41 protein-coding genes and 2 tRNA genes are annotated in these 45,814 nt (G+C 70.5%); 22 read left to right on the forward strand and 21 right to left on the reverse strand.

Features of this window, described 5'->3' with window-relative positions:
- Positions 1-143: 143 nt before the first annotated feature.
- The gene (locus AC07AZ_RS14970; protein ID WP_478847580.1) at positions 144-875 is read right to left on the reverse strand and encodes a maleate cis-trans isomerase family protein; all 732 of its coding nucleotides are present in this window, start codon (positions 873-875) and stop codon (positions 144-146) included.
- 325 nt (positions 876-1,200) lie between these two features.
- Here AC07AZ_RS14970 and AC07AZ_RS14975 point away from each other — a divergent pair, with 325 nt between their 5' ends.
- From AC07AZ_RS14975 to AC07AZ_RS14995, 5 genes are all read left to right on the forward strand, one after another.
- Complete coding sequence (locus AC07AZ_RS14975) at positions 1,201-2,160, forward strand: D-2-hydroxyacid dehydrogenase (RefSeq protein ID WP_478847582.1); 960 nt, start codon at positions 1,201-1,203, stop codon at positions 2,158-2,160.
- A gap of 531 nt (positions 2,161-2,691) precedes the next feature.
- The gene (locus AC07AZ_RS14980; protein ID WP_478847584.1) at positions 2,692-3,456 is read left to right on the forward strand and encodes an IclR family transcriptional regulator; all 765 of its coding nucleotides are present in this window, start codon (positions 2,692-2,694) and stop codon (positions 3,454-3,456) included.
- Between the two features lie 123 nt (positions 3,457-3,579).
- Positions 3,580-3,656 (forward strand) — tRNA-Lys (locus tag AC07AZ_RS14985).
- Positions 3,657-3,748: 92 nt separating this feature from the next.
- Entirely contained in the window at positions 3,749-4,381 is a 633-nt protein-coding gene (locus AC07AZ_RS14990) for a hypothetical protein (protein ID WP_478847586.1), read from the forward strand.
- Between the two features lie 82 nt (positions 4,382-4,463).
- Complete coding sequence (locus AC07AZ_RS14995; protein ID WP_478847830.1) at positions 4,464-4,814, forward strand: hypothetical protein; 351 nt, start codon at positions 4,464-4,466, stop codon at positions 4,812-4,814.
- A gap of 74 nt (positions 4,815-4,888) precedes the next feature.
- Here AC07AZ_RS14995 and AC07AZ_RS15000 read toward each other — a convergent pair whose 3' ends face one another.
- Positions 4,889-5,059, reverse strand: a complete 171-nt coding sequence (locus AC07AZ_RS15000) for a hypothetical protein (RefSeq protein WP_478847840.1) — start codon at positions 5,057-5,059, stop codon at positions 4,889-4,891.
- On the opposite strand from AC07AZ_RS15000, the gene AC07AZ_RS15005 reads away from it, so the two are divergent.
- Positions 5,025-5,471, forward strand: coding sequence for a GNAT family N-acetyltransferase (locus AC07AZ_RS15005; RefSeq protein ID WP_478847588.1), 447 nt, complete (start codon positions 5,025-5,027; stop codon positions 5,469-5,471). The two genes, AC07AZ_RS15000 and AC07AZ_RS15005, sit on opposite strands and share 35 nt — an antisense overlap.
- Before the next feature lie 152 nt (positions 5,472-5,623).
- Here AC07AZ_RS15005 and AC07AZ_RS15010 read toward each other — a convergent pair whose 3' ends face one another.
- The 5 genes from AC07AZ_RS15010 to AC07AZ_RS15030 all read right to left on the reverse strand — a co-directional run bounded on the left by AC07AZ_RS15010 (position 5,624) and on the right by AC07AZ_RS15030 (position 11,488).
- The gene (locus AC07AZ_RS15010; RefSeq protein WP_478847590.1) at positions 5,624-7,270 is read right to left on the reverse strand and encodes a long-chain-fatty-acid--CoA ligase; all 1,647 of its coding nucleotides are present in this window, start codon (positions 7,268-7,270) and stop codon (positions 5,624-5,626) included.
- 78 nt (positions 7,271-7,348) lie between these two features.
- Positions 7,349-7,813, reverse strand: coding sequence for a hypothetical protein (locus AC07AZ_RS15015; RefSeq protein WP_478847592.1), 465 nt, complete (start codon positions 7,811-7,813; stop codon positions 7,349-7,351).
- Positions 7,814-7,965: 152 nt separating this feature from the next.
- On the reverse strand, positions 7,966-8,571 hold the full coding sequence (locus tag AC07AZ_RS15020; RefSeq protein ID WP_478847594.1) for a lytic polysaccharide monooxygenase auxiliary activity family 9 protein: 606 nt from the start codon (positions 8,569-8,571) through the stop codon (positions 7,966-7,968).
- 121 nt (positions 8,572-8,692) lie between these two features.
- Entirely contained in the window at positions 8,693-9,838 is a 1,146-nt protein-coding gene (locus AC07AZ_RS15025; RefSeq protein ID WP_478847596.1) for an SPFH domain-containing protein, read from the reverse strand.
- A 306-nt stretch (positions 9,839-10,144) separates the two neighbouring features.
- On the reverse strand, positions 10,145-11,488 hold the full coding sequence (locus AC07AZ_RS15030) for a peptidoglycan-binding protein (protein WP_478847598.1): 1,344 nt from the start codon (positions 11,486-11,488) through the stop codon (positions 10,145-10,147).
- Positions 11,489-11,688: 200 nt separating this feature from the next.
- On the opposite strand from AC07AZ_RS15030, the gene AC07AZ_RS15035 reads away from it, so the two are divergent.
- The 3 genes from AC07AZ_RS15035 to glxA all read left to right on the forward strand — a co-directional run bounded on the left by AC07AZ_RS15035 (position 11,689) and on the right by glxA (position 16,192).
- Positions 11,689-11,762 (forward strand) — tRNA-Lys (locus AC07AZ_RS15035).
- A 489-nt stretch (positions 11,763-12,251) separates the two neighbouring features.
- Positions 12,252-14,258 carry a glycosyltransferase family 2 protein gene (locus AC07AZ_RS15040; protein ID WP_478847600.1) on the forward strand — a complete coding sequence of 669 codons (2,007 nt, stop codon included), beginning with the start codon at positions 12,252-12,254 and terminating at the stop codon, positions 14,256-14,258.
- Positions 14,255-16,192: a radical copper oxidase GlxA gene (glxA, locus tag AC07AZ_RS15045; protein WP_478847602.1), complete on the forward strand. Its 1,938-nt coding sequence runs from the start codon at positions 14,255-14,257 to the stop codon at positions 16,190-16,192. Before AC07AZ_RS15040 ends, glxA begins: the two co-directional genes overlap by 4 nt.
- Before the next feature lie 218 nt (positions 16,193-16,410).
- Here the strand turns inward: glxA and AC07AZ_RS15050 are convergent, their stop codons facing one another.
- The 5 genes from AC07AZ_RS15050 to AC07AZ_RS15070 form a co-directional block, all read right to left on the reverse strand.
- Positions 16,411-17,478 carry a glycoside hydrolase family 6 protein gene (locus tag AC07AZ_RS15050; protein ID WP_478847604.1) on the reverse strand — a complete coding sequence of 356 codons (1,068 nt, stop codon included), beginning with the start codon at positions 17,476-17,478 and terminating at the stop codon, positions 16,411-16,413.
- Positions 17,479-17,790: 312 nt separating this feature from the next.
- A complete protein-coding gene (locus tag AC07AZ_RS15055; RefSeq protein ID WP_478847606.1) occupies positions 17,791-18,456 on the reverse strand; it encodes a class F sortase in 666 nt (221 codons plus the stop codon).
- 6 nt (positions 18,457-18,462) lie between these two features.
- The gene (locus AC07AZ_RS15060) at positions 18,463-19,053 is read right to left on the reverse strand and encodes a hypothetical protein (RefSeq protein ID WP_478847608.1); all 591 of its coding nucleotides are present in this window, start codon (positions 19,051-19,053) and stop codon (positions 18,463-18,465) included.
- Positions 19,054-19,222: 169 nt separating this feature from the next.
- On the reverse strand, positions 19,223-20,002 hold the full coding sequence (locus AC07AZ_RS15065) for an HAD-IIA family hydrolase (RefSeq protein WP_478847610.1): 780 nt from the start codon (positions 20,000-20,002) through the stop codon (positions 19,223-19,225).
- A 265-nt stretch (positions 20,003-20,267) separates the two neighbouring features.
- Complete coding sequence (locus AC07AZ_RS15070; protein ID WP_478847612.1) at positions 20,268-21,152, reverse strand: hypothetical protein; 885 nt, start codon at positions 21,150-21,152, stop codon at positions 20,268-20,270.
- Positions 21,153-21,669: 517 nt separating this feature from the next.
- Here AC07AZ_RS15070 and AC07AZ_RS15075 point away from each other — a divergent pair.
- The gene (locus AC07AZ_RS15075) at positions 21,670-23,634 is read left to right on the forward strand and encodes a HelD family protein (RefSeq protein ID WP_478847614.1); all 1,965 of its coding nucleotides are present in this window, start codon (positions 21,670-21,672) and stop codon (positions 23,632-23,634) included.
- A gap of 281 nt (positions 23,635-23,915) precedes the next feature.
- Here the strand turns inward: AC07AZ_RS15075 and AC07AZ_RS15080 are convergent, their stop codons facing one another.
- Positions 23,916-25,343: an ROK family transcriptional regulator gene (locus tag AC07AZ_RS15080; protein ID WP_478847616.1), complete on the reverse strand. Its 1,428-nt coding sequence runs from the start codon at positions 25,341-25,343 to the stop codon at positions 23,916-23,918.
- 56 nt (positions 25,344-25,399) lie between these two features.
- Between AC07AZ_RS15080 and AC07AZ_RS15085 the strand changes: the two genes are divergently transcribed.
- Entirely contained in the window at positions 25,400-26,518 is a 1,119-nt protein-coding gene (locus tag AC07AZ_RS15085) for a Gfo/Idh/MocA family protein (RefSeq protein WP_478847618.1), read from the forward strand.
- Complete coding sequence (locus AC07AZ_RS15090; RefSeq protein WP_478847620.1) at positions 26,515-27,030, forward strand: heme-degrading domain-containing protein; 516 nt, start codon at positions 26,515-26,517, stop codon at positions 27,028-27,030. Before AC07AZ_RS15085 ends, AC07AZ_RS15090 begins: the two co-directional genes overlap by 4 nt.
- Positions 27,031-27,223: 193 nt before the next feature.
- On the opposite strand, the gene AC07AZ_RS15095 is transcribed toward AC07AZ_RS15090, so the two are convergent.
- The 4 genes from AC07AZ_RS15095 to AC07AZ_RS15110 form a co-directional block, all read right to left on the reverse strand.
- Positions 27,224-28,081: a fumarylacetoacetate hydrolase family protein gene (locus AC07AZ_RS15095; RefSeq protein WP_478847622.1), complete on the reverse strand. Its 858-nt coding sequence runs from the start codon at positions 28,079-28,081 to the stop codon at positions 27,224-27,226.
- Between the two features lie 126 nt (positions 28,082-28,207).
- The gene (locus AC07AZ_RS15100; RefSeq protein ID WP_478847624.1) at positions 28,208-28,924 is read right to left on the reverse strand and encodes a YidC/Oxa1 family membrane protein insertase; all 717 of its coding nucleotides are present in this window, start codon (positions 28,922-28,924) and stop codon (positions 28,208-28,210) included.
- Between the two features lie 105 nt (positions 28,925-29,029).
- Complete coding sequence (locus AC07AZ_RS15105; RefSeq protein ID WP_478847626.1) at positions 29,030-29,368, reverse strand: DUF6412 domain-containing protein; 339 nt, start codon at positions 29,366-29,368, stop codon at positions 29,030-29,032.
- Positions 29,369-29,526: 158 nt separating this feature from the next.
- Entirely contained in the window at positions 29,527-30,309 is a 783-nt protein-coding gene (locus tag AC07AZ_RS15110) for a class E sortase (RefSeq protein ID WP_478847628.1), read from the reverse strand.
- A 480-nt stretch (positions 30,310-30,789) separates the two neighbouring features.
- On the opposite strand from AC07AZ_RS15110, the gene AC07AZ_RS15115 reads away from it, so the two are divergent.
- From AC07AZ_RS15115 to AC07AZ_RS15125, 3 genes are all read left to right on the forward strand, one after another.
- A complete protein-coding gene (locus tag AC07AZ_RS15115) occupies positions 30,790-32,265 on the forward strand; it encodes a glycoside hydrolase (RefSeq protein WP_478847630.1) in 1,476 nt (491 codons plus the stop codon).
- Positions 32,266-32,394: 129 nt separating this feature from the next.
- Positions 32,395-33,411, forward strand: coding sequence for an SEC-C domain-containing protein (locus AC07AZ_RS15120; protein ID WP_478847632.1), 1,017 nt, complete (start codon positions 32,395-32,397; stop codon positions 33,409-33,411).
- Between the two features lie 251 nt (positions 33,412-33,662).
- Positions 33,663-36,806: a DEAD/DEAH box helicase gene (locus AC07AZ_RS15125; RefSeq protein WP_478847634.1), complete on the forward strand. Its 3,144-nt coding sequence runs from the start codon at positions 33,663-33,665 to the stop codon at positions 36,804-36,806.
- Between the two features lie 50 nt (positions 36,807-36,856).
- Here the strand turns inward: AC07AZ_RS15125 and AC07AZ_RS15130 are convergent, their stop codons facing one another.
- Positions 36,857-37,231 (reverse strand): hypothetical protein, encoded by a 375-nt coding sequence (locus tag AC07AZ_RS15130; RefSeq protein WP_478847636.1) that lies wholly within the window; start codon positions 37,229-37,231, stop codon positions 36,857-36,859.
- 640 nt (positions 37,232-37,871) lie between these two features.
- Here AC07AZ_RS15130 and AC07AZ_RS15135 point away from each other — a divergent pair.
- Together AC07AZ_RS15135 and AC07AZ_RS15140 are read left to right on the forward strand one after the other, a co-directional pair.
- Positions 37,872-38,675, forward strand: a complete 804-nt coding sequence (locus AC07AZ_RS15135) for a DUF262 domain-containing protein (RefSeq protein WP_478847638.1) — start codon at positions 37,872-37,874, stop codon at positions 38,673-38,675.
- Positions 38,676-38,684: 9 nt separating this feature from the next.
- Positions 38,685-39,629: an HNH endonuclease family protein gene (locus tag AC07AZ_RS15140; protein ID WP_478847640.1), complete on the forward strand. Its 945-nt coding sequence runs from the start codon at positions 38,685-38,687 to the stop codon at positions 39,627-39,629.
- A gap of 199 nt (positions 39,630-39,828) precedes the next feature.
- Here AC07AZ_RS15140 and AC07AZ_RS15145 read toward each other — a convergent pair whose 3' ends face one another.
- Positions 39,829-40,146: a 4a-hydroxytetrahydrobiopterin dehydratase gene (locus tag AC07AZ_RS15145; RefSeq protein WP_478847642.1), complete on the reverse strand. Its 318-nt coding sequence runs from the start codon at positions 40,144-40,146 to the stop codon at positions 39,829-39,831.
- 2 nt (positions 40,147-40,148) lie between these two features.
- The gene (locus AC07AZ_RS15150; protein ID WP_478847644.1) at positions 40,149-41,396 is read right to left on the reverse strand and encodes a Twin-arginine translocation pathway signal; all 1,248 of its coding nucleotides are present in this window, start codon (positions 41,394-41,396) and stop codon (positions 40,149-40,151) included.
- A gap of 111 nt (positions 41,397-41,507) precedes the next feature.
- Between AC07AZ_RS15150 and AC07AZ_RS15155 the strand changes: the two genes are divergently transcribed.
- The 4 genes from AC07AZ_RS15155 to AC07AZ_RS15170 all read left to right on the forward strand — a co-directional run bounded on the left by AC07AZ_RS15155 (position 41,508) and on the right by AC07AZ_RS15170 (position 43,751).
- On the forward strand, positions 41,508-42,011 hold the full coding sequence (locus AC07AZ_RS15155; RefSeq protein ID WP_478847646.1) for a hypothetical protein: 504 nt from the start codon (positions 41,508-41,510) through the stop codon (positions 42,009-42,011).
- A gap of 230 nt (positions 42,012-42,241) precedes the next feature.
- The gene (locus tag AC07AZ_RS15160; protein ID WP_478847648.1) at positions 42,242-42,703 is read left to right on the forward strand and encodes a glycine-rich domain-containing protein; all 462 of its coding nucleotides are present in this window, start codon (positions 42,242-42,244) and stop codon (positions 42,701-42,703) included.
- Between the two features lie 15 nt (positions 42,704-42,718).
- Positions 42,719-43,156, forward strand: coding sequence for a hypothetical protein (locus AC07AZ_RS15165; protein WP_478847650.1), 438 nt, complete (start codon positions 42,719-42,721; stop codon positions 43,154-43,156).
- Positions 43,157-43,448: 292 nt separating this feature from the next.
- A complete protein-coding gene (locus tag AC07AZ_RS15170) occupies positions 43,449-43,751 on the forward strand; it encodes a hypothetical protein (protein WP_478847652.1) in 303 nt (100 codons plus the stop codon).
- Between the two features lie 235 nt (positions 43,752-43,986).
- Here AC07AZ_RS15170 and AC07AZ_RS15175 read toward each other — a convergent pair whose 3' ends face one another.
- Positions 43,987-44,940 (reverse strand): GlxA family transcriptional regulator, encoded by a 954-nt coding sequence (locus AC07AZ_RS15175; protein WP_478847654.1) that lies wholly within the window; start codon positions 44,938-44,940, stop codon positions 43,987-43,989.
- A gap of 174 nt (positions 44,941-45,114) precedes the next feature.
- On the opposite strand from AC07AZ_RS15175, the gene AC07AZ_RS15180 reads away from it, so the two are divergent.
- The gene (locus AC07AZ_RS15180) at positions 45,115-45,645 is read left to right on the forward strand and encodes a hypothetical protein (protein WP_478847656.1); all 531 of its coding nucleotides are present in this window, start codon (positions 45,115-45,117) and stop codon (positions 45,643-45,645) included.
- The last annotated feature ends 169 nt before the right edge of the window (positions 45,646-45,814 follow it).

Here is a 45,814-nt window from a genome sequence, read left to right on the forward strand (position 1 = left end):
ACCCCACCGGAGCCAGCCCACCGGAGCCAGCCCACCGGAGCCAGCCCACCGGAGCCAGCCCACCGGAGCCAGCCCACCGGAGCCAGCCCACCGGAGCCAGCCCACCGGAGCCCGGAGCTTTCGCTCCGGGGCTCCGGTGGGTCCTACGCCTGCACGAGCGGCTCGCGGGTGAACAGCGCGCCCATCGCCGGCGCGTTCACCCGCCGGTCCGCCAGGCGCAGCCCCTCCCACACCGTGACCTGGTTCGCCGTGAGGACCGGCTTGCCCACCTCCTTCTCCAGGGCGGGGAGGTGGGCCGCCGTGTGCAGGGCCGCGTCCGGGAGGAGGACCGCCTCCGCGTCCTCGTGTCCGGCGGCCCGCGCCAGCGCGAACAGCTCGGCCTCGCCCCAGGTGCCGGCCCGCGCCGCCGAGGCGGTCCCGGAGCCGCTCACGGCGACCACCTCGACTCCGCCCGCCCGCAGGAAGTCCGCGAACAGGGCCGACACGTCGTCCGGGTAGGTCGCCCCGACCGCGACCCGCCGCACCCCGAGCTCCCGAGCCGCGTGCACGAAGCCGAGGGCGGTGGAGGAGGCGGGCAGGCCGGCCGCCTGGGCGAGGGCGCGAACCTGGTCCTGCGCGCCCTCCCAGCCGTGCACGAAGCTGCCGCTCGTAGTGGCCCAGACGACCGCCTCGGCGCCCGACATCCGCAGTCGCTCGACGCCCGCCGCCAGCCGCTGTGGTGCCCCCGTCTCGCGGAGCGCGTCCACCCCGCGCGCGTCCTCGCCCAGGTCGGTGTGGACCACGTCCACCCGGATGTCGCTGCCCAGGAGCTGTTCGATGCGCTGGTAGTCGTCCTCCGCGGCGTGGCCCGGGTAGAGGAGTCCGAGTGCTGTCATGTCCAGCCTTCCCACTGCTGTTCTTCGTCCGGCGCTTCCGGCGGTACGGGGCCGGGTCGCGCCGCCGGATCGACCGGCGTCCGGCACGGCCCCACGACTCGGGTACCCAGTCGGCGCCGCGCCCCTCCCCCCGCGTCCCGTCGAGGCACGCGTCCGCCGGCCCTCACGGGTCCGTCCGGTCCGCGCCCGGCGCCCGGGGTCGCGGTGGCGGCGGGTGGGCAACAGGCCGTACGGACGCGTGTGTTGACGGTCGGGGGTCCGGGTGCCAACGTGGTCGCTCCGCGCCGCCCGTCAGAGGGCCCGCCACCTGGAGATACGGTTCCGTATGGCCGATCCCGCTCCCCTCCCCACGGTTCTCGTCCTCGACGCCGAGCCGCTCCCCCGCCTCGGCCGGCTCACCGGCCGGGCGCGGATCGAGCACGCGGACGAGTCGACGCTCGCCGCCCTGCTGCCACGGGCGGACGTGCTGCTCGTGTGGGACTTCACCTCGCGCGCCGTCCGCGCGGCCTGGCCCGGCGAGGGCCGCAGGCCGCGCTGGGTGCACACGGCGAGTGCGGGCGTCGACCACCTGCTGTGCCCGGAACTGGCCGCCGACGACACCGTGGTGACCAACGCGCGCGGCGTCTTCGACCAGCCCGTCGCCGAGTACGTCGCCGGTCTGGTCCTCGCGATGGCCAAGGACCTGCCGAGGACGTGGGACCTCCAGCGGGAACGGACCTGGCGTCACCGCGAGTCGCAGCGGGTGGCCGGAACCCGCGCCGTCGTCGTCGGGTCCGGCCCCATCGGACGCGCGATCGCCCGCACCCTCAGGGCGCTCGACGTACGGACGGCCCTGGTGGGGCGCGCCCCGGCCACCGGCATCCACGGCCCCGAGGACCTGGACCGCCTGATGGCCCGCGCCGACTGGGTGGTCGCCGCCGCGCCGCTCACCGAGGCGACCCGCGGCATGTTCGACCGGCACCGGTTCGGCGTCATGCAGCCCTCGGCCCGCTTCGTCAACGTCGGCCGAGGACAGCTGGTCGTCGAGGAGGCACTCGTGGACGCGCTCACCCGACGCTGGATCGCGGGCGCGGCCCTGGACGTCTTCGCCACCGAACCCCTCCCGCCCGACAGCCCGTTGTGGCAGGTCCCCAACCTGCTGGTGTCCCCCCACATGAGTGGCGACACGGTCGGCTGGCGCGACGAACTCGGCGCCCAGTTCGTCGACTTCTACGACCGCTGGGAAGCAGGCCGCCCCCTCCCGAACACGGTCGACAAACAACGCGGCTACGTACGGGGGCGCTGAACGGGGGTCCCGCGAACCCCCGGCGACGGGGTCCGAGCCGGCCCAGCGGCAGGGGGCGCACAGGCGCCGACCGGGGGTGCGGCAGTCCGCCCGCGGCGCGGCGGGCCGAAGCAGCGCGGCACCGGCCGGGTCGACGACCCGTAGGCCACCGGGGCGCCGGGCGCTGCGGCACGACGCCGGCGCGCCGAGTCCTCGGCGAACCGAGCACGACGGGCGCACCCGGAGTCGGCCGCGCGGCCGGGCCAAGGGCCACCGAGCCGCCGGACTGGTTCCACCGGGCCACCGGCGGCCCGCGGTGCGGCCGGGTCCGGGATTTCGCATCGCGGTCCTGCGGCTACAGGAAGTGAAGGCGCCATGACGCGAGGTCCGCCGCCTGGGTCATGACCCTGGCATGTGCCAGTGTGCCTGGGTCGCTGATGGGGAGGTCGGAATCTCGTCAACACCCGCTCCGAACCGGCCTTTTGGCCGTTATCGTGGAACTGATCCGCTGTCCGGATCGCGGCCCAAGAAGCGAGCGCAGGGGGAAACACCGTGGCGCTGAAGCACGAGCCGACCGCGCCGTACCACTCGGCCCAGGACGCACTGCGTGTCCTGGAGACCGTGGCACGGCACACCACCGGAGTCACCGACGCCGGCCTCGCCCGGCACACCGGCCTCAGCCCGGAGCGACTGACCACGCTCCTGCGGATGCTGCGCCGGGAACGATACGTGGAGCAGGGCGCCGACGGGGCGTACGTCACCGGCGACGCCCTCACCCGCCTGGGTTCCGCGCACGACCGGGAGGCGGCCCTGCGCGAGAAGCTCCAGAGCACCCTCGACCGGCTGCGCGACTCGCTCGGCGCCGCCGTCTACATCAGCCGGTACGTCGACGGCGAGGTCACCATCTCGCAGTACGCCGACGGCCCCGCCGCCCCCTCGGTCAACGAGTGGGTCGACTTCCGGCACTCCGCCCACGCCACCGCGGTCGGCAAGAGCCTCCTCGGCCAGCTCGACCACAACGGTCGGCGCGACCACCTCTCCCGGCACAAGATGGCCCGCCTCACCTCGCGCACCATCACCAGCGACCGGCTGCTGCTCTCCCGGCTGGAGTCCCAGCCGCCGACCGTGCCCCACCTGGATCTCCAGGAGTACGCGATCGGTACGGTCTGCGCGGCCGTCCCGATCACGGCCGGCTCCGCGGTCGGCTGCCTGGCGCTGTCCCTCCCGGTCGAGCACGCCCACCGGCTGCGCCAGGCCGCGGACGCCCTCAACCGCAACGCGGCACCGCTCCTCCTGTCACTGGCGATCCAGACCTGATCCAGACCCTGTACGGGGTTCCGGGGCGCCCCCCGGGACCCCCGGGAAATGGTCGGAAGCACCCCCGCGCAGCAGGTAGTATTTTTCCGTCGCCGACCGCGTGAAGCGGACGGCGAGGGTCATGCGCCGCTAGCTCAGTTGGTTAGAGCAGCTGACTCTTAATCAGCGGGTCCGGGGTTCGAGTCCCTGGCGGCGCACCATCTGCGATCTGGGCGTTCTCCTCTCGGGGAGAGCGCCCAGATCGTTTTCGGGGTCGGATGCCGACGAGGGGCTGACGGCGCCGTGAAAGCTCATGTCCGCGATCCGCCCCGAGTTCCGGCAAGACGGCCTGGCCTTCGACCCCCGCCACCCGGTCCTCGGCGGCCCGGCCTGCGCTGTTGAGGGCTGCGACCGGCCGGCCCGCAGCAACCGCATGTGCTGGGGACATTCGGTGCGCTGGACCCGCGAGGGGAGGCCCGACCTGGAGACGTTCCTGGAGACCACGCCCGCAGGCTGGGTCGGACACCGGCCGCTGAACGCTTGCGCGGTCGACGGCTGCCGCTACGGACTCCACAGCCACGGCATGTGTCAACGCCACTGGCGGCAGTGGAAGCGGTCCGGGAGCCCGCCGATGCCGGCATGGCAGACGTCCACGGCGCCGTTGCCCGTTCCGTCACCATTGCCCGAGGTCTGCCAGATCAGCCCAGGTCGACCGCGCCCTGCTCGACCGCTACCTGGCCGATCTCCATGCCGCGATGGGCGGCGCAGCACGCACAACGCGCACATCAGCAACCTGAACACCTTCCTGCGCACGATCCGGGTGCACCGCTGGGACGAGACACTGCCGGGCAGCGCGGCCTTCGTCCCCGAGGACTACCCCACGGCGCCGCCTCTGCTGCCCCGAGCCGTGGCCGAGCACGTCATGGCCCAGGCTGACTTCACGTGATTCCCCAGAGGGGGTCGTCCTTCTGGTGCGTCGGGCCTCGTGCATCGGGAACCTTGGCAGCCGCCTGATCGTCCTCATCGACATGCCTTGTGTTCTCGTTCTTGGAATCGACCCGCGTGCAGTGCCCGGCATGGACGGAGACAGCATCCGAGCGGCCCTCGATCAGGAACTGACCCGGTTTGGCGAACACGCCATCGATGCGTCCATGACGCTGATCGGGCTGGACGAGTCGGCGGAGTCGACGATCGTCGCAGCACTGTCCGAGCACGACTGGGACGTCGTCGTCATCGGGGGTGGGATCCGCAAACCGGAGCCGCTTCTGCCGCTCTTCGAGCAGGTCGTGAATCTGGTTCGGCGTCATGCGCCGCAGGCCGCAATCGCGTTCAACACGAGCGGCGGCGACAGCGTCGAAGCAGCCAACCGGTGGCTGTGAGCCAGCCCCCGAGCCCAGTCCACCGCGTCGCTCTTCAGTAACGATCGGCCCGTGCTAACCGGCCCTCGAATGCGTTACGCGGCCAGGTCGAAGACAGTGTCCTTGACCTGACCGCCCAGGTCACAGCCACGCTTGATCGGCGAGCTTGAGACAACCGCCATCGCGGCGAAGAAGCCGAACAGCAGCTTGCCGGGGCCGGTGGGGTCGTAGATGCCGGGCAGCGGCCCGGCGAGCATCTCCAACACCAGGCCGTGCTCGGTGCTGTCGCCGAGGTCAGATCAAGGCCATGCTGCATATGATCTGGCAGTGAACGCTCCCGTCATACTCAAGTCTGCCGCGACGGCGACCGCTCCCGCTCTTGTCCTTCGCCCCTGGTGCGCGGAAGACGTTGCTGCGCTGGTTGAGGAGTACCAGGACCCCGAGCTGCGGCGTTGGACGAACTCTCGTTTGGAGAGTGAGGACGATGGACTGAGATGGGTGCGGGCCCAGGAGCAGGGTTGGGCGGCAGGCGACCGGTTCGCCTTCGCAGTCCATGAAACGGCCCTTGAAGCGGCGCCGCCACGGTTGGTGGGCAACGTGGTGATCAAGGAAGTCGCATCCGCGCCCTCTTCCCTACCTGGCAAGCGGCGCACACTCCCGGTAGGCGCGGACACATAGAACGCCTGCTCACCCGTCTCGTCTCGCCGAGACGTCCCCTGTGCCATGCGTGGCGGCCCGCAGTGGCGAGGGCGGGTCCCGTCGCCGGTGACGCGGCACCGGGCCCCTTCGCCGGTATCCGCCACCGGAGGCTGAGGGACGCGGGGTGCCGTCTATCTGCCGAGCAGGGCCTCGCGCCCCCGCTCCCGGTACCGCGTCACCAGCTCCTCCGTGTCCTGTCCGGTCAGCCTGCGGTAGGCGGACTCCCCGGGCGGCCGCCACCACACGGGGTCGGCGCACCGGAAGCCCTCCCGTCTGAGGCCCGCTCGGTGGATCTTGTTCGTGGCGGTCACCGGCATCCGCTCGACGACCCGTACGAACCGGGGTGCCATCTTCGTGCCCAGATCCGGCTGGGCGAGCAGGAACTCGGCGAACTCCAGCGGGGCGAAGGTCCCGGCGAGGGCCGCCATCACCTGGTCGCCGGCCACCGGGTCCGGCACCGCGTAGACGGCGACGGCGGCCGCGCCGTCGTAGCGGGCGAGGATGTTCTCGATCACCGCGGCCGCCAGGTTCTCGCTGTCGACGCGCAGCCGGTCGTCGGCGCGGCCGGCGAAGTGGAGGTAGCCGTCGGCGTCCCGGTAGAAGAGGTCACCGGTCCAGTAGCAGCCGTCCCGCCGGCGGGCCGCGTCGGCCTCGGGGTTGCGCCAGTAGCCCTCGAAGGGGTTGGGGCCGCGGTTCACCAGCTCGCCGATGGCCTGGTCGCCGTTGAGCAGCCGCCCGGTCTCGTCGAACAGGGCGGGCGGGCACTCCCTGCCGGTGTCCGGTTCGAGGACCACCAGGCCGGGTGCCGCCCGGCCGACCGCGCCGGCCGGGGTGCCGGGCGTCCACTGGATCGCGGCCCCGCCCTCCGAGGAGCCGTAGCCCTCCACCAGCCGCACCCCGAACCGGCGCCGGAAGGCGGCCGCGTCCACCGCGCCCGCCTCGGTGCCGAAGCCCAGGCGCAGCGGGTTGTCCCGGTCGTCGGGGCGTGGCTCGGTGGCCAGGATGTACTGCACGGCGCGGCCCACGTAGGTGAAGTACGTCGCCCGGTAGGCCCGGACGTCCGTCAGGAACCGTGAGGCCGAGAAGCGGCGCCGCAGCGCGATGCCGGCGCCCGCGGTGAGCGCGGGTGCCCAGTCGGCGATCACCGCGTTGCCGTGGAACATCGGCATGCAGATGTAGTGCACGTCGTCGCCGCGCACCCCGAACTGGTCGGCGAGCGAGCGGCCGGCGGCGGCCAGGCGGCCCTGGGTGCAGATCGCGGCCTTGGGGGCGCCGGTGGAACCGGAGGTGAAGTAGAGGAGCAGCCGGTCGCCCGGCGCGGCCCGGGAGACGTCGGGCTCGGCGCCGGCGTAGGGGGCGAGGAGGGAGTCGTACTCCTCGGTGCCGGTCACCAGCAGGCGTACGCCCGGCAGTTCGAGGTCCGTGAGAAGCGGCAGGTGGGCGGGTTCGGTGACCAGGACGCGGCACTCGGTGTGCAGGATGTCGCGGGCCAGTTCGGGTCCGCGGCGCGTGGGGTTGATCCCGGCGACCGCGGCCCCGGCCAGGGCGGCCGCGCTCAACCAGAGGGGATATTCCGGGGTGTTGTCGAGGAGGACGCCGACGTGCGGTTCGGCGTCCGGGGGCAGCAGGTCCGCCAGCAGGGCGGCGCGGGCGGCCGCCCCGGCGGTGACCTGGTGCCGGGTGAGGATCCGGTCCTCCGACCACAACCCCGGCCGGTGGTCGCCCCACCCCTGTCCGACCAGCTCCGCGACGGTGGTACGACGCCTCGTGGACTCCATGAGGGCGCACGGTAGTTGACGTATCGTCAGATGGCGAGGGGTGTGCCGGCCGTTCCGCCCTTGTCCGGGCGACGGCTCTCAGAAGCCGGAGGAGTCCGAGCTCCCGAAGACCTCCGCGTACTGGACCATGAAGCCCACGCAGAACACGACGACGACGCCGAGGAACGCGAGGAGGCCGAAGGTGGTCGCCGCCAGCTTGCCGCGCCTCGGCTCGTGCGCCGTGGCCACCACGTCACGGCCGTCGGTGTAGTAGACGGTCACGTAGTCGCCCTCCACCACGGTCGCCGGGCCGTCCTCCTCCTCGAACCGCACCACCCGGCCGTCGCGCGCGGTGAACTCGTAGACGTGGTGCAGCGCGGTGCGCACGGAGGTGTTGCCGCTGCCGCCGTGGGTCGTCGTGAAGGTCCGCAGACAGCGCGCCTCCGCGGTGAGCCCGCTGTTCCAGGCGCCGCGCACCTGGAACCAGCGGCGGACCACGCTGTACGCGGCGAAGAGGGCGCCGGCCATGATCAGGCCGGGCAAGAGATAGAAGACCACGTCCATTGAGCTTCCCCCGAGGTCAGGTACATCCGGTGAGGGGAACTTACCCGCCGGGCGCGCCCAACTGACTCAAGAAAGGCTCAGTTCTCGGCCGATGGCCCGGGCGCCCGCGGAGGGCGCCCGGGCCGCGGTCCTCGGGCCCTGCCGGACGACGGTCAGAACGTGACGTCGGAGCAGGCGTAGAACGCGTTGCCGGTGTCCGCGATCGTCCACACGGCGACGACGACATGCCGACCGCTGAGCCCGGTCGGCAGCGTGCCGCTGTGGGAGAGCGTGGAGGGCGGGCGCTGCCCGTTGTACGGCACCGTGAGGAACGGTGTCGTGTTCAGGTCGGAGCGGGCGAGGTTGTGGTTCTGGTTCCAGCCCTGCCTGGTGACGTAGTACTTGAAGTCGGTCGTCGCGTGCATCGCCGTGAACTGCCAGCGGAAGGTGTAGCTCTGACCGCCCGTCACCCTGGTGGCGGGCCAGGCGCCGCCGGAGGGTGTCCTGGGGCTGTCGAGCTGGGCGAAGCGGGTGTTGTTGCCGGAACAGATCCGGCCGTCCGCCGCGCCCCCGGCCGGGAAGCCCTTCGGCCCCTCGACGCTCTGCGGCTCCCACTGGATGTCACCGCAGTCGGTCACGGTGCCGTTCTGGCAGAGTTTCTGCCGGCTGATGGGGAGATCGGTGTAGCCGTGGCTGCTGGCACCACCGGAGGAGAGCACGAAGGCTCCGGCGGTGGCGAGGCCCACCACGGCGGCATACAAGCTGGTCTTTTCGCGCATGCTGCCGCTCCTGGAGAACGTGGGGGAGGTTCTGTGAGCCGTGCAGGTCTAGACCAAGTTCCAGATTATTGCGGCCTCTTGAACATGTCCATACCAATCGGGGAACGTGTTCGGCGGGCCGTCAGGACGCCGTTTCCCCCCGCCCCGAACAGAACGCCACCGTCAGGTCCTTCACCAGCGCCGTGCGCTCGTAGTCGTCGAGCTCGACCAGCCCGCGCATGGTCAGCCGGGTCACCGTGTCCTCGACCGAGTCGACCACCGAGCTGAGCACCGTCGCCCGCTGCTGCGCGTCCAGCGCGGCGATACGGCGGCGGGTCATCGCCGCGGCCACCTCGGGGGCGTACTCGACCCGGACCGGCTGCACCGAGAACACCTCGAGCCCGACCGGCGCCGCGTCCGCCGTGACCAGCCGGGTCAGTGCCTCCCCTGCCGCGTCGACGGAGCCCCGCGCGGTCCCCGGCAGCTCCAGCGGCACCCGGACGAGCGCCGCCTCCACGCACTCCCGCAGATACGTCTCGTGGTCGTCCACCCCCAGCGTCGCCCGGGCGGCGTCCCGCACCCGCCAGACCACCAGGACCACCACCCGCAGCGCGACCCCGTTGCCGTCCGCCGCCGGCATCGGCTCACTGCGCCAGTGCCGCAGCCGTACGTCGACCCGGCGGCGCAGCAGCAGCGGGTTCACCCACATCAGTCCCGTGCGCCGGACGGTCCCCCGGTAACGGCCGAACAGGCCCAGCACCCACGCCCGCCCGGTCCGGCCGCGGGCCAGCCCGCCGAACCCGAACAGGCCGAGCGCCACCGCACCCGCGTACGCCGCCCACTGCGCGGGGCCCAGGCCCGCCCCGGCGTACGACGGCAGCCGCAGCGCCCGCGTCACCAGGGACGGCAGCTCACCCGCCCACCACGAGGTGACCGCGCAGCCGGCCAGCGCGCAGGCACCGGCGAGCACCCCCACCGCTCCGGGCAGCACCCGCGCCGGCCGCTCCACCAGGGTGGGGTCGACCTGCGGCACCAGACGCGCCTTCGCGGCCGGCGGCCGCCGCAGCCGGGGCTGCTCCCCCGTGCCCTGCCGGCGTCCCACGACCGCCGGGCCCAGCGGCACGGCCGAGGGCAGGGGCTCGTCGCGGAACAGGAGGTGGACGGGGATCTCCGTGGTCGCCTCGTTCTGGATGAGGCGGGCGGTCCTGGGCGGGGGGTCCGCCAGGGCGGGAGGGGGTGCGGGAGCCTGTCCTTCGGACTCGGGGGTGTGGGGGGTGGTGGTGCTCATGCTTGCCTCCAGCCTTCGCGGTTCGCGTTGGTGTGACCTGCGGTCCGGCGGGGTGAGGTGGGGTGGGGGCGATGGGCTGCGCCGGGGTTTCGGGTACGGGTGCGGCGAGGTTCAGGTTGTTCGCGCCGTTCCCCGCGCCCCTGTCGGGCTGCGCCCGGGGGTCGGGTGCGGGCGCGTGGTGGTTGAGGTTGTTCGCGCAGTTCCCCGCGCCCCTGCGTGCGCCGTTCCCCGCGCCCCTGTCGGTGCGCCGTTCCCCGTGTCCTTCACGGCTCGCCGTCCCCCGCGTTCGTTTTCCAGGGGGTGGGGTCAGCGGAAGAGGCGGCGCCAGGTTTCCGGGCCCGGGTGGCCGTCCGCTGCGCCGCCTCGCCAGCCCTGGGCGCGCTGGAACGCCTCCACGTTGCGCCGGTCCGCCTCGCCCCAGCGTGGTCCCGGGCCGGTCGTGTAGTGCTTGCCGAAGCCCTTCTTCACGAGTTGCCGGCCGAGGCGGGTGACGTGGTCGTTGACCGCGCCGGGCCGGAACATCGCCCGCCCCGGATAGCCGGGCACCCCGTGCGAGGAGGGCACGGCGGGTCCGGCCGCTCCGGGCGCGAGGTCCCGGCCCGCACCGGTGGCCAGCAGGGTCCAGGTGCGGGGGCCCGGCAGCCCGTCCGCGTCCGCGCCCGTCCAGCCCTGCGCGCGCTGGAACGCCTGGGTGGCCCGCCGGTCGGTGTCCGACCAGCGCGGGCCGGGACCGGAGGTGTAGTAGGGCCCGGCGCCGCGTCCGACGAGCATCCGGCCCAGTTCGGTGACGTGCTTGTTGTGGGCTCCGGGCCCGAAGTAGGCCGCTCCCGGGTACGGGGCCGCCGCCTTGCCGGGGCCCGGTTTCGGGTCGGGCGTGGCGGCGCCCATGTCCGGCGTCCCGCCCGCCGTGCCGCCCGCGAGCCCCTTGTAGCGGTAGGCGAGGTAGTCGTCGGAGTGGCTCCAGTAGGCGTAGGGGGTGGGCTGGCGGCGGGTGGTGGGGCGGGTCTGCTCGTAGGCGGTGTAGTAGGTGTGCGTGGAGTCCGTCCAGCCGCCGAAGAGGACGACGTGGGAGCCCTGCTCCGGGTTGTCCGGGTTGTGGAAGAGCAGGATGTCGCCGGGCTGCAGGTCGTCCTTGGCGATCCGCACGCCGTACTGGCCGAGGCTGCCCGTCCACTCGTTCCCGGGCAGGTTCCAGGCCATCGAGACATAGCCCGAGCAGTCCTGCCGGTACCCGTCGAACCAGTACTCCGACATGCTGTACGGCACCTTCGCGGCGACCCAGGTCATGGCTCGCCCGATGATCTCGGCGCGGGTGGTCGCCGGCGTCCTGACCACGCCGGCCGGACCCGTCGGAGCGCCGGCCGGACCGTGCAGCGGGGCCTTGGGGCCCTGGGGGGTGTCGGGTTCGCCGTCCGCGGGAACGGCCGTCCGGCCGGGGGTGAGCGGGGCGGCCACGGCCGGTGGCGCCTGGCCGACGCCGAGGCCGGCGGCGGCCGCGGCGGCGGCCGCCAGGATCACCGCCCGGTGGGCCGCCGGGTGGCCGCCGGTGCGGCCGTTTCGGGAGTACGGCAGCACGCGCCGCCAGTGGACGCAGCCCGGGCAGTCGCAGTCGCTCGCGGGATCGACTTCCTCGAATACCGCAGTCTCCATGCGACGCCCCTCATGCTCCGGGTGGAAATGTACGCAATTGTGCACGTTCGCCAGTTTCCCAACTGTCGTCCGCACGCGCATGCTGACGGTCCGAATGATGTACGGCGAGCCACCCGGGGCGGGTCGCCCGGCCGGGCCGGCGCCCGGGCGGGTGGTTCGGAGCACGTCCGGACGTCGGGTAGAGTTGTGCAGGTCAGCAGGCGCCGCTAGCTCAGTTGGTTAGAGCAGCTGACTCTTAATCAGCGGGTCCGGGGTTCGAGTCCCTGGCGGCGCACAGACAGAGCAGGCCCCCCGTTCATCCGGGGGGCCTGTTGCTTTCCGGCGCGGCGCGACGCCGTGATCAGTTGTGGGCGCGGAAAAGGCAGAAGTAGGCACTTCCGTAACTTCTCCGCCCGCCTGGACACAAAGACTCCACAAGGCCCCCACCCGCGCCACAATGAGCGCGTATCACCGGTAAACACCGCGTTTCGCAGCTTGCGATCATGATGAACGCCATAGAACCCTGGCCTCCAAGCTGCCGTGGATTCGCGGCAGTTGGGGGGACAGCGAGCAGATTGCCGGTGATGCGGGGAAGAGGGGCCCCGTTGCCGAAGGATGCCGAGGGGGGCGTCGCGCGATCCGCTGGTCACAGTCCGTGTCCCCACGTGCGCACCATGTGCCGACTGTGGCCCATCAAGGACGCGCCTGCGAGGGCCGAGGGGGGTCCGACCAGGCGTGAGGAACCGACGAACACGCGTTCACCCGCGTGTTGGGGGGATGACTCATGACGTCGACGCCGACGGGCGCCCGGCAGAATTCCGACCCAGCTCACACCGCTCGACCAGGAAAGACCTCGCACCACACCGCGGACACCGGAGCCTCGCACCGAACCGCGGCCGCACTGCCGACCTACGACTACGAGCACTACAGCCGGCTGGCTGGACCCCTCACCCAGCCCGATCCGAACAAGCCGTACAGGGTCAGGTACCGCTCCCTGATCTCGCAGGAGCCGCACCGCGTCCGGGTCGCCCTGATGCTGGCCGCCGCACCGCTGCTCTCGCTGGTCCTGCTCGGATGGCTGCTCCAGCCCGAGCACTGGACCGAACGTGACTACCCGGCCTTCCGCTGGCTGCCGGCCCTCGACATCGTGATGCTGGTCTCGATCGGTCTGATCGAGTTCTTCCGCTGCATGAACGTGCTGTCGAACGCGCACGCCACCCTGGTCGCCCGCGACCCGGTCCCGGTGGTGCCGGAGACCGGCACGAGGGTCGCCTTCCTGACCTCGTTCGTGCCCGGCACGGAACCCCTGGAGATGGTCACGCGCACCCTGGAGGCGGCCGTCCGGGTCCGCCACCGGGGGCTGCTGCACGTCTGGCTCCTCGACGAGGGCGACGACCCCGCGGTGAAGGCGGTCTGCGCACGCCTCGGCGTGCACCACTTCTCCCGCAAGGGTGTCGCCCGGTGGAACCGTCCCAGCGGCCCGCACCGCGCCAGGACCAAGCACGGCAACTACAACGCCTGGCTGGAGGCGCACGGCGACGACTACGACTACTTCGCCTCCGTCGACACCGACCACGTGCCGCTGCCCAACTACCTGGAGCGGATGCTCGGCTTCTTCCGCGACCCGGACGTCGGCTTCGTCATCGGCCCACAGGTGTACGGCAACTACGACAACCCGATCACCAAGGCGGCCGAGTCGCAGCAGTTCCTCTTCCACGCGCTGATCCAGCGCGCCGGCAACCGCTACGGCAGCCCGATGTTCGTGGGCACCTCCAACGCCGTAAGGATCAGGGCGCTCAAGCAGATCGGCGGCCTGTACGACTCGATCACCGAGGACATGGCGACCGGCTTCGAGATGCACCGCGCGAAGAACCCGGCCACCGGCCGGAAGTGGCGGTCGGTCTACACGCCGGACGTGCTGGCGGTCGGTGAGGGACCGGGCGCCTGGACGGACTTCTTCACCCAGCAGCTGCGCTGGTCGCGGGGGACGTACGAGACGATCCTCAAGCAGTACTGGAAGGGCTTCTTCTCGCTGCCGCCCGGCAAGCTCTTCAACTACACGATGATGATCATCTTCTATCCGATGTCGGCCCTGAACTGGATCCTGGCGGCCCTGAGCTGCTCACTGTTCCTGGGCCTGGGCGCATCGGGCGTGAACATCGACCCGACCGTGTGGCTGATGCTCTACGGCAACGCCTCCGCGCTGCAGATCGGCCTCTACGTCTGGAACCGCCGGCACAACGTCTCCCCGCACGAACCGGAGGGGTCGGGCGGGGTGGCGGGCATGGTGATGTCGGCCCTGTCCGCACCGGTCTACGCCCGCTCCCTGATGGACACCGTGCTGCGCCGCAGGAGCCGGTTCGTGGTGACGCCCAAGGGCGACTCGGCCAGCCCGGACACCCTGTTCGGGACCTTCCGGATCCACCTGTTCTTCGTCGGGGTCTTCGGCGGCTCGATCGCCGCCGGAGTCACGCTCGGGCACGCCCACCCCGCGATGGTCACCTGGGCCTCCTTCGCCCTGCTGGTCACCGCCTCACCGATCCTCGCCTGGGGGTGGTCGCTGCGGGCGGCGAGGCGGCGGCCGGCCGACCCGGTCCCGGAGCGGCCGCGGGACGCGGTGCCGGCTCCGGCCGTGGTCTCCGCTCCCCCGGCGACATCGCCGTACGCCCAGCCCGGACCCGAGCAGCAGAACGGGCCGGCGCACCGGGCCGGCCGGACCGGGCCGGGCGGGACGGCGGGCGAACCGACCGTGCGGATCGCCGCGGGCGGAGCGGGGGGCCGTAAGGAATGAGGGATCGCGCCGGACACCGCAGGGTCCGCCGTTTCGCGATCGCCGGCGCGGTGGTGCTCGCGCTGGCCGGGACGAACGGGCCGTGGGCCTACCGCTTCGGAACGGAGCAGTACCACACCTACGTGATCAACAAGGCCGAGTACAAGGCGGCCAACGGCCACTGGGACGTCCTCGAGTTCCCCAAGGAGTACCGCCAGGACACCATTCACGCGGCGCTGCTGCGCACCGGGCGGGTGCTGCTCATCGCGGGCTCGGGCAACAGGCAGGCCAACTTCGACGCGAAGAAGTTCGACACCCGGATCTGGGACCCCGTCAAGGGGACCGTCAAGAAGGTCCCGACACCCAAGGACCTGTTCTGCACCGGTCACACCCAGCTCGCCGACGGCAGGCTGCTGATCGCGGGCGGCACCAAACGGTACGAGAAGCTCAAGGGTGACGTCACCAAGGCCGGCGGCCTGATGATCGTGCACAACGAGAACCCGGACCGGCCCATCACCCTGCCCGCGGGCACCCGCTTCACCGGCCGGGAGAACGGCAGGACCTTCCTGTCGAAGGACCCGGTCCTGGTGCCCCGCGCCAAGAAGGTCTTCGACACGAGAACCGGGAAGTTCCTCCGCAACGATCCGGGGCTCGGCCGTATCTACGTCGAGGCGCAGAGGAAGGGCTCCCGGTACGAGACGGGCACCCAGGACAACTACCGGATCAGCGGCCTGAGGGGGGCCGACGCCCGCAACACCTACGGCATCGCCCAGAAGCTGGCCCTCGACAAGAAGGACTTCCAGGGCATCCGGGACGCCTTCGAGTTCGACCCGGTCGCCGAGCGGTACATCAAGGTCGACCCGATGAACGAGGCCCGCTGGTACCCGACGCTCACCACCCTCGGCGACGGCCGGGTCCTCAGCGTCTCCGGGCTCGACGACATCGGCCAGCTCGTCCCGGGCAAGAACGAGACCTTCGACCCGGCGACACGGAAATGGACGTACACCCGCGAGATCCGCCAGTTCCCGACCTACCCCGCGCTGTTCCTCATGCAGAACGGCAGGATCTTCTACTCGGGTTCCAACGCCGGGTACGGGCCCGACGACATCGGCCGGGACCCCGGCATCTGGGACGTGGACACCAACCGCTTCACCAAGCTGCCCGGACTGAGCGACCCCGACCGGCTGGAGACGTCCGGGACCGTGCTGCTGCCGCCGGCGCAGGACGAGAGGTTCATGGTGATCGGCGGCGGCGGGGTCGGCGAGTCCAAGCTGTCCAGCAACCGGACGCGGATCATCGACCTGAAGGCCGAGAACCCCACGTTCGTCGACGGCCCCCGGCTGGAGAAGGGCACCCGGTACCCGCAGTCCTCGGTGCTGCCCGACGACACCGTGCTGGTGTCGGGCGGCTCGCGGGACTACCGGGGCCGCGGTGACTCCAACATCCTTCAGGCACGCATCTACCGGCCGGACACCGGCACCTTCGACCGGGTCGCCGACCCGGCGGTGGGCCGTAACTACCACTCGGGCTCGATCCTGCTGCCCGACGGCCGCGTGATGTTCTTCGGCTCCGACTCGCTCTACGGCGACAAGGCCGACACCAAGCCCGGCGAGTTCGAGCAGCGCATCGAGATCTACACCCCGCCGTACCTCTTCCACGGCCCGCGGCCCGACCTCTCGGGCGGCCCGCGCGCCATCGCCCGCGGCGGGTCCGGCACGTTCACCTCACGGCACGCCTCCGCCGTGAGGAAGGCGCGGCTGATCAGGCCGAGCGCGTCCACCCACGTCACCGACGTCGACCAGCGCTCCGTCGCGCTGGACTTCACCACCTCGGGCGACCGGATCACGGTCACGGTGCCGAGGAACAGGAACCTCGTCCCGTCGGGGTGGTACATGCTCTTCGTGGACGACGGGCGGGGCACCCCGAGCAAGGCGCGGTGGGTGAGGGTGCCGTAGCCACCACGCCGAACCGGTGACCGGTCACCCCCCGCAGGACGGTGGGGTGACCGGTCGCGCGCTTGCCGCGCCCCTTCGCGCGACGCGGAAGGGACACGGGACGGGAGGTGGGGAGGGGACGGAACGGAGGCGGGGAGGGCGCGGACGGGAGGCGGGGAGGGCGCGGACGGGAGGCGGGGAGGGCGCGGGACGAGGCGGGTCGGGCGCGGGACGGGGCGTCAGCCGGTGGATCCGGCCAGGTCCCGGGCGTAGGCGGGCCACCAGTCCCCCGCCTTCGGGCCGCCCTTGCACGTGCCGTCCGACTCGCCCGGCCGCTTGACCCACAGGTACGCGTCCGCCAGCGGGTCGGCGGTCCTCGTCGTCGGGGTCTCGCCCAGCGCGCGGCCCGGCGGGTTGCACCAGCGTTCGTCCGGATCGCCGCCCGTGTAGGGGCCGTTGCCGTTGCGGCTGGTGTCGACCACGAAGTGCTTCCCGCCGACCTTGGCGGACAACTCCCGGCCATACGCGAGGGATTGCTCGGTGGAGTAGAAGTTGGAGACGTTCACCGCGAAGCCGTCGGCCGCGTCGAGGCCCGCCCGGCGCAGCGGCCCGAAGATCTGGTCGGGGTGCCCCCAGCCCGCGTTGCCCGCGTCGAGGTAGACCTTGGCGTTCTTCAGTGACTTGAGCCTGGTGACGGCGTCCTTGAGCAGGGCGTAGCGCTCCTCGCCGAACGTGTCGGGCGTGCAGCCGTCGACCAGGTGCAGGACGGCGTCCGGTTCGAGGACCACCGTGACGGGCCGGTCCCCGACGCCCGCGGCCACGGCGTCGATCCAGGCGCGGTAGGCGTCCCCGTCGGCGGCGCCGCCCCGGGAGTACCGGCCGCAGTCGCGGTGCGGGATGTTGTAGAGGACGAGCAGCGCGGTACGGCCGACCCGGTCGGCGGCCTCGGTGAAGCCGCGGGCCTCCCGCTCGGGGTTCTCCGCGCCGATCCACTCGCCCGTCGGCTGCTCGGCGATCCTCCTGATCCGCTCGGCGTCGCGGTCCCGGCCGGCCTTCGCGTAGGCCGCCACCTGCCGGGCCGCGTTGCCGTCCGGGTTGACCCAGAACGGGTCGGCCTCCTTGGGCTGTTGGGTGATCCGTGCGCCCCCGCTCCCGCCGGTGGCGGCTCCGGCTCCCCGCCTTCCGTCCGCGCCCGCGCCGCGCTCCCCGCTTCCGGAGAAGCACCCCGTGACGAGCAGTGCCGCCCCCAGCACCACCGCGGACGCCCGCGCCGCCGAAGACATGGCGGCCCCCCTGCTGCCGTGCATCCAACTCCCCCTCGGCTGTACCGGTTTGGGTGCACCGGTCCGGGTCCCAATCCTGGCATACGTGACGCATGGCCACGAGATCGTCCGGATCTCCGAGGGGCGGGGCAGGCGTGCGGGAGGGGGCGGGCGTGCGGGAGGGGGGTGGGCGTAACGGAAGGGGCGCGCGATGAGGCGCACGCCCCTTGGGCGGGCCCCTGCGTGGCGCGCCTGTGGGCCGGGCCCGTGTGGCGCGGCCCCGTGGACCGGCTCGGGTCGGGCTCGGGGCGGGCTCGGGGCGGGCTCGGGGCGGGCTCGGGGCGGGCTCGGGGCGGGCTAGAGGGCCGTTCCCGTGAGGTAGGCCGAGACGATGACGTTCGCCGTGTAGCTGTGGCTCGCCCGGTCGAAGGTGCCGCCGCAGGTGATCAGCCGCAGTTCGGCGCGCCCGGCCTTCCCGGGCCCGTACACCTGGCGGGCGTCGAAGTGGTCGCGGGCGACGACCCGGACGTCGTCGACGGTGAACTCGGCGACCCTGCCGTCGTCGCGCACCACCCGGACCCGTTCGCCCGGCTTCATCGCGCTGATCTTGTAGAAGACCGCGGGCCGCGTCTCGGTGTCGACGTGCCCCACCATCAGCGCGGTGCCGGCGGCTCCCGGTTTCGCACCGGCCGCGTACCAGCCGACGACCCCGGGCTGGTCGAACGGCGGCGGCTCGACCGCCCCCTGCCCGTCCAGACCACGGGCGACCACCGGCGCCTGGACGGCGAGGTCGGGAATGTCGATGCGCTGCGGCACGGCGTCGCCGAGCGGCCGGACGGCGGGCGGCAGCCGCACGTCCGGCGGCCGTCCGACCGCCGCCATGTCGCCGGTGGCGGGAGCGGACGTCCCGTCTCGTCCCTCGGTCACGTCGCGGCCCCACAGCCACAGCCCGAGCAGCAGGACCGCCCAGGCCACGCCGGTGAGGAGCCGGCCGGTGCCGGCGGAACGCTCGTGATCGGACATGACACCTCAGCCCGTCCCGCGGCTCCGGCGCACCCTGCGGAGCGCGACAGCCCCCGCGGCGACGCCGGCCAGGACCAGCCCGGTCACCGCGTGCCCGGTGCCGACACCCGCCGAGCGGGCCTGCGCGGCGGCGACACGGGGTGCGGTACCGCCGCCGCCCGCGTGCACGGGGGCGACGGGCGAGGAGGGGGCGGAGGGCGCGGACGGCTCCAGGGTGCCCTGGTCCTGTCCTTGGTCCTGGTCCTGCCCTCGGTCCCGGTCCTGCCCCTGTCCGCGCCCGACGGTGATCCTGGCCTTGTGCTCGGCGCCACCGCAACGGATCTTCACGTCGTACGTGCCCGCGGTGACCGTGGAGCGGATACGGCTCTCGCCGACGAGCATGCCGTCGGTGTCGGTGAGCCGGATGTCCGCGACGAATGCCGCCGAGACGGCGATGCCGGTCTTCTGCGCGCAGCCGGTGACCCGCATCGCGATGTCACCGCCGGGGGCGGGGGACGCCGGGCTGACGGAGACACCGCCGTCCTGCGCGTACGCCGTCGGCGTGAAGGCGACGGCCCCGAGGAACCCTGCACAGAGAGCGACTTTCATTGAACCCATCGTGAACCTCCAGTCACCTGGAGACTCCCCCGCCCGCCCTGGCCCCGCATCCCCTGACGTCCCCCGCTGCTCCGATCGGGTGGCGGCGGGGACGGCCGGTTTCGGCCGCGCCCGGACGGCGCCGGGTGCGGGCGCCGGGCCCGAGCTCGCCCGAGGAGAGCGGGGGCGGTCAGATCCGGTCGACGAGGTCCGCGATCGAGTCCACGATCTTCGAGGGCCGGTACGGGAAGTCCTCGACCTGCTCGGGCCGGGTCAGGCCGGTGAGCACCAGGAACGTCTGCATCCCGGCCTCCATGCCCGCCAGCACGTCGGTGTCCATGCGGTCGCCGATCATCGCGCTGGTCTCGGAGTGCGCCCCGATCGCGTTGAGCCCGGTCCGCATCATCAGGGGGTTCGGCTTGCCCGCGAAGTACGGCTTCCGGCCGGTCGCCTTCGTGATCAGTGCGGCCACCGCGCCGGTCGCGGGCAGCGGGCCCTCGGTGGAGGGGCCCGTCTCGTCCGGATTGGTGGCGATGAAGCGCGCGCCGGCCTGGATGAGCCGTACGGCCTTGGTCATCGCCTCGAAGGAATACGTCCGGGTCTCGCCGAGGACGACGTAGTCCGGCTCGTGGTCGGTGAGGATGTAGCCGATGTCGTGCAGCGCGGTGGTCAGACCGGCCTCGCCGATGACGTACGCCGAGCCGTTCGGCCGCTGGTCGTCGAGGAACTGGGCGGTGGCGAGCGCGGAGGTCCAGATGGACTCGACGGGCACGTCGAGGCCCATGCGCCGCAGCCGGGCGTGCAGGTCGCGCGGGGTGTAGATCGAGTTGTTGGTGAGGACCAGGAACGGCTTCCCGGACTCACGCAGTTTCTTGAGGAAGGCGTCGGCTCCGGGGATCGGTACGCCCTCGTGGATGAGCACACCGTCCATGTCGGTGAGCCACGACTCGATGGGCCTGCGGTCTGACATGTGCTGGATCTCCTGCCGTACGCGTGTGCGCGGTGCGCGTCGCCCCAGCCTAAGCATGGCCGGATCTTGAGGGAATGCCCCCTCGCGGCGAACCCCGGGGGGCGCGCTTCCGCGGGCCCTGCGCGCGCCTGGGTGAGCGGCGGCGGGTCGGGGCGCCGCTGGACCCGCCCGAGCCACTCGACCTATCCGATCCACTCGGCTGGCCGCCCCGCCGGCCTGTCACCCCGCCGGCCTGTCACCCCGCCGGGCTGTCGGCCCGTCGGCCTCAGCGGCGTCTGCGTGCCAGCAGCAGGGCACCACCCCCGGCGAGCAGCAGGATCGTGGCGGCCACGGCGGCGGTCGCCGGGCCGAGGCCGGTGCGGGCGAGTTCCTCGGCGAAGGGGAGGCGGGTGGCCGGGGCGCTGGGGAGGGTGGTGACCGGGGCGGTGGCTGTGGGCGGGGGTGTGGGGGTGGCGGTGCGGGTGGCGGTGCTGGTCGTCTCGGGGCGCGGCTCCGCGTCCGGCCGGGGGGCCGGGGCGGGGACCGAGGCCGACGCGGAGTCGGTGGGGCTGGGCGCGGTGGTGACGGGGGCGGGGTCGGAGTCGATGCCGAAGTGGTAGTCGTTCGACTGGCCGACCCAGTCGCCGTCATCGTCGTCGCCGTGCCGTTGTACGACGGCCGCGTTCACCGTGACCTGGTTGGGGACCGCGTCCGAGGCGAGCGCGAGCCGGAGTTTCACGGTGACGGTGCGGCGCGGGCCGACGGTGAATCCGCGGAACCCGTCGAAGGCCCCGACCAGCTCGGCCTCGTCGGTCGCCTCGAAGCGGACGGGGTGCGGGTGGGTGCCCTCGTAGAACTCCAGCCGGGGCTGCCCGGGCTTGAGGGCGCGCTCGCTGTCGACGAGGACGACGACCGGGTGGATGCCGGTGCAGGGGTGGGTGGTGGTGTTGGTGAGGTCGAGGTACCAGGTGCCGTAGCCGCCGCCGGCCGCGTAGGAGTCCGGGCCGCCGTGGATACGGCTGACGAGCGGGAAGGCCCGTTCGCCGGAGGCGACACAGTCCGGGTCGGCCCGCGCGTGGGCCGGGGTGGCCGGGACGGCTGCGGCTACGGGGAGAAGCGTGGCGGCTGCTGCCAGGCAGAGGGAGGTGGGCGTAGACAGTCGCATGAACACATGACCATGCCGGGCAGGACGGCATGAAGCGGGGCGCCGCTCCGGCCGGGGCCGGAAGTCCGCTCGATCGGCGGAAGCGGACTGCTTCCGCCGGGAGCCGCGACCACGCTGCCGCGTCAGATGAGTGCCGGGGCGCTGCGTCAGATGAGTGCCGGGGCGCTGCGTCGTCGAGGACGGCCGCCAGTTCCCAGACATCGCCGGCGTCCAAGGGCGGGCTCACCATAAGGCAGGCGGGCATCAGGAGCGCAATCAGCGATATTCGGAACGGCGGAATTCTTGATACGCCGTACGTTCAGCCGTCCCGGATTCAGTCGTGGGGCCATGGCTTACCAAGTAAGTCAAGACTTACCTTTAGGGAACTTTGACCGTATGGTGTGGCTCGAATCGAAGGAGCCCCCTGTTGTCGAAAATGAATGATCCCGCCGTGCGTGCGGTTGAATCGGAACGGGATTATGTGTCCTCCTTATACGAGGTGCTCACCGAGCGGCTTTCCGAGGCGCGAGTACACCGGGCGAATGTGCTGAAGGCCCCGGCGGAAAGCGCCGGTGAGGCATACGAGAGAGAAATCGCCGCCGAGCGTCTGGCCAGGGAAATCGGCCGGCTGGAGGGCGCCGAAAAGGGGCTGGTCTTCGGGCGCGTCGACTGGACGGACGGCACGGCCCTGCGCATCGGGCGGATCGGACTGCATACGGAGGAGGATGACCTGCCTCTGCTCGTGGACTGGCGCGCGAACGCGGCGCGGCCCTTCTACGAGGCGACACCGGTCCACCCGATGGACCTGCGGCGGCGCCGGCACCTGCGCCTCGAGGAGCGCACGGTCATCTCGGTGAGCGACGAACTGCTGGACGGGACCGCCCCGACCGACGAGGACGTCGTGGGGGACGGCCCGTTGACCGAGGCTCTGTCGGCACGGCGTACGGGCAGGATGCACGCGGCCGTCGCGACGCTGCAGGCCGAGCAGGACGAGATCGTCCGCTCCGCCCACCGCGGGGTGACCGTGGTGCAGGGCGGGCCCGGCACCGGCAAGACGGTGGTCGCCCTGCACCGGGCGGCCTACGTCCTGTACGCGTTCCCGCGCGCCGCGGAGGAGGGTGTCCTGGTGGTGGGCCCGAACGCCCGGTTCCTCGACTACATCTCCCAGGTCCTTCCCTCGCTCGGAGAGAACGACGTCGTTCTGGCGACGTGCCGGGAACTGGCCGGAGTGTCCACGGACACGGTGGACCCGTTCGATACGGCGCGTCTCAAGGGCGGCTCCGGCCTCGCCGACGCCTTGGCCGGCCTGCTGCGCGTCCACCAGGCCCCCGCCGGTGACTTCACCGTGCGGGTCGGACAGGAACTGGTTCACCTGTCCGGCGAGGAAGTCGCCACGGCACGCGACGCCGCCGTGGCGGCCGCACCGGGACACAACCCCGCGCGCCAGGTGTTCAAAGAGCTCCTGGTCGACGCCGTCACCGACGCGATGCAACGAGACATGGGCGACCTCCTGGAGCAGATCGACGCCGATGCCGAAAGGATGACGGGCATCAACCTCGACCGGTTCACGGGAGCCGCCCAGCACCGTGCCGAAGGTGCGGCCGACCCGGGGCCGGTCCACGAGCTGGACCTGGACGCCATCCGAGCCGATCTCCTCGTCGACGCCGGCGTCGACCGAGCGGTCGAGGTGTTGTGGCCGCGACTGATACCCGGTGACCTCGTGTTGGCGCTCCTGACGGACGCCGGCGCTCTCGCCGAGCGCCTGCCCCGCCTGACCGCGCAGGAGCGGTCCCTTCTGCTGCGCGGTCCGGACGACCCGTGGACCGATGCCGATGTGCCGTTGCTGGACGAGGCGGCGAGCCTGGTCGACGGCCCGCCCGAGCAGACGTACGGGCACGTCGTCGTCGACGAGGCGCAGGAACTGACCGCCATGCAGTGGCGGATGATCGTCCGCCGCTGCCCGGCGAGGGCGATGACGCTGGTGGGTGACTTCGCCCAGGCAGGCCCGGTCGCGACAGCACGCGACTGGAAGGAAGCACTGAGCCCGTACGTCGGACCGCGGTTCAGACTGCACAACCTGACCGTCAGCTACCGCACCACGCAGGAGATCCTGGAGAGCGTCCGGGACCTGCTCACGCGGATCGCTCCGGACCAGAAGCCCACACGGTCACTGCGAAGCGGTGAGAGCCCTCGCACCGTGACCACACCTGCGGACGGGTTGGTCACCGCCGTCGTTCAGGAACTCCGCACCCAGAGCACCGCGCACCCGGGCGAGCTTCTGGGAGTGATCTGCGCGGACACCAGGGTGAGCGAGCTGACGGCCCAAGGCATCGCTCAGCACGCACGCATCGTGCCGGCGCCCGAAGCACGCGGCCTGGAATTCGACGGGGTCGTCGTCATGAACCCCGAGGAAATCATCTCGGCCCGCCCCGGTGGGGAAAGGGACTTGTACGTAGCCCTGACCCGGGCCACCAAACGCCTCTGCACCATCACCGTCCAGCCCGCCTGACGACTCGGCGCCCACGTCGTCGCCGCGGACGCACCCCGCGCGGTACATACTCCGGCCCGCGCGCACGGGCTGCTCGTCCAAGCCGACGAATTTCAGATCCCCTTCGCGCAGCAGGGTGAAGTCGACGTCGGACTTCGGGTCGTACGCGTCGGATTCGATGCCGAGTTCGTGCGTGCTGTACTCGCCGAACCGTTTGATGTGCTCGGTCAAGCAGGGCGACATATGGGCCAGGTCCCCAGGATCGATCTCCCCTCCCTCTTCCAGCAGCCGGCGCCCCCGCCTCACGCGTCGGCGCGGCCGAACAGCGGGGCGAGGAGGAGGTGGGCCGCGCCCTCGGCGACCCCGCGTGGGCCGCCGGCCGCGATGCGGACCGGTACCGCCTGCTCGCGGCCGCCCTCGCGGGGGGCGTGGGCGTCCAGGACGGCGCCGACTCCGCGCACGAAGGGCTGCGGGTCGGCAGCGATGGTGCGGCCGCCGAGCAGGACGAGGTCGATGTCGAGCAGCCCGACCAGGTTCGCGGCACCCGTCCCGAGCACGCGGGCCGCCTCGGCGATCTCGCCCCGGGCGACGGCGGCCAGGCACAGGGCCTCGACGCAGCCACGGTTCCCGCACCCGCAGGGCGGCCCGTCCAGCTGGATGACCTGGTGCCCGAACTCCCCCGCGCCGGTCCTCGCGCCCCGGTGCACGGCCCCGCCGATCACGAGCCCGGCGCCGAGCCCGGTGCCGAGGTGCAGATAGGCGAAGGAGCCACCGCCCTCCCCGCCGTGCCCGTCCCTCTGACGCCCCGCACCCTGGCGTCCGTCATCCAGACGTCCCGCGCCCTGATGCCCCGCACCCCGGCGAAGCTCCCCGTCGACAGTGCCGACCCGCTCCGCGCCTGGCACCCCGCCACGTCCACCCCCTCGACGCCCCACACGCTGACGCCCGTCCCCCTGACAAGGCTCCCCGCCGTGCTCTACGTCCCGCTCTCCACCCGGCGCCCCGATCCGCTCCGCTCGCAAATCCCCGCCGCGAGCCCCGTCCCGCCCACCACTCGGCTCCCCTCCCGGCTCGCCCTCCCGCCTCCCGCCCGCCCGTCCCTCGCCGGCGACCGCCAGTCGTAGCGCCGCCGCGTTGGTGTCCTTGTCGATCACGACCGGCAGGCCGAGCCGCCGGGCCAGCGCGTCGCGCAGCGGGAAGCCGTCCCATTCGGGGAAGCCGGTGACGCGGTGCAGGACGCCGTGGGTGTGGTCGAGGGGGCCGGGGAGGGCGACGCCGAGGCCGAGGACGGAGGCCGCGCGGCCGCCCGGCAGCGCCTCCACCTCGCTGACCGCCTGTTCGATCACCGCGTCCGCGCCGGCCCCGAAGTCGAGCGGCGACCGGTGTTCGGCGACCACCGCGCCGGTCAGGTCGCACAGGACGACCGTCGACTCGTCCCGGTCGAGGTGCAGCCCGATGGCGTGCCCCGCCCCGGGCACCAGCCGCAGCACCGTGCGCGGTTTGCCGCCCGTGGAGGCGCGGCGCCCGGCCTCCGCGGCGAGGCCGTCCTCCCGGAGCCGGGCGGTGATCTTGCTGACGGCCTGCGGGGTGAGCCCGGTGCGTTCGGCGAGTTCGAGCCGGCTGATGCCCTCGCCGCCGGCCGTGCGCAGCAGGGCGAGCACCAGCGCGGCGTTGTGGCTGCGCACGGCGTCCAGGTTCGCGCCCGCCGGTCCACCTCCAGTGCTGTTCACCCCCGCATTGTCCCTCGCGCTTGCACTTTGGCAACAGCGTTGCGAAAGTGGACGGCATGACAGGTGCGACAGATACGACAGGTACGGCCGACACGTCCGGCGTGACCGGCGCTCCCCTCCGCGTGGGTCTCGTCGGCTACGGCCTCGCCGGCTCCGTGTTCCACGCCCCGCTGATCGCCGCCACCGCGGGCCTCACCCTGGACACGGTGGCCACCTCGAACCCCGAGCGGCAGGCGCAGGCCCGCGCCGAGTTCCCGGACGTCCGCGTCGCCGCCGGCCCGGACGAACTGCTCGGCCGCGCCGACGAACTGGACCTGATCGTCGTCGCGTCCCCGAACAGGACGCACGTCCCGCTCGCGACCGCCGTGCTGAAGGCCGGCGTGTCCGTGGTCGTGGACAAGCCGGTCGCCGGCACGGCGGCCGAGGCCCGTGACCTCGCGACGCTGGCCGAGGAGCGCGGCCTGCTGCTCTCCGTCTTCCAGAACCGCCGCTGGGACAACGACTTCCTGACCCTGCGCAAGCTCATCGCGGAGGGCACCCTGGGTGACGTGTCGCGCTTCGAGTCCCGCTTCGAGCGGTGGCGGCCGGAGCCGAAGGGCGGGTGGCGGGAGTCCGGCGACCCCGCAGAGATCGGAGGTCTGCTGTACGACCTCGGCAGCCACGTCGTGGACCAGGCTCTCGTGCTGTTCGGTCCCGCGACCGCCGTGTACGCCGAGTCGGACATCCGCCGCCCCGGCGCGCGGGCGGACGACGACACGTTCATCGCGCTCACCCACGCGAGCGGGGTCCGTTCACACCTGTACGTCTCCGCGACCACGGCCCAACTCGGCCCGCGTTTCCGGGTGCTGGGCTCGCGGGCGGGGTACGTGAAGTACGGCCTCGACCCGCAGGAGGCGGCCCTGCGCGAGAGTGAGCGTCCGGGTGGCGCGGCGGACTGGGGTCTGGAACCCGAGTCGCTGTGGGGCCGCGTCGGCGCCGGCGAGTCCCCGCTGACCGGCGGCGGCCGTCCCGAGCCGACCCTTCCCGGCGACTACCCCGCGTACTACGCGGCGGTGGCCGCCGCACTCCGCGGCACCGGTGAGAACCCCGTGACCGCGCTGGAGGCGGCCGCCGTTCTCGACGTACTGGAGGCGGCCCGCCGCTCGGCCCACGACAAGGAGACGGTGACGCTGTGACGCACCACCAGGGAGTCACCCCGAGGTTCCAGCCCGAGATCACCCCGAGCGTCGAGGAACTGGAGGCGCAGGAACGCCGCCTGGTGTTCCGCCGGTTCACCCCCGACGACGCCTGGGCGCTGGGTTCCCTGCTGGTGGAGCTGGCCCGGGAACGGCAGGCTCCGGTCGCCATCGACATCCACCGCGCGGGCCAGCAGCTGTTCCACGCGGCGCTGCCGGGTTCGACCCCGGACAACGACGACTGGATCGCCCGCAAACGGCGGGTGGTCGAGCGGTACGGCTCCGCCTCGTACCTGGTGGGCACGCGCTTCCGCGCCAAGGGCACGACGTTCGAGGAGGCGTCCCGCCTCGACCCGGGCAGGTACGCGGCTCACGGCGGCTCCTTCCCGATCACCGTGGAGGGCGTGGGCGTGATCGGCGCGGTGACGGTGAGCGGCCTGCCGCAGCTCCAGGACCACCGGTTCGTGGTGGAGGCGCTGGAGCAGTTCCTGAACCCGGACCAGGTCCGGTAACCCCTGACGCCACCTGGCCTCGCCACTCCCCTGACCTGTCCCCACGCCAGGGGCGCGGGGAACCACGCGACAAGCCCCGACGAACCCGCACGCCACCCCCCACAGCACCCCCACCCACCCCCCAGGGGCGCGGGGAACCGCGCGACACCCCGCAACACCCCGCACCCGAACCACAACGCACCCCCGCGGAGCCCTACGCCTCCTTGAACACCTGCCGCTGCCTCCCCAACCCCTCGATCTCCAGCTCCACCACATCGCCCGCCCGAAGGAACGGCTTCGGCTCGGGCTGCCCGAGAGCGACCCCCGCCGGCGTCCCGGTGTTGATGACGTCTCCCGGGTACAGGGTCATGAACTGGCTGACGTACCGCACGACTTCCCCCACGGGAAAGATCTGCTCGGCCGTCGTACCGTCCTGCTTCAGCTCCCCGTTGACCCACAGCTTCAGTGACAGATCCTGCGGATCGGGAACCTCGTCCGCCGTCACCAGCCACGGCCCCAGTGGGTTGAACGTCTCGCAGTTCTTCCCCTTGTCCCAGGTCCCGCCGCGCTCGATCTGGAACTCCCGCTCGGACACGTCGTGCGCCACGGCGTACCCGGCGACATGCCCGAGCGCCTCCTGCGCCGACCCGAGGTAGCGGGCCGTACGGCCGATGACGACCGCGAGTTCGACCTCCCAGTCGGTCTTCACCGACCCGCGGGGCACGAGCACCGTGTCGTGCGGTCCGACCACCGTGTCCGCGGCCTTGAAGAAGATCACCGGCTCACCGGGCGGCTCGGCCCCCGTCTCGCGGGCGTGGTCGTGGTAGTTCAGCCCGATGCACACGATCTTGCCGATCCGGGCCAGCGGCGGCCCGACGCGCAGTCCGCCGGCGTCCAGGGCGGGCAGTTCCCCGGCGCCGGCGGCGGCCCTGATCCGGCCGAGCGCGGCATCGTCGGCGAGGAGCGGTCCGTCGATGTCCGGGACGAGACCGGACAGGTCCCGCAGGGTCCCCTCGGCGTCGAGCAGCGCGGGCCGCTCCGCTCCCGCCGTACCGACACGCAGCAGCTTCATGATCACAATCTCCCTCGATCGCGGACGCCCCACCGACGGGTGCAGCCATCGGAGGACTGGTCGATCCTCCAAGGCGCCCGTCCGCTCCGCAAGCCCCTGTTCGCGTACTGGACCGTAACCGGGGCCTCAGCGGTACAGCACCGCACGCTCCACGGCGCTCCACGTCGTGCTGGTGACCACGTACAGCGCGGCGGCCAGCGGCATCACCGCGACGGTGACGAGGGTGAGGAAGGACATGAACGGCATGACCGTGGTGACGGCCCCGAACCCGGGAACGCGCTCCCCCTCGCCCGCCCCCTCCGCGACCGGGTTCGCGGCCGTCATCCGCTTCGTACGGCGGTAGTTGAAGGCGGCGACGGCCGCGACGACGGTGAAGACACCGAGGTACACGAGGCCCGCGTCCCCGAACGGGCCGCCGCCGCCCAGCGCGTCCGCCCACCGGTCGCCGAGGGGGGCGGCGAACAGCCGGTGACCGAGGAGCGCGTTGGGCCGTCCGCCGATCGTGGTGCTGGAGAACAGGTGGTACAGCAGGAAGAACGCGGGCAGCTGGAGCAGCCCGGGCAGGATGCCGGACAACGGCGACACCCTTTCCTCGGCGTGCAGTCGAAGCACCGCGTTCCGCAGCTTCTCGGGGTCCTCGCGGTGTCTCCTCCGCAGTTCGGCGATCTTCGGCTGGAGCGCGGTACGGGCCTTCTGCCCGCGCGCGGCGGCCCGGGACAGGGGATGCACGAGCAGGCGTACGAGCGTGGTGAACAGGACGATCGCGGCGGCGGCCGCGCCCGCCCCGAAGAGGGGCTGGAGCAGGTCGGCCAGGTGGTCGACCAGGTCGGCGAAAACGGACATGGGTGAGCCCTCCGAGGGTCTCGTCGTGCCGGGGAAAAAGGGGATGGCGGCATGACGACCCACCCGCGTCGGGGCACGGGTCACGTACTCAGGTGGTGGCGTGCCCTACGCGGCGGTCGTCCGGAGGGCGGATCCCGGTGCTCGGGACCTGCGGCGGCCGGCCGCGTCGGGGTCGCGCTGCGGCAGGAACGCCGTACGGCGGGCGCGGTCCCGGATCGCCGTCCGGACCCGGGTGGGCGGCACGGCGGGCGCGCAGCGCGCGGTGAGCAGGGAGCAGACGGCGAGCGCGGTGCCGGCCGCGGCGGTCGCTGCCAGCGCGACGGTCGCGGGGAGACTGCCGGCGTCGAGCAGCGCGAGCTGAAGCAGCAGACACAGAAGCGACGGCACGGCGGCGGGACGCGACAGCGAGGCGGCGAGACGCACGACGGTCAGGCTGCGGATCATCGACCACCCCTCCTCTCGCAGCTGTGTCCGTTGTACAGGACTCCGTCATACGTCGGCCGGTTCCCTCTCGATCGGCTGCAGCAGTCGCTTCGGCTTGAGCAGAGCGCGGCTGACCGGGTCCGCCCCTCGGCGCCCAAAAGCCGTTGTCCGTACGCCGGTCAGCGTGGCCGCGTGGACACGAGCTTCCCCCACACCACCAGCCGGTAGCGGGAGGTGTATTCGGGCGTGCAGGTGGTCAGGGTGAGGTAGTGGCCCGGGTCGCGGTAGCCGTAGGCGGGGCGCAGGGAGGAGTGGGGTACGGGACCGAGGACGCCCGAGTCGCGGGCGGAGGTCTGCGGCAGGATCCTGTCGACGGCGTAGGTGTAGGTCGCGCTGCCCGTCTCGACCCGGACGGTGTCCCCGGCGGTCACACGGTTGAGGTACCGGAAGGGCTCGCCGTGGGTGTTGCGGTGCCCGGCGAGCGCGAAGTTCCCGGCTTCGCCCGGCTGTTGGGTGCCGGGATAGTGGCCGACGTACCCCTTGTTGAGGACGGACTGCTTGCCGACGCCCTCGGCGACCGGGACACGCAGACCGAGGCGGGGGATCGTGAGAACGGCGTACGCCTGGGAGCGGCCCGGCGACGCGACGGCGCCCGTGGCGCTCCGGGCCCCCTGGCGACCGGCGCCGCCCCGAGCACCGCCCGGCGCCGCGCCGGACAGGCCGGAGCCGCCGCCGTCCCCTTCCCCCTGAGCCTCCGGGCCGGCGCCCCACTCCCGTTCCAGCGCCTCCACCTTCCGCTCGGCGCCCTGCCTGGCCTGCCGGTTGGTCCACCACAACTGGTGGACGACGAGCAGCAGAAGCACCACTCCGACCGTGACGAGGAGCTCGCCGCCGGTCCACAGAACGCGCCGCCCCCGCGCGCGGCGCCGCAGGATGCCGTGGTGTACGACGTGCAGCCGCACGGGCACGCCTCCTTCCCGAAGCCGCCCGCACGATAGGGCGAGGGAGGCGAAGTCGCCAGACCCGTGCCCTACCCGCCGGACCTGTGCCCCGCACCCCGCCCGTGCCCCGCCAGGCCCGGCCCGACCCGGCCGCGGGCACCCCGCCCCATGCGCCGCCCGGCCCGCGCACCGCACCGCACCGCACCCGGCCCATGCCCGCTCCCCGCCGAAGACCCGCTCCCCTCCCGGGACCGCTGCCGCGTCCGGCCCCGGACCGCCCCGTCCGACATACCGAACCCTTCCTCCATAGGTTTTAGAAAGGGCTGTCGGAACTATCGACAAGCTCACCACGGCACCCCAATGCTTCCTGATGGCATCAACGGGACAGGCCACGACGCCGGTTCGGCCGCTGGTTCAGGGACCGGCCACCGGGCTCGTCGCGAGTTCGCCGAGAGCTCACGGTCAGCTCGTCGGTGGCTCCTCGATCGAAGCGGAGACGTCATGATCCGACGCAGAACCCTGCTGGCCGCGGCAGGCGGAACGGTCCTCGGCAGCGCCCTGGCGACGGGCACCGCGCACGCGGACGCCACCATCGCCGTCACCCCCGGCACGTCGTACGGCACCTGGGAGGGCTGGGGCACCTCGCTGGCCTGGTGGGCCAACGTGTTCGGCGCCCGCGACGACTTCGCCGACATCTTCTTCACCACCAAGTCCGTGACGTACAACGGCACGACACTGCCCGGCCTCGGCCTCAACATCGCGCGCTACAACCTCGGCGCGTGCAGCACCAACAGCGTCGGCGGCACCACCATGACCGCCTCGCCCAACATCCCCGCCTTCAAGCAGATCGAGGGCTACTGGCAGGACTGGAACAACGAGGACCCGACCTCCTCGGCCTGGGACTGGTCGGCGGACGCGACCCAACGGGCGATGCTGGTCAAGGCGGTCTCGCGGGGCGCCACGACCGAGCTGTTCGCGAACTCCCCGATGTGGTGGATGTGCAGCAACCACAACCCGTCGGGCGCCTCGGACGGCGGCAACAACCTCCAGACCTGGAACTACCGCCAGCACGCCTCCCACCTGGCGGCCGTCGCCCTCTACGCGAAGAACAACTGGGGCGTGAACTTCGCGACGGTCGACCCGTTCAACGAACCCAGCTCCAGCTGGTGGACGGCGACCGGCACACAGGAGGGGTGCCACATGGACGCCACCGTCCAGTCGGCCGTACTCCCCTACATGCGCAGCGAGTTGGACAAGCGCGGGCTGACGGGCACGCGGATCTCGGCGTCGGACGAGACCAGTTACGACCTGGCGCGCACGACGTGGAACTCCTTCAGCTCCACCACCAAGGGGTACGTGAACCGGGTCAACGTCCACGGCTACCAGGGTTCGGGCGGCCGCCGGGACCTGCTGTACACCGACGTGGTGACGACGGCCGGCAAGGCGCTGTGGAACTCGGAGACCGGCGACAACGACGGCACCGGCATGACCATGGCGAGCAACCTGCTCTACGACTTCCGCTGGCTGCACCCGACCGCCTGGGTCTACTGGCAGGTCATGGACCCGTCGACGAACTGGGCGATGATCGCGTACGACGCGAACACCCTGGCGGCGGGCGCCGTGACGACGAAGTACTACGTGATGGCCCAGTTCAGCCGCCACATCCGCCCCGGGATGAAGATCCTCGACACGGGCGTGAGCTACGCGGTGGCGGGCTACGACGCGAGCGCCAGGCGCCTGGTGATCGTGGCCGCGAACACGGCCGCCTCCGCCCAGACCCTGACCTTCGACCTCTCCCGCTTCACCACGGTCACCGGCGGCTCGGGCGGTGTCGTCCCCCGCTGGAACACGCTCACCACGGGCGGCAGCGACCTCTACAAGGCGTACACGAACACCACGCTGAGCGGGAAGACGGTGGCGGTGCCGTTCGCGGCCAAATCGGTGCAGACGTTGCAGATCGACGGCGTGACGATCTGATCCGAGCCGCTCAGGGCATGACGGTGTCGGTGGTGTGCGCGGGCCGGCGCGGTGCGGAAGAAGCTGTTCACCAGTCCCTGGCCTGCGCATACCTCTTCTTTGTCGGTGGTCGGCAGTACGGTGTCACCCATGCGCCCCGACACTCCCGCCGAGAACGTCGACCACACCGCCGAAGCGGCACGCCTGGAACGGACCGCCGGCCTGTATCCCGAGGACGCCGAAGCCCTGCTGCTGCAGGCCGCGGCCCACCTGGAACTGGCCGGCGACCGCCCCGCCGCGACCGCGCTCTACGACCGCCTGCTGTCCTCGCCGGACCGCCTGGAGAACCCTCACCTGGTACGAGCCCTCAAAGCCTCGAACCTCTGGGAGTACGGCCACGAGGCCGAGGCCAGGGCGATCATCGAGGGCGTCCGGACGGCGTCTCCCCGGGACCCGGCCCCCTGGGTGATCGTCGCGGAGTCACTGGAGTCGCACGACGAGCTGGAGGCGGCGCAGGAGACGTTCACGGAGGGCGTACGGCTGCTCCTCGCGGACGAGACGGAGCCCCCGTACGCGACGCACCCGCTCCTCTTCGGCCGCCACCGGGTCCGCCGCATGCTGGGCGTCGGCCACGACGACTGGGACATGCTCGCCGACACCCTGCACATCTCCCCGGTGTCCCTGGACGAACTCCACGACCCGAAGCGGGTCTGGTCCCTCGGCTCGGACAACCCGGCGGAACTCCAGGCGGAGATCTCCCGCCTGCGCGCGGAACTGGGCACGTTCCGCGAGGCCCTCTCCCGCCCCTTCCCGGTCGCGGTCCTGCACTGGTCGGCCCCCGAACTCGCCGAACTGGTCGAGGCGTACCCGTCCCTGTCGGCGGAGTACCCCTCCCACGAGGAACACCTCGCGACGATAGAGGCGGCCCTCAGAGAACTCGCCGCCTCCGGCACCGCGAACCTCGGCATCGTCACCGGCACAGTCCCGTCCTACGAGGCCTTCGCAGCCTCAGAGGGCACGTCCCCCGAGGACACGACCCTGCTCCCGCAGTACGCGACGACACTGGCGGCCCGAGGCCGAGCGGTGGCCTGGCCGCCACAGCGGGGGGCGGTCTGCTGGTGCGGGTCGGGGCGGGGGTATGGGGAGTGTCATGGGGTGGGGGCGTAGCCGCGCCTGACTTCGAAACGGCCCCCTGAGGGGGCGGACAGGCTCCAGCCTCGGCCGCCGTTCGCCCTCCTCCTCGTCTGCGGACCCCGTGACGCAAGTTCGCTCTGCGGGTGGGGTTGGCGCTGGGGGTGTTCTGATCACGCGGGCAACCAACCCTTTGACCAAGACCAGAATTCACAAGAACGCCTCGCTCTGTCAGTGGCCGCTGTTAGAACTGAGTCATCTCGACACAGGTGATCAAGGGGGCAGTCGTGGCAGAGCGGGGGGATCCGAGGCAGCCAGTCGCGGGTATCTACGAGAAGCTGATCACCCAGAGCGTGCACGAGGAACTCGAGCAGCTCGAAGCGGCGGGCTGGAAGGCGATCGATGGCGAGGTCAGCGCCGAGTCCACCCCTCATGTGCTGGCTCGGCACATCGGTCAGGTCGTCGGACGCCGGCTGAGGCAGATGCCCCAGGAGAAGCAGGTCGCCGTCGCCAACCGCATCCTGCAATCCCTGGCTGCCGCCACGGCTGATGAGGAGGACATCGAGGCAAACACCATCGTTGACGGCCCACGACAGCTCCTGGCTCTCGCTGAGCAGGAGGCTCCGGGTGTCTATGCGGTGCGCCCCCTCACACCTCTCTCCGAGACCTCGCTGATCACGAATTCTCCCGAAGACCCGAGCCTGGGCTCGGAGTTGCGAGCCGAACTGGCCACCGCAGACCGCATCGACCTGCTCTGCGCCTTCGTGAAGTGGTACGGCATTCGGGTCTTGGAGGACTCCCTACGCGCCGCGAAGGAACGCGGTGTACCGATCCGCGTCATCACGACGACGTACATCGGCGCCACTGATCGCCACGCCCTCGACCGTCTCGTCCGCGACTTCGGCGCCGAGGTCAAGGTCAACTACGAGCTGCGGTCCACGCGGCTACACGCGAAGGCATGGCTGTTCCGTCGGAAGAGCGCCTTCGACACCGCGTATGTCGGAAGCTCCAACTTGTCGAAGGCGGCGCTACTCGACGGCCTGGAGTGGAACGTGCGGCTGTCGTCGATCGCCACACCCGCGGTGCTCAACAAGTTCGAGGCGACCTTCGACGCGTACTGGAACGACATCGCCTTCGAGTCGTACGACCCCGACAGCCACAGCGAACGACTTGATCAAGCCCTGGCTCAGGCAGGCGGCAGGACCTCCGCGACCGACCTGCGGATCAACCTTTCGGGCCTTGAAGTACGTCCGTTCCCGCACCAACAAGACATGCTCGAGCGCCTCCGTGTCGAGCGGGAGATCCGCGGGCGGAACCACAACCTCCTCGTCGCGGCCACCGGCACCGGTAAGACCGTGATGGCGGCTCTGGACTATCGACGCCTGTCCAGGAAGCCCGGTGCCGGGCACCCCAGGTTGCTGTTCGTGGCCCACCGCAAGGAGATTCTCAAGCAGTCCCTGCGCATGTACCAGGAGGTCCTCGATGACGCCTCCTTCGGGGAACTCCTTCACGGCGGCCAGGAGCCACAGGCCTGGAACCACGTCTTCGCGAGTGTCCAGTCGCTCAATGTGCGGCGCCTGGAACAACTGGCCCCCGACCACTTCGACATCATCGTCATCGACGAGTTTCATCACGCCACCGCGGCGACTTACCGGCGGGTCATCGACCACTTCGATCCGAAGCAACTGCTGGGGCTTACGGCCACTCCGGAGCGGATGGACGGACTCAATGTCCAGGACGAGTTCTTCGACGGTCGCATCGCAGCGGAGCTGCGGCTCTGGGAGGCACTCGAGAACGACCTGCTGTGTCCCTTCCACTACTTCGGGCTCCCAGACGGCACGGATCTGACGGGCCTTGAGTGGAGCAAGGGGGCCTACACCGACAGCGAACTCGGCAACCTCTACACGGGCGACCACGCCCGCGCCCGTATCGTGGTCAAGCAGATTCGAGACAAGATCTCCAACCCCGGAGCCATGCGGGCTTTGGGGTTCTGTGTGACCAAGGCCCACGCTCACTTCATGGCCGGCTTCTTCCGCGAGGCTGGATTCCAGGCCCTAGCTCTGGACAGTGACTCACCGGTTGGGGTGCGCGCTCAAGCGCTCACCGACCTGGGCAGCGGGAAGCTCCAAGTGATCTTCTCCGTTGACCTGTTCAATGAGGGCCTTGACATTCCCGACGTCGATACGCTGCTGCTCCTGCGCCCCACCAACAGCGCCACCGTCTTTCTCCAGCAGTTGGGCCGGGGCCTTCGCCGCACGGAGACGAAGCCGGTGCTCACCGTCCTTGACTTCATCGGCCAGCACAGGGCGGAGTTCCGCTTCGAGGAGCAGTTCCGGGCGCTGACGAACCTCTCAAGAAACCGGCTCGTCGAGCACATCGAGCATGACTTCCCCCAGCTTCCCTCCGGTTGTCAGATCATTTTGGAAGGCAAGTCCAAGGACCTCGTACTCGATAACATTCGCACCCAACTGGGCGCCAGCATCAAGACGTTGGTCAACGAGGTCAAGACCTACAGCACGCCACGTCTCGCTGACTACCTCGGTGAGAGTCGGCGTGAGATCAAGGAGCTCTACAAGAGCGACAACTCGTGGACGACCGTGCTCCGGAGGGCAGGGGTCCTCAAGGACACGGCGCCACCGGAAGAGGCCAGTCTCCTCAAGCGCGTTCACGCTTTCCTCCACGTCGACGACCCAGCCCGGGCCGATGCGTACCTACGCCTCCTAGCTGACGACGCTCCGCCCTACGAGGCTCTGAGTCCAGCCGACCAGACGTACGCACGCATGCTCTTCTTCAACCTGTGGGACAACGCGGGCGGGTTCACGGGCTACCAGCAGGGCCTCGCATCACTACGCGATCAGGTGGCGCTCCGTGATGAGCTGCGGCAGGTGCTCTCGTACGTCATGGACCGCGCCGACCACTTGCCCATCACCCTGACGGGGAACCACGGCCATATCCCTTTGATGGTCCACAGTTCGTACAACCGTTCCGAGATCCTGGCCGCTCTCGGGGTGGCGCGCTTGGGCGGTCAGATGCCTCGGTCCTTCGCTCAGGGCGTCCAGTGGGTCGAAGAGATCAAAACCGATGCCCTCCTCGTCACCTTGGAGAAGAACGAGAAGGACTTCTCCCCCACCATCCGCTACAAGGACTACGCCCTGAGCCCGACGCTCTTCCACTGGGAATCCCAGAACGCGACCGCCAGTAACTCGCCGACGGGTCTGCGCTACCAGCATCACGAGCAACAGGGCAGCCAGGTCCTCCTGTTCATGCGTCGCTACAAGAGCACCGACATCGGCAAGTCCCAGCCGTGGATGCTCCTGGGACCGGCGACCTACGAGGGGCACACGGGTAGCAAACCGATGGCGATCACGTGGCGGCTGCGGCACGAACTTCCAGCTGATGTATGGACATACGCGGCAATCGCTGCGGGGTGACCTCGGCGCGATCGCTTCAGAGCACTGCCCCTGCGCCGCGCTGGAAGCAGCTACTCCGCACCCTGGATCTGGTCGACCACGCCTGCAATCTCCCTGACGATCCCGCTACCAGCCTGAATGGATTCCTGAAGCACGGGAGCCCCGAAGTTGAAGGCCAGGCAGACCGCGACGAAGGCGTACCACCCCTTCTGCCAACGGCTAGCGTGAGCAGGGTTTGCATCCATAGTGGCTGTTGCTTGAACTAGCGAGCCCATGACCCTGCTAGCTTCATCTGCCACTCTGGCTCCGCCAAACAATTCGACGTTGTCGATCAGCCAAATCAAGTGCTCGATCTGAGAGATGATCCGTTCTCTAACCGGACCGCCGAGTTCGGCATCCTCCATGTCCCGCAGCAGTTCAATCCACTCGCGACACTGGTCCGACATACCTTGAAGCTCACTGCTACGCGGCGCCGCCGTCGACCCTGCGAGGCTTCCCGAGATGAGATCGGCTGCCGCCTCAAGGTGATCCAAAATGTCTTGAGTGATAATAGCGTCGGTCGCGCGACCAGGGTCCGTCCAATTAGCCTGCGGCTGCACAATTGCGGTCCACCAATGCGGAATGTGCCGTAGAGCCCTCTCCCGCGAGCGCCCGGATAGAGCATTCAATTGCTCGATTGTGCCGAGTAGGAGATTCACCACCTCCGAGTGACGCTTGGCAAACTCGACGGATCCCCAATCAGCCTCAAGAACCTGGACCCAACCGTCTGCGTAGTTGCTCGCTGACGACTCGCGAACCCTCGACAAGATTAGGTGGAGGTGATGGGAAGCAGTGTTCTCGCTGGAAAATCTCATCTTATCCCAAAGCTCTGCTGGCGGCGGTCAGATCCCACGATGCACCGAAGGTACCAGCTTGCCTACAGGTCGGGGCCACGTCTGTCTGGTGCTGCCTCGCGAAGCACCGAGATGACACCAATCGCCGGTAATACCCCCCGCCTGACCGTTCAAACTCCTTGAGGTAGAGGCCAGTTGAGTGCCAACCGGCTACGATCTGTTCCCGTCGCGGCCGAAACTAGCGGAGTTCATCATGGCGATCATCAAGCATGCAGCACGACAGACTCTCGGGCAGTTGATCGGAGCCAATAACCCAGTAGTAACGGTCCCAGACGACAGCCAGCGGCAATATTCCTGGACGAAGAAGGAAGTTGACACCTATTGGGCCGACATTCAAAAATTCAGAAATACGCGCGAAACAGGAAAAGAGTCGGCGTCAGAATATTTCATAGGCCCCATCGTCACCATCACAGACGAGCACGTGAAGAGCAGGTCACTTCTAGATGGCCAACAACGCCTCACCACGTCAACCATCCTGATTGCCGTTATCCGTGACATCCTCTGGAGGATGGGGTCAACAGAAGCTCGGGCAACGGCAAACAACCTTCAACGCGACTACATCGCAAGGAAAGCCGGCCGTCGCGAGCCAATGGAGTATTTCCTGGTTCTTTCCCTATTCGATCGCGACTTCTTTCGTGATTTCATCCAGGACTGGGACGAGCTGACCGGAAAGGTCAAAGGGATAGAGCAGGCCAAGCGCCCCTCCCACAGACTAATAGTCGACGCGTATTCGAACTTCGAGAGCAAGATTTCTGCAGAACTCTCGGTCTACGCAGACGAAGACAGCCGCCTCGACTGGATCGACACGCTTTACGACTGCTTGATCAAGGGCCTGGTATTCGTTGAGATACAGACCCCTACGTCGAGCGACGCTAACGAGGTTTTCGAAACGATCAATTCGCGAGGCAAGGATCTCTCCACGGTAGACCTGGTAAGGAACTTCCTAATGGAGAGGAGTCGCGAAGAGACAGAAAAGCAGCGCGTAAATGACGCCTGACGTGTACTTTTGGATAAATTTGACAAACGCGAGGAAATAGAAAGGTTTTTGCGTCATTTCTGGGTAGCCAGACACGGCGATGTTAAGTCGCACAGCCTTTACACCACAATCAGAGGAGACCTGACCAAGGAATTCAACAAGGGCCCCAAAGCGTACACCGCAGGCGCATTTGCAGTGGAACTCGAAAGCGCTTCGCTCCGTTACGTAGACCTCATCCATTGCTCAACCGGCGTCGATGATTTCGATTCAGCGTTGGCTGAGATCAAGGCAATGAACGCCGACGCCCTCCACCCGCTACTCTTGGCCGCTTCAGAAAAGAATGACTACGCACAACTGCAAGATCTGGTGGAAGCCTGCATCAGCTACTACGTCAGATGGACTGTGATCGGACGGCGCGAGTCGACACTTCTTGAGGAAAACATCTTCGAAGCAGCCAAGGAATTCTCGGGGGGCGCCGGCCTAGAGTCCATTCTCCGTCGCATGTGCACATGGATTCCTGACAATGAAATCTTCAAGGCGGACTTCGAAGAAGCGGAAATCCCGAAGGCGTCGCAAGCTCGTTATCTTCTTCAGAAAATTGAAGGCGCGCTGCGTTCAACTGCCGGCGTGGATGAGCTCGAAGTGTCAGGTAACGCCAAGGTGCACGTTGACCAGATCTACCCACAACAGCCCGGTCAGGAGCTGCGCCTCGAAGAGCATGACTCCTGGATTCACCGCTTGGGCAATCTCACGCTGCTGAGCGGGCGAAAGAATCAAGCCGCTTCAAATCGCCCGTATCCAGAGAAGGCAGCCAGCTACGCGGAATCGGCTCTCTTGATATCGTCGCAGACGAACGTCTCCAGCCTATGGGATCCCGGAAACTCCCGATGGCGGCCGGAGGGCATCAGCGAACGCCAGGCACGCCTCGCAGAGGTCGCGCTCAGCGTCTGGCCTGGAGCGAGTCAGTGGTCGTGAGACCTGACGCTGCCCTTACCGATCTGTGAACTGTGGAAAGCATGCCTGCTCTGGGGCTCGGCACCATTCCTGCCGAGCCCCTGGCTGGCCCGCCGACGTTGCCGACAAGGCGATGGGCCGTGGTGACGACAGCACCTTGCGCCTCCTCATGTCTCGCCGCCTCGAACACCTAACGAGTTAGGTCGAGTTCCCGCCGTATTCAGTCCACAGGCTCGGCGCCATGCGCCTGGGCGATATCGTCGATGCGTTTCGCGAGGTCAAAGTCCGCAGTCGTGAGTTTGTGGCCCGCGTCGTGCGTGGTGATCGCGAAGCGCACCTTCCCCCAGCGCAGGTCGATGTCCGCATGGTGGCTGATGAGCCGTTCGATGTCGGCGACGTGCACGATCATCGCGACCCCGCCGTGGTATCGGATGCCGAAGGTGCGGGTGATCTCGTCCCCCTCTCGACGCCAGCCCGGTATCTCCAGAAGCGCGGCCCCGATCTCTTCCTCGGTCAGTGGTGCGGGTGCGTGTGACACGTTCAGCTCCTCTCGATCACGGGCGCCAGAAGCTCATCCAGGTCCCGGCCGACCGGGGAATCCTGCCATGGCCGCATCGCGTTCCGAAGGCTGACCAACTCCCGCCACATACGGGCGGATCGAGTCTCCACAGCGATGTCCGCCGCCGCTCGCGCGATCTCCACCGCGTGATCCGGTTGGCCCGCTCCGGCAGCTGCTGTCGCATGCCGGGCCAGATAGACGCCCCTGTCCCTGCGTGCCGTCTGCGGAACGTCTTGAAGGACCTGACTCCAGAGGGAGACCGCCTCCGAGCCGAGGCGCAGCCTCCCGTAGCAGGTGGCCCGCTGCACTTCGAGGTAACCGGGTGTACGGCGGCACGCGTTACCCCACGGCAAGTCGTCGTCGACGCCAGAGAGCAGAGCTTCCGCTTCGTCGATGAGTCGGTCGACCGTGCCACGGTCACCGGTGAGGCTCGCGCCGTGCGCCTGCTGCTGCATCGCCATGACGCGCACCTTGGTGACCAGCCGTCGTGAGTTCTCCAACGTGGCTTCGCACAGGTCGATCACGGCTTGCCCGTCTCCCAGATCCGTACGAACCTGCGCCTGGTTGACGAGCGAGTAGCCGATCAGGTGTGGGTCACGAGAGCGCACCGCCATTTCCTGCGTGATCCCACGCCAGAAGGCTGCGCCGTTCATGTCTCCGGCGTCCTGGTAGAGCCAGCCGACGAGGGCGGCGTACGCGGCTCCGATCCGGAGCAAGCCGTGCCGAGTCGGCCCCGTGGCGGACCGGAGCAGCTTGTCGATCAACTGGTACTGCGCTGACACGGTACCGATCAGGTCGTGTGGGCCGAGGAACATGTCCGCCCGGTAGTGGCCTTCGAGTTGCTGTCGGAAGTAGTCGATCAGAGCTGGGTCGACGTACTGGGGCGCGACAGGCCCGGCGACGAGTGCGGCAGCGGTGACCGAGACGAACGTACGGCGTTTCACCCGCTCCTCCTCCTGGTGGTGCTCGGGACGAATCCACCCCGGCGGAGTGGTGAACCCGAGGTCTTCCGGCCACCGCCCGAGGGCGTCGTGGATCACCAGCCCCGTTTCCCCCGACGGCCAGCCCGGGCTCGCGCCTTCCCAGCGGCGCCATGTGCGTGCGGAGACGTTGAACTGCCGGTCGTCCAGGAGTTGACGCCCGTGCTCCGTGAGGCTCACTGCGGCCTTCTCCACGCTTCGCCAGCCCACTCGTAACCGTGCCGCTCTCAACGCGTCGTTGCGACCCATGCGTCCAGTCTGAGACGCCATCGCCCGGATTACCGGTCATGGCCGCGTGATGGCCGCCGATGGCCACGGGACGGCCTAGTTCCGTCACTTGCCGACACGCATAGTCCTACTGTGACTACAGAACGTACTCAACGCCGGGCGGCGAACAGCGTGATCACCGACTGGCTCGCGCGAGCCCACCCCGTACCCGAGCAGGCTCGGGCCGAGTGGTCGGACCAGGGGGTGGCACTGTTGCCGCTTGGCCGGCGGTTCGCGGCCGTACGGCTGTCCGGGGCGCTCGTGCATGCCGCCGTCGACTCGGACGAACCGGCGGTGGTGGCCGAGGCGTTGGCCGGGCGGCTGCGCGGGCCCGTCATCCATGACACCCGGGCCACCGGCCCGACGTACTACGCGCTCATCCAGTGGCACGCCGGTCTCGTCTGGGACTACAACCGCAGTGCTCCGTGTCTTCGGGACGACACCCATCTCGGTGTCCCGCGGATCGATCGGCGGGAGCCGCCCGGGCCCTACTGGGTCGTTCCGCCGCGCTACGACGGTGACCTGTGCCGGCCGCAGGCGGTGCGGGACCTGATCGACGCCGGGCACCGGCAGCTCATCCAGCACGCGTCGGCCTGATTTCGCCGCCCGCCGCTTCCCCTGCGAGGTGCTGCAAGGTGCTGCGCGGCGGGCCGCGACCTTCCTCTCCTCCGGCACGCGCAGGCCTTCGGCGCCCGAGGAGAGGTCCACTCGCCCATCCGAAGTTCCCCCCACACGTGAGGTGTTGCCGTGTTCGACACAAGCCCGGCCGAACGGCCGCCCGGCCCGACTCCGCCCAGGAACCGCACGAGTTCGCAGGAGGCACCGCGATGACGATCACCCTCTCGACCGGCCCGGGCACCGGCCCCGGCCCCGGCACCCGCACGGGTCGTTCGCTCGTCGCCGACGCCGAGTTCGAGGCGCTCGCCGGTTTCTGCGCCGACGAGTACGGCCTGGAGCGTTGCGTCGCCGACCGTGTCGTGGACCAGGCCCTCGCCCTCGTGCATGTGATGGGGACGACCCGGTCGGGGGCCACCATGGCTCCCTCCCGGCTGGTCGATCCCGGCTGGCACACGCTCGTGCTGCACACCGACTGGTACGCCAACTGGTGCCAGGCGCAGTTCGGTTACTTCCTGCACCACCGGCCGAACAGCAGGACCCGTACGCAGGGCCTGATGACGTCGGTCGTCGAGAGGATCCGCGCGGCCGGCTTCGAGGTGGACGAGCGGCTGTGGCGTACGGCCGCGGACTGCAATCCGCCCGCCTGCTGCGGCGACGGCCCCTGCTGCTGACTCCGCTGCCCACGGATGGGCGGGGTCGGCCTCACCTCGGTCGGCCCGCCCGTCACCACCCCGTCCCGGATCGGACTCGCCCCCGTGACCCCCAACGAGCTCACCGCGACCAGTCGCGTGACCGTCTTCCCCCTGGCCGGCCTCACCGTCGCGTACACCACCCACTCCGGCGACGAGCGCGGGCTGGGCGACATGGGGCTCGTCGCCGTGGTCGACAACGACCGCGACGGCGAGGAGTTGTGGCGGCTCGCCCGCGACCTCGGCGGCCGCGTTCACGGCGGTGACCAGGCGCGGTGGATCCTCACCCAGGCCAGCAGGGCACGGTTGGTGCGGGCCGGCGACCTCCCCTGCGCGACGTGGACGGCGTACATCCGTCGGCGTTTCGACCTCGATGCCCTCTTCGTGAATCACGACGTCCTGCTGACCGGCCGGATCGCGCTGTCGTCCCCCTGACGGCCGGTCGAAGAGGTCAGCGGGCTTCTGTCGCACCCGAGTCGAGCCGGTCCGGGTACGTGTCCAGGGCCGCTACGTCGTCTCCGGCCGTTCGATGTGGGGGAGGCGGCACGCCCTCGGCCCCAGGTGAGGGCGAGGTCGGCCGACGCTGGTCAGCCAGTGGGGGCTGAAACTTGACAACTCCCGACTCAGGTTCGTTTCGTGGTCCCGGCAGCGCGTTAGCCTCGGGCGCATCGGACCGCACGACGACGCCCCGGCGGCCACGGCGGCGGGGGCGGCCCAGGAGGCAGACATGGCGAAGGTTCCCAGCTCGGTGGTGGCCGCGGGCGGGCTCGTCGGTGGGTACGGCGTGGCGCGCTGGACCCGGAAGCGGCAGCTCGGCGGGGCCGTACTGGCCGTCGCCGGGGCCGCGGCGGCGCAGCGGTGGCGGCAGCAGGCCGGCGGTAGGGCTGCGGGAGCGCTGAGCGCCGCGTACGTCGCCGCCTTCGCCGGGTCGCACCCGCTGGCCAAGAAGGTCGGCGCCTGGCCCGCCGTGTTCGGGGTCGCGGGCGCCGTGGCCCTCGCGTCGTGGGCGGTCGCCGACCGCCGGGGCTGAGACGGCCTACGCGGGTCGGTGACATTGCGCGGGTCGGCGACATGCGCGGGTCGGCGACATGCGCGGGACAGCGGACCGACGCGGGGCAACCGTCCCACGCGGTTGAGGCGGCCGACGCGGGTCAACCGACCGACGCGGGCCACCCAACCGACGCGGGGTCAACCGACGCGGGTCAGCCGACCGCCGCGGACAAGACACCCCGTACGCAACCTCGCAGCAGGCGCCTACGACGCCCCTACGACGCCCCCGCCGACCGGAACGTCCGCCGGTACCCCTGTGGGCTCGTCCCGACCACCCTCCGGAAGCGTTCCCGGAAGGCGGTCGGTGAGCCGAAGCCGACCTGCGTCGCGATGCGCTCCACCGGGTACGGGGTCGTCTCCAGCAGGTGCTGGGCCCGCCGTACCCGCGCCCGGTGCAGCCACTGGAGAGGCGTGGTGCCGGTCTGTTCGCGGAAGCGGCGGTTGAGGGTACGAGTGCTCATACCTGCGTGGGCGGCGATCTCGTCCAGGGTGACGTCCCGGTCGCAGTGGTCCTCCAGCCAGTGCAGTACCGGTTCCAGCGTCGCGCCCGCCGGGGCCGGCGGCTGGGCGTGCACGATGAACTGGGCCTGGCCGCCCTCCCGTTCGAGCGGCATGACCGACAGGCGGGCCGCATGGGTGGCGACCGCCGAGCCGTGGTCCCCGCGAATCATGTGCAGGCACATGTCGAGGGCGGCGGCCGCGCCCGCCGACGTCAGGAACTGGCCGTTGTCGACGTAGAGCACGTTCGGGTCGACGGTCACCTTCGGGTACATCGCCGCCAGGTCCGGGGCCGCGACCCAGTGGGTCGTCGCGCGCAGGCCGTCCAGCAGGCCGGTCGCGGCGAGGACGAACGCGCCGACGCAGACCGACGCGATGCGCGTCCCGTTCGCCGCCGCCGCGCGCAGCGCCTCCGCGACCCCCGGAGGCAGCGGGGCCGTGGGGTCGGCGACGCCGGGCAGGACGACCGTGTCCGCCTCGGCGAGCGCCTCCAGTCCGTACGGCGCCCGCACGGTGAACGGGCCCGCGCTCACCTCCCCGGTCGGCGAGCAGACCCGCACCCGGTAGGCCGCGCGGCCGTCCGCCAGCCGGGTCCGGCCGAAGGTGTCGACGGGTGCGGAGAGGTCGAACGGGATGACGCCGTCCAGCGCCAGTACGGCCACGGTGTGCATGCCGAGATCGTAGGCGTACGCGGGATGACGGCCGACGGCCGACCGGAGGTTCCGGGAGGGCACGCCGACGCGACTGCCCGGCCGGCCGTGCTCTCCCGCGTTGTGGCGAGAATCCGTCGGCCCCTGGCAGTACCGCCACTTCTGCGGGGTCCGGCCCTCGCCTAACGTCACCCCGTGACCAAGTTCCTCCTGGCCGTGCATGTCCTCGCCGCCATCGTCGCGATCGGTCCCGTCACCGTCGCCGCCAGCATGTTCCCGCCCAGCGCGCGCCGGGCCCTGGCCGCGCCCGACGACCCCGGGGCCGCCGGGACGGTACTGCTGCTGCACCGCGTCTGCCGGGTCTACGCCGTCGTCGGCGTCGTCGTCCCCGTGTTCGGGTTCGCCACCGCGAGCCGGATGGGCGTCCTCGGCGACGCCTGGCTGATCGCGTCGATCGCCCTGACCGCCCTCGCCGCGCTCGTACTGGCCGCGCTGGTCCTGCCCCGGCAGCAGACGATCGCCGACCGGTTCGCCCCCGAGGAGCGGGAGAGCGGCGGCGGCACCTCGACCACGGCAACCACCCCGACCACGGCAACCACGGCGACCACAGCGACCACCCGCCAGACGACCGTCCAACTCGCCATGTTCACCGGCCTGTTCAACATCCTGTGGGCGACCGTCACCGTGCTGATGATCATCCGGCCCGGTTCGACGACGGGCGCCTGACCGGTTCCGGTCACGGAACAGCGGAACAGCGGAACAGCGGAACAACGCAGCGGGGGGGGGGGGGGGGGGGGGGCGCCCCCCCCCCCCCCCCCAACAAGCCAAAAAAAAAAAAACAAAAAAAACCACCCCCCAACCAACACCACCACCACCCCACCGCTTCCGCCCCTGC

It is taken from the genome of Streptomyces sp. NPDC043878 (assembly GCF_056435735.1).

Coding starts and splice junctions, on each gene's coding strand:
- AC07AZ_RS15150 (WP_478847644.1), bottom strand. CDS start 41,396: ATGGGTCGCAACGACGCGTTGAGAGCGGCACGGTTACGAGTGGGCTGG.
- AC07AZ_RS15015 (WP_478847592.1), bottom strand. CDS start 7,813: ATGGACGTGGTCTTCTATCTCTTGCCCGGCCTGATCATGGCCGGCGCC.
- AC07AZ_RS15170 (WP_478847652.1), top strand. CDS start 43,449: ATGGCGAAGGTTCCCAGCTCGGTGGTGGCCGCGGGCGGGCTCGTCGGT.
- AC07AZ_RS15030 (WP_478847598.1), bottom strand. CDS start 11,488: ATGGAGACTGCGGTATTCGAGGAAGTCGATCCCGCGAGCGACTGCGAC.
- AC07AZ_RS15135 (WP_478847638.1), top strand. CDS start 37,872: ATGGCGATCATCAAGCATGCAGCACGACAGACTCTCGGGCAGTTGATC.
- AC07AZ_RS15115 (WP_478847630.1), top strand. CDS start 30,790: ATGATCCGACGCAGAACCCTGCTGGCCGCGGCAGGCGGAACGGTCCTC.
- AC07AZ_RS15020 (WP_478847594.1), bottom strand. CDS start 8,571: ATGCGCGAAAAGACCAGCTTGTATGCCGCCGTGGTGGGCCTCGCCACC.
- AC07AZ_RS15005 (WP_478847588.1), top strand. CDS start 5,025: ATGCCGGGCAGCGGCCCGGCGAGCATCTCCAACACCAGGCCGTGCTCG.
- AC07AZ_RS14990 (WP_478847586.1), top strand. CDS start 3,749: ATGTCCGCGATCCGCCCCGAGTTCCGGCAAGACGGCCTGGCCTTCGAC.
- AC07AZ_RS15050 (WP_478847604.1), bottom strand. CDS start 17,478: ATGCACGGCAGCAGGGGGGCCGCCATGTCTTCGGCGGCGCGGGCGTCC.
- AC07AZ_RS15095 (WP_478847622.1), bottom strand. CDS start 28,081: ATGAAGCTGCTGCGTGTCGGTACGGCGGGAGCGGAGCGGCCCGCGCTG.
- AC07AZ_RS14995 (WP_478847830.1), top strand. CDS start 4,464: ATGCCTTGTGTTCTCGTTCTTGGAATCGACCCGCGTGCAGTGCCCGGC.
- AC07AZ_RS15160 (WP_478847648.1), top strand. CDS start 42,242: ATGACGATCACCCTCTCGACCGGCCCGGGCACCGGCCCCGGCCCCGGC.
- AC07AZ_RS15085 (WP_478847618.1), top strand. CDS start 25,400: ATGACAGGTGCGACAGATACGACAGGTACGGCCGACACGTCCGGCGTG.
- AC07AZ_RS15105 (WP_478847626.1), bottom strand. CDS start 29,368: ATGATCCGCAGCCTGACCGTCGTGCGTCTCGCCGCCTCGCTGTCGCGT.
- AC07AZ_RS14975 (WP_478847582.1), top strand. CDS start 1,201: ATGGCCGATCCCGCTCCCCTCCCCACGGTTCTCGTCCTCGACGCCGAG.
- AC07AZ_RS15040 (WP_478847600.1), top strand. CDS start 12,252: ATGACGTCGACGCCGACGGGCGCCCGGCAGAATTCCGACCCAGCTCAC.
- AC07AZ_RS15025 (WP_478847596.1), bottom strand. CDS start 9,838: ATGAGCACCACCACCCCCCACACCCCCGAGTCCGAAGGACAGGCTCCC.
- AC07AZ_RS15120 (WP_478847632.1), top strand. CDS start 32,395: ATGCGCCCCGACACTCCCGCCGAGAACGTCGACCACACCGCCGAAGCG.
- glxA (WP_478847602.1), top strand. CDS start 14,255: ATGAGGGATCGCGCCGGACACCGCAGGGTCCGCCGTTTCGCGATCGCC.
- AC07AZ_RS15100 (WP_478847624.1), bottom strand. CDS start 28,924: ATGTCCGTTTTCGCCGACCTGGTCGACCACCTGGCCGACCTGCTCCAG.
- AC07AZ_RS15060 (WP_478847608.1), bottom strand. CDS start 19,053: ATGGGTTCAATGAAAGTCGCTCTCTGTGCAGGGTTCCTCGGGGCCGTC.
- AC07AZ_RS14970 (WP_478847580.1), bottom strand. CDS start 875: ATGACAGCACTCGGACTCCTCTACCCGGGCCACGCCGCGGAGGACGAC.
- AC07AZ_RS15010 (WP_478847590.1), bottom strand. CDS start 7,270: ATGGAGTCCACGAGGCGTCGTACCACCGTCGCGGAGCTGGTCGGACAG.
- AC07AZ_RS15065 (WP_478847610.1), bottom strand. CDS start 20,002: ATGTCAGACCGCAGGCCCATCGAGTCGTGGCTCACCGACATGGACGGT.
- AC07AZ_RS15175 (WP_478847654.1), bottom strand. CDS start 44,940: ATGCACACCGTGGCCGTACTGGCGCTGGACGGCGTCATCCCGTTCGAC.
- AC07AZ_RS15055 (WP_478847606.1), bottom strand. CDS start 18,456: ATGTCCGATCACGAGCGTTCCGCCGGCACCGGCCGGCTCCTCACCGGC.
- AC07AZ_RS15165 (WP_478847650.1), top strand. CDS start 42,719: ATGGGCGGGGTCGGCCTCACCTCGGTCGGCCCGCCCGTCACCACCCCG.
- AC07AZ_RS15130 (WP_478847636.1), bottom strand. CDS start 37,231: ATGTCGGACCAGTGTCGCGAGTGGATTGAACTGCTGCGGGACATGGAG.